The sequence below is a fragment of the Paenibacillus sp. FW126-R14 genome, assembly GCF_058789495.1.
This window is the reverse complement of the sequence record NZ_JBYTBS010000058.1, coordinates 1-47,201: the sequence shown is the minus strand read 5'-3', so window position 1 is coordinate 47,201 and position 47,201 is coordinate 1. Positions and strand designations below refer to the sequence as shown.

Here is a 47,201-nt window from a genome sequence, read left to right as displayed (position 1 = left end):
AATTTAATTTGCTCGATATTTTTAATCCAAGAAGTTACTTTGTATGAGATTATTAAGCTTGTTACTCCGAGAATACACAATAATACAGATAAAATACTAATTATAAGTAGCCCCACTTTACTTAGCTTCATCATACAACCTCCGATCTCATTACCCATTATAGATGTTATAATTTGGAAATGGATCGCAATTATTTAACCTCTTCCTTAAAAAAATTGACCTAAATCTCACACTTGTGATTTTTGGGTAGTAATTACCTGTGCCTGGTCATATGTTTCTTTCAAGCGCTTTTTGTCAGCTTTGGGAGGAAAGCCAAACATGCGAGTATATTCACGGCTAAACTGGGATACACTTTCGTACCCTATCCGGTAGGCAACCTCAGATGCATCTCCCGCTTCCGTTAATAATAGACGCCGTGCTTCTTGCAACCGAATTTGTTTTTGAAATTGAAGTGGGCTCATCGCAGTGACTTCTTTAAAGTGTCTATGAAACGAAGAAACACTCATATTCGCTAGTTCGGCAAGTTCTTGGATCCGTAACGGCCTGTCATAGTGACTCATTATTTGTTCAATCACATCTTTGATTCGATGGGTTGAACTTCCTTCCATCACAATATGCTCCAAAATAACCCCGTTCTGGCCTTGCAGCACCCGATAAAGAATTTCCTTTATAAACAGCGGAGCAAGCACCGGAATATCTATCGGATTATCAAGCAATCGAGCTAACCGGATGACTGAATCTAACAAGGAAGATTCGATCTGGCTGACATACATCGCCCGCTTCGAATTCTGTTTCAGATCAACACGAAATTCAGAATCCTGTAAAAGCTCTAAGATTTGACTTGGTGTAAATTCAAGTTTGAAGCCCAAATAGGGAACATCGGCCGTAGCTTCAGTGACTTTCGCGGTAACAGGCAAGTGAACGGATGCAACAAGGTAATCGGCAGGACTGTACCTAAAAAGCTCCTGTGCCAGCCAAACCTCCTTCACCCCTTGGACCACCATGCAAAAGGAAGGCTTGTAAACGCCATGACTTTGTTCAGCCGTATTCGAAACACGCATGAAAAATAAGGACGGAATAGCAGTAGGATGTACACCGTCTTTTTGTGCATAGCGTTCTATGATTTTAATAAGCTCATCCTGTTGTTTAGAGACTAATTCCGACATTTGATTCTCCTTGTTTCTATTTTTTTATAGTTCGATTATAGTCCATATTTGTCTGATAAATAAGTGGTTGTGAGAGGATTAGGCAAACCTTTGGCACGAATGGGATAACGGTCTCTTTGTCATTTGGTGCATAATAAGAATGTGATGATCGGTACGTCATATTAAAAATCGGAGGATATAATATGCAGAAAGTAATTTTGAACAATGGGGTTGAGATGCCGATCCTTGGTTTTGGTGTATATCAGATTGCAGATCAAAATGAATGCGAACAAAGCGTATATGACGCTATTATGGCAGGCTATCGGCTTATTGATACAGCTGCCTCTTATCTAAATGAAGAAGCTGTTGGCAGAGCAATCAAACGGAGTGGCGTAGCGAGAGAGGAATTATTTATTACAACGAAACTTTGGGTGCAGGATACTGGTTATGAGCGTACAAAAAATGCCTTTAGAAAATCATTAGAAAGATTGCAATTGGATTATTTGGATTTATATTTAATTCATCAGCCATTCGGCGATGTGCATGGTTCCTGGCGCGCTATGGAGGAATTGTATCGTGAAGGAAAAGTCCGTTCAATTGGCGTTAGCAATTTCCATGAGGATCGTCTGATTGATTTAATCATTCATAATCATATCGTTCCTGCTGTTAATCAAGTTGAAACGCATCCTTTCAACCAACAAATTGAAAATGCACAATTCATGCAAGAAAATAGTGTTCAAATCGAATCTTGGGCGCCTTTTGCTGAAGGAAGAAATAACTTATTTCAGAATGAGTTATTGGAATCCATAGCTGAAAAATATCATAAATCCGTCGCACAGGTGGTTTTACGGTGGTTGACACAAAGAGAAGTCGTTGTGATTCCAAAGTCTGTCCGTAAAGAAAGAATGATCGAAAACTTCAACATCTTTGATTTTAAATTGAGCCAAGAGGATATGGAGACGATCACTTCATTAGATACGAAACAAAGCCTGTTCTTTTCGCATCGCGACCCTGAAATGGTGAAGTGGATTGCTAACCGTAAACTTGATATCTAAAAATGGTTAAAAGAGACCCACAGCAACGCGCTGAGGGTCTTCTATGTTCCAATCATTAGCTTATTTCTTATTATTAGGCTCTTTATTAAACATAGCAGATACAGCATTTTTCTCAAGATCAACTGTCAACCAATCTATCGTTTCAGTTTGTCCTGAACCAGGGTTATAGACTTGAAACGTGTATACTCTTTCTGCTTCATTTCTTAATTCAATATATGTAAGATCTTTCATATACCCTAGATCAGTTAAATTTTTCTGAGCAAAGTCACTGGCTAGTTCTAACGCTTTACTCTGTTCCTTATTAAAATTCTTATTTATCTCTGATATGGATAAATGAGTGTTCTCTGTTAAACATGAATCTTTAAGTATTTGACAACTTATCGATTTAGAAACGGGGTCAACGTGGTACCACTCTATTACTGTAGTAGTTGCCTGACTGGATTGGCGAATTACATACTTCCCTTCTTTATCTACTCCATCTTCTCTTATATTTGAAACTCTAATTGCTTCCGCATCCAATTTCGATTTGACTAGTTGAATCGCTTCTTCAATCGTTATTTTATTGATCTCTTTTTCCTTTACAGGAGTTTCCACAGGTTTCACAGTTGGTGAACTAGTCGTTTCAATCGTATTGACTACTTCACTACTAATTGATGGTGCTGGGGACTGTAAAGGGGGATCATTTGGCTCCTGTGTTATCGAACAGCCACTTAGATTTACTATCGCAATAATAATGAAAAAGGATAACTTATTCATTTCTCCCTCTTTCCCGAGAACCAGCTTGGATGAGGAGTTCAGCCACCGCCGGATAATTCCCGGCCGCATCTCGAATGTGTACAGCTCCCCATTTGCAGCAGCCTAATGCATCGCCGCCGTGCCCGTGGGTCAAGTGAACGGATGCGCCATGCGCAAGTAGCAGCCGTACCGCTTGGTCGTTTCCTCTCATAGCCGCGTTATGAAGCGCTGTAAAATCGCTGCTATCGCGGCGGGAATCCGCAGGGAACCCGGCTTCGAGCATCACACGAACGGCTTCAACCTCATTGTTCCATGCGGCATCGGCGATTACGCTCAGATCCTCGAACGCGAGTGACGGAAACAAATTCGAATCCTGCTCAAGCAGAGTTTTCACGGCCACCGGATCGGCCAGCATGCACGCAAGCAGCAGACGCTGCTTTGGAGGACTGTGCTTCGCAATCAGATCCACGATCTCGGGATGATTGCGCCGCGCTGCAAGATGAAACGGCTTCGTATTTGGACCTATTTTATATACATAGATATGTCCACCGTTCGAATCGCCTGATGTGAAGCTGCCCCGCCCTACTTGAGCTTGAAGGCACTCAGGAGCGGAACGAATGAAAGAGTGGACCAGCTCGGCATCTCCAATATTGATCGCCATAAAAATATCCGCAGCCGCGCCGCGCCCAATGAGAAACCTGCATTTAGCCTCGTCATCGATCGCCCACTGAGCCGGGGTGCTGCCATGATCGATATCGCGCCTATCGATATCGGCGCCGCGGTCGAGCAGATAATCCATGATTTCATATTCAGTGGCAAAATGAAGCGGAACCTGACCATCGGGTCCGCGTTGATTGACGGCTGCAGGATTCTTCTCTACAATTTCTTTCACTGCATCAAACATACCGAGCGCTGCCGCAGCGTGAATATCGACGGAAGCCCCTCGCCCAATCAAATAACGGGAAAGCTCATGATGGCCATGATGCAAAACCCCGAACCCCCCGGCCCACCAACTGCTTTTTGCATTCAAATCTGCGCCGTACTCCAGCAATATATCCACGGTTTCGCGATTGCCTTTCGCTGCTGCAGCGACGATCGCAGGTGTTTCGAAGGAGAACCACGGCTCGTTAATTTGCTTGACCAGAAAAGGATGCTCGTTTAGGCATCGTCTCGTCGCGGCCGTGTCATTGCTCATGACCGCCTGTTTGAATTGTTCAATGACCATTTGCTCATTCATCTTTCTAGCCCCCAATCATCATCACTCTAAATTATGATACCATAAAATGGGATTACTTTATTCGAATGATGACCTTTCCTTTGGCACTTCCGCTTTCAAGATAATGAAGCGCCTGATCGGCATCTTCCAAACTATACACCTTATCAATAATGGGCTTAATGTGACCTCTTTCCATATACTCTTTTAATACCTTCAATTGAACTCCGCTTGGTTTCATAAAAAGGTAACGATATCTCGTCCGGCTCTTCTTCTCAAGTGCTGTGATCTTTCGGCTCACGATGGACAAAACGGCCGTTTTCATCCACCCCAATTGTTCTTCTTTTCCAAATGCTGCGTTTGGTAGGCCGGAGATGGATACTATTTGTCCGTTTGGTTTTAATATCTGGAATGATTTTTCCAAAATATCTCCGCCTAAAGTATCAAAAACAGCGTCATATCCCGTAAGCATCTCCTCAAAATTTTCTTTTTTATAATTAATAATCAGATCGGCACCTAGCGCTTTGACTAATTCATAACCTTTATCGCTTGCTGTTGTGGCGACAAAAGCTCCAATCAGCTTGGCCAGCTGGATAGCAAAGGTGCCCACGCCTCCTGAGCCTGCGTGAATCAAAATTTTTTGACCTTTTTGAAGTTTCAAAATTTCTGAGAAAGCTTGGTAAGTCGTTAGGCCGACCAACGGTACCGATGCCGCTTCTTCAAAGCTAAGATTTTGCGGCTTCAGCGAAATATCTTCTTCGTGTACAGAAATATATTCGGCTAATGTGCCGATCCGGTTTTTGCGGGGTCGCCCGTAAACTTCATCGCCAGGTTTAAATGCACTCACCTGTTTGCCAACTTTAACAACAACTCCGGAGAAATCATTTCCTAAGATTAGAGGAAACTTATACTTTAACAGGAATTTTACTTTTCCTTCTTTTATTTTAAAATCGATCGGATTTAAGCTGGCTGCATGAATTTCCACGAGCACATCATGTTCTCCGATTTCAGGCGTCGGATGTTCTGTCATCATTAACGGGGCTTTTTTTCCGTATTTCTCAATGACCATGGCCTTCATCTTTAATCACTCCAGTTAGATTATTGGTTTAAACATATAAACCGATAGTGCAAAAAGGAACTTCCATTCCTTATTTTGTTATTGAGACTTATTGCACTCAGCTTCGACGGCCGCAATTAGTAATTTGAGCTGTTCCAGAGGTTTGAGAACCGTCAACAGATAGTAATTTTCCACGCTTTTTTTCTCGGAGCTAACAAAACCAGATTGCTTCAACACCTTCAAATGGTGGGAGACGGCCGGCCTGGACAGATTGATATGCTCCGCTATCGTATTGACATTGAGTCCTGATTTGTGCTGTGCCAGCAGCATAATAATGGCTTGCCGGTTCACATCAGTCAACACTTCCAGCAGCGGGATGCACTCTTTAAATTGTTGCAGAACATGCTCGGTTTGTTGGCTCATACGGTCTCCACCTTCCGTTCATTTGTTTAATCACTTAAACATATTATAATTATTTGTTACATAAAATCAAGTGCAACGTACATCAAAATTAATGTAAATGTTTCCCACCCCTAAGGTCACGGATTCTTGTAAATGCCGTACTTAATTCTGATGTGCCCGCTACAAAAAAATGATTTTTCAACAGACAAGCACTGGCTTCGGCAAAACTTTTTCCTACCGCGATTAATGGCTTGCATGGTTCGGCATTTCCTGTGATCGAGAAATGGAATTTCCAATTCTGACACTAACCATACGGGTAGTTTTACTAGCCGGTTTGTTGCGTTTCTTTCCGCCGCATCCACACGAACATGACATTCTGATACACCTTCTTAATCAAATTAAATTACGATGTATCGTATGTAATATTTTGTTCATGTGCGTGGATATGTATCCCGGCTGATTGAACTCTATCGATTGATATTCGCCAAATGTTCACTCCTCAGATTTTTTTCGTTTGAAGAATATGTCCTGAGGTGCTTTGTCATTATTCATTTTTGCAAGTATCTTTTGCAAGGTAGAATTAATATTCAACAAAACCATGAAAACAAATCCCAACATAATAAAAGTAATTATTTCTCGGGTGAAAATAGATATGCCAGCTAAAATAATTGCATAAAGTACGTATAGCCCATTATTAAAAAACTTCAATTCAAACACGCCCTTCCTAAACAATCGGTTTGATTATTACTAACAAACACTTCTTCATTTATTGTAGGCATCTAAAAGATTGATCAATCTTTGTCTAAGCTCATCTGGATAAACATATTCCATGATCGAGTAGGGCGTTCCACCTTCCTCATAGCTCACATCTACGTTAGCACCAGCTTTAAGAAGCAATTCAAGATTCTCAGCGGTTTTATCTGTGTAGTTTCCAAACATTGGACGTAGTGCGGCTAAAAGTGGAGTATATCCAGTATCAGAGTTTGCATTTACATCAGCGCCTGCATCGATCAGCAATTTGACAAGATCTGGTCTTTGTCTAGAACTCATTAAAATTAATGGAGTTAATTTCGAATGATTAGAAAGGTTCACATTAGCTCCTGATTGTATAAGGAGGGGTACAAGATCAGGGGCAAAAGTAGCGGCATACTGTAGAGATGTATCTCCCCCTTCTTTATCTTGGTTATTAATATCGATTGGAAACTTTAAAAACTCTGCCATAATAAGTTTCACAACAGAAGAATCGTGCATAAAAGCGATTTGCATGACTTGCAAAAATAAAAGATCTCGTTGTTCTTTATTGACAGGTTTTAAAATGTTATAAATTCCAGTGCTATTCTTTTGAACCGCTTGATCATATAACGAATTTACTACCTTTTTAACCCCTTCTCTGGTCTCAATAATATGGAATTCAACTTTCTTGTATCCCGATACATCGCCATTGGTACTAACATTCCGCACATTAGACCAAGAACAAATTTTCTCAGAATCCATCACTCCCCTAATCTATTGCGAATAATTCCAGTTGATTTTTAACTTTCTTGAAGTAATAAGTTGATGTTTCTTGCTTTGTTTCATTTTTGCTATGTAAATAGATCGTTCTCACCAGAGTAACTCCGTATTCGTTTGGGCCACTCCCATTAGCATCTTGATTAAATTTAATATTCTCCGTGTTGAGAATATACTCATTTTGAAACTCAGTAATATAATTGTAACTGCTCACTAGGCGTGATTCATCACCACTTGAACTAGAAGCAAAGGTTGCAAGAAACTTAGTTTTATCGCGATTATTGATGGCCATTGTATTTTCGTTAATTATTTTAACTGCTTTATTTTGAGTAGGATCCGGATATTGTTTATCATCGATATACGTAATGTCAAGTAGTGGAACTAGAATTGAGATAGGTTCGGGCAAGGGGAGTAAGAGTGGTGTATCATCATCGGTAATCTTCTTTGGTGTATGAATTGACTTAACCTCTCTTGAAAGATCGCAACCTGTGAAAATCAGCACAACAGTCATCATTATTACAATTCTTTTCATAATTTATCACCAATTATCATCGTAATTTCGTCCATTACCATATAATCCCTATTTTATTAGACGCCGTAAATTCATTAATAGTTGCGTTTTGATCCCCAACAGCTCAAACAAAAAAAGGTAGTTTTAAACATCCTACCTTTGCGTCCTCCCTGTCTAGATATGATATTAATTTTTATCCTTTGTTGTTATTGATTCCTTGCCACAATCACCTATCATACCTCCAGATAAAACCACTTACAATATTTCAAAAACAACATTTCTTTCTGTTTATCGTCGACCATATATAGTACCTTCTCAAATGAATACTTATAAAATTCCAATAAATCTTTCTCAATGGCTTTGAGCTTATTTATTAAATCGTTTCGATTGTATTCAATATAAAATATTTTCTGCAATTCTAGCTCCGATACATCTTTTCTCATTGTGCCTGAAAAATCGTCAGACCAGACCCTTACGGAATCATTTACATACTCTAAAGAAGGATATGGATCATGACCAAGCCATACATCTTTTCTACTTAATACCGCGTCAAGCACTTCCCTCCAATTCTCAAGCCCACAACAACAGCTAGGAAGTATTACTTTATCTTTATCTTCAAAGGCTAAGCCACCTCTTATTGCAACTTCATCAAAGCTTATGAGCTCATTTAATACTTCAACAGGATCTTTATTTACCTCTACGTTGTTAAACCCGCATAATAACGTAAAAAACATAACGGCATCTTCTGGCCTAGAAAACCTTGAAAGATTAATGGTTTCTCTATATTCAACTTTTGATAACCAAGAGGGCTGCTCATAATATGGATCTTGTATTACTGCACTAACTTTTCCCATTACTTTTTACTCCTCATGGCTATCAAACCTCCACAGACATAAAAACATCTATATGATCCTCGCTATCAACTCGAAAACCAAACCGTTCATATAGTCGTTTAGCAGAGCTTCCTTGCAAGACATTTAATAATACGCGTTTTCCTTTTACCTCATCTTGCTCAAGCATTCTCTTTAACACATAACTACCGACCCCTTGACCTTGGTAATTGGGGGAAATATAAAAATGCTCCAACAAATAACCCTCTAACGTTGGTTTAAGAGCTACGCAGCCTACAAAAGAAGATTCTGATTCAATGATCCATGTGTGAACAGGATCAAATGAATTCCGCAATCGTTGACGAACCTTCTCTTCATCAAACCTTCCTAACCTCGTTAAATCATCTCGTAATACAACGGCCCGTAAATCAGCAATGGTCTCAACATCGGAACTTTGGGATTGGCGAAGGGTAATCTGTTTCATCTAAAATGACAGCTCCTTTATTCGTTATTTGCTCGCGGACTGGGCAATCATGGCGCTAATCCGTTCTATTCCCCTCGCAATATCTTCCTCGTTTACGTTGGTTGCGTTTAGCTTCACGATATTTCCCCTCTCGAAATGCAGCAAATAATTCCGCTCCAAAGACTCCAGTAGGATCGATTCTCTCTTTAGTTTTTCTATAAGACGCGTAGCGGAAACCGCTTTATCCAGCAAAATATGCGTATGAATGAACGGATTTTTCGAGCGCTCATAGAGGAAAGCCCCGCCGCTGCGGGCAGCCTCCTTCGCAAGCGCAGCATCGAGCAGCTTCGCCCTTGCTGCGTATCTGCTGCGGATTTTGGCAAGATGGCGATCGAACATGCCGCTGCGCAAATAAATTTCAAGCGCAGCCTGCGACAGCATGGAGCTGTCTATATCGTCTTGCTTCTTATACAGCTGGAACGCTTCAGCGAGCAGATCAGGGATGACCGCGATGCCGATGCGCAGGCCGGGAAAAATAATTTTGGAATAGCTTTTTAAATAAATAACATGAGACGAATCGTCATGCGTAAAGATTGGATCAGCCTTGCTGTCCTGTTCGAAATCTGCGAGGTAATCATCTTCAACGATGTATACGTCGTATTTGGCGGCAAGCCTGGCAAGTCTCTTCTTTTCTTTGTTCGTATAGGAACTCCCCAGAGGATTGTGGAAACGCGGCATCGTATAAAAAAACTTGATGTCCTCCGTACGAAAAATTTTCTCCAGCTTGTCAAAATCAATCCCCGCAAAGCGGCGTTCGATGCCGATGACGGGCACGCGACGCGTCTCCAAATATTCGATAAACAAATGGTAACCTGGCTGTTCGATCAGCACCTTCTGCTTGCCATTTGGGAAGGGCATAGCTGCAAGCAGCGACAGAGCCTGCTGAACCCCGGAGACAACAAACAGATTCCGCTCCTCGGTAAACACCTGATAGCCCATGAATTGCTTGCGGACGACATCGATCAAGGAGGCCATTCCTTTCGCTGTGCCATAAACAAACAAATCCTTCTGGTAAGTATCGATCGCTTTATTGATGCAATGCTGAAAATCCAAATACGGAAATACATCCGGATCAGGAGCAGCTGCCGCAAAGTTCAAAATAGGTGACGCTTCGCCTTGGGCGGAATTTGTCCCTTTAACTACATAATAGCCGCTCTTCGGCATCGCATATATGAGATGGCGCTTCTCCAGCTCGTCCAGCGCTTTAATAATTGTACTTTTGCTGCAGCTGTACTGCTCCGAAAGCTTGCGGATCGAAGGAAGTTTCTGACCGTCCTTATACGGCTGTTTCAGAATCAGTTCCTCCAGCTCATTCATGAGCTTCAAATACATGTACATCGGACAAGCCCCTTGCTTGCCATCTGTAACGGTACAGATGGCAGTTTTCTTTATTGTATCATGCACGGCTGGGAGATACGATATTCCTATCAGAAAAAGTCACTAGGAGGAAAAACGTTATGACACCACCACAAATCGATTCCAAGACAAAGCGATTCGCATATTCAGCGATCGTTATCTATTCCACGATCGTAGGACTCTCGTTTCTTTTCGGAAAATTAGCTTTATCGGTGGCAACGCCGCTGGATAGCCTTGCTCACCGCTTTACCGTCTCCTTTATCGCTGCGTCCATTCCTGTATGGTTTGGGTGGATGAAGCTTCACATTAAGCCGCGGGACGTGCTCGCTATTCTTCCGCTTGCCGTCTTATATCCGTCGATGTTCTTCGCTTTTCAAGCTTTTGGCTTGCGATTCACAACCTCTGCGGAGGCTGGTATTATCCACGCGACGGTGCCAATCTTCACGATGGTTGCGGCTGCTTTTTTCCTGAAGGAACGTACTACGAGGCTGCAGCAGCTTTCAACGCTTCTCTCCGTAGCGGGAGTCATCTTCATCTTTGTCATGAAAGGTACGTCGATAGATCTAACCAATATGAAAGGCACACTGCTCATTCTCTTGTCAGCCCTAGCTTTAGCCGGATATAGCGTGCTAGCAAGGAGACTTACTTCGCGCATGAATGTGATTGCCATGACTTATGTGATGACGGTGATTGGCTTCCTTGTCTTCAACTTGATGGCCGTCGGCCAGCACTTGGCAGAAGGCACGCTATCTCATTATTTTGAGCCGTTTGCTAGCCCGGTGTTTCTGTTGGCAATACTTTATTTGGGCGTACTCTCCTCGCTCATTTCCAGCTTGCTCAGCAATTACGCTTTGTCGAAGCTGGAGGCATCGAAAGTGAGCGTGTTCAATCATCTTGCAACATTGGTTTCAATTGTTGGGGGCTTCGTGTTCTTAAACGAACAGCTTGCCTACTACCACTTAATCGGCGCGGCTGTCATTATCGCAGGAGTGTTGGGCGCGAATGCGGGGACTTGGAGAGGGAGAAAGACCACGCTTCCTCCCAAAGGGTCTGTTCAAATAAATAAGAATGAATGATACACTGCTCTTGCTCAAAATTCAGATATTCAATGTATTATTATTGCGCTATCGGTTTTTCCGGCACCCATACAATACCGCTGTAAGTTGAAATATGATACCAGCTAACGCCTTGTGGGGAAATCCATTTCTCAAAAGACTGGGCATCTTGAAAAGTAAAGGTACCAGCATCATGACAAACTTCCCCAGTTAATGGAAAATAGTACGTTTTTGTTTCTGGTGTCAATTTGACCTGCTCTTTTGTTTCTGTAATTCCGTTAGGACGTTCGAGTGGCGCCCGATCTAGATTAACGACTTTCCATCCGTACGGCGTTTGGATGCGTGCCCACCCATTATTGATTTTGTCGGCAACATAGTCACCGGGCTGCAACCAATTTTGCAAAGTCGGTCCTGATTCTCCATCAATGTCAAAATAACGCGTTGCAGTCCGCAATTTGATCTTCTCATTGGAAAGGTCGAATTGTGTCAACGGTCCGTTCTCAGAAGGATATAACAATAAATTTGCTAAAGCCCATTTGAACGTTCCATCTTCCAACTGTACCTTGTACCATTGGGCACTTCCAGCTCCCGCATGGATCGTGACGCGTGAAACCAATTGACCTAATCCTGGGTTCGCTTGAACGCCATTTCCTGAGCCAACGAATGGGTAATTATAAAGTAGTTCATTCCCTTTAAATTTAATGATCATGTCACTAGGTTGCTCTACTACGTCTTCAAGAATAAACGGGTTTTCAATCCACTTCTCCCCCCATTCATCTGTAGAAATACGGTACCATATGGGTGCCTCAAACATCGCCCTACCCGTTCGTGCCCCTTTATATAAATTTTGATACTTCGCAGTTACATGGACTTTTTGCGGCTTGAGCACTTGTGGCGACTCATTCATGAAAACACCGACATTGGGATGGTCATACATGTTCATTTCATTAACGATCGTAATGTCTCTTTCCGTTTCCCAGTAGCCGCCTGCAGTGATTTTGTTGTCATCCTCAATCCATTTCTCTCCCATCCACGTTTTCACGCGAATATATTCTTTGCCGTTCTCCTTCGCCAAACAATCTCCTTGCTGATAGTTGCATGCAACTCTTAACATTTGAATACCGGAAACTGATCCTGCCACCGAATTCGGATTCTTATAGTCATCTAGCAATTTTGTCTCCGAAAGAACGACTAGCTGGCTGTTTGCCATTAAATCGATGGTTGCAAATGCTTGATGGCTAAAGGTAAAACTCAACCCGCTAATTAAAATTAACATTATGTATTTAACGTTTTTGTTCATTAGGGCTCCCTTCCACAATATTAGTCATGGATACTTATACCAACTGTTTAATGAAACATTTGCTGCATTCAAAAAAGTCTACCCGCTCCACTTGATACAAATCATAAATCTGTTCCGCTTTATTGATCGATTGATATATTTCATGGTGGATATCATTTGCTAATTTGGCATACGGCAGTTTTTCTACCGCCTTCTTCGATCGAATATTTTGTTTGCGGATTTTCAAAAATACCGTTTCGATCTGATGTTCAAGAAACAGTTCAGTAAAAAAGGATTCCTTCGCTCGTTGGTTATACCCTTTTCCAAAATAAGGAGTTCCGATCCACGTGGCCAAGAAGCCTGTTTTATTCGCAATATCATATAAATCAATGGTGCCAATCGGATGTCCCATGTCATCAAGTATTGTTCTTGAAATACACGTCTCCAGCTCTTCTTCAACGATCAACTGTTTGGTCACGAATAAATATTCTTCATAAAATTTACATTTATAACGGACGTATGGAAACACTTCAGGATCCATCATTAAGCTAAATAATGTATGGCATTCGTTCAAATCACGTTTTTTTAACATTATGTCTATTCCCACCTAGTCCTTATAGTTCGCGATATCAAACAACTATAAGTATATAAAAGGACTTGGTGGATTTTATTAATTCTACATGTTTTTTGTGTAAAAAGTCATGTGTGATTAGCCCAGCTGAATACTATTAAATGAAAGCATAATCTTAGGCAGAGCAAAGAGCTAGTACTGCTCTAAGGAGGAAAGTCAGATCATGCCGACATCTACTGGAACAAGTATGGTTTACATCATGTCCAATATGGAACAAATGAACGAAGTCATTGCTTTTTACAGAGACGTGAATGGTATGCTTACCTTTATGGGGGCCTACCCAACATATGGAAGAGGTACGGGGACAAAGAAAGTTTCACCTGCAACAGCAAACGACGGCATTGATCCCCTACTCTCACAAGGATCACTAACTTTATCCCGTGATGGTCGTTTCTTATTTGCAGTCAATGCAGGCAGCAATAGTATCAGCAGCTTCATTATTACCGACAACGGAGGACTCGTTCTCGCCGATGTGAAACCATCGGGAGGCGCACAGCCAAATAGCGTAAATGTATTCGGCAATCTACTCTATGTTTCAAATGTAGGAAATGCCGCTAATCATTTTGCATCCAATATCACTGGTTTTCACGTAGCGGACAACGGACGGCTTATGAATATTCCGGGTTCCACCCATTCTCTAAGTACGATTAACGCTCAGCCTGCACAGGTTTTATTCACTCCAGATGGCAGCAAAATCGTTGTAACTGAGTTTACTACAGACCTCCTCAGTGTTTTTCATGTTAATCCAAATGGTACTGTTGCAAGACCCATCATTAACCAATCGAATGGTACGAGACCTTTAGGCGCTTGCTTCCTGTCCTCAGGAATTCTTTTAGTTACGGAAGTAGCTTCCAGTGCGCTGTCCTCCTATTCGATAAGTGGCAACGGGCTGCTTCATGTTATTAGCGGATCTGTGCAGAACGGCCAGAAGACAGCCTGCTGGGTTGCAGTTTCGAGTAATGAACGTTATGCATATACCACCAATACCTTAAGCGGCACAATTTCCACTTACCGAATAGATGACAGAGGTTTGCTAACGGTACTCGGGTACGTTACAAGTACAGCTGTTGGCACACCTGCTGGCATACCTATAGATGCTGGTGTGAGTAAAGACGGACGCAATTTTTACACCCTTAACGGCAATCAGGGCACAGTCTCCGTATTTCAAATCAAGGATGATGGCAGTTTGATCAGATTGCAGGTTGCTGCATCGACCAGCTTTCCTTACTTGGGCTCGCAAGGTTTGGCTGTGCTTTGAAATTCAGCGATACTCTCTTGCTCCGGGTACATCTCTTCGGCACCATCCCGTGTTGATAACGAATGACCGATTGACAATAAACCGACCCCTTCAATGGTATAATATACCATAGAAGGGGTTATCTGCAAGTTCATCTATAGCCCTATCGAGTCATGCTAAAAAAAGAATACAGACTTAGGTCCAGTGACAGCTCCAACATTTGGCGAGTCCCTCTACCGAACCAAAGACAGATGATATGTTCATCTTGTTTTGTTAAATTCTATAAGAAAGCAATCTAGTTGGAAGGAGAGAAGTAAGTGAGAACTGTATTTCGCATCATGATCTATCTCATCGTTTTTGCCGTCGTCGTAGGGGGGACAGGCGCGGTCGGTTTCATCAATACGATGAATGCCGGAATGTCGGTATACGATAAAGCTCCCCCTGTATTAACGGATGTGCAGGTGCCGAAATATGACCTGAACAAACCTACCGTGGCTGTGCTGTTGGCGAACGAATCAACGGAAGTGTTCGATTTTCTCGTCCCGTACGAGATGTTTGCGATGACTGAAGCATACAATGTATACGGCGTTGCCCCCGATCGCGAAATTAAATCACTAACCGGCGGACTCGATGTCGTCCCGCATTATTCATTTGACGAAATGGATGCGATGCTTGGCAAAAGCCCGGACGTAATCGTCATTCCATTTATGCCGATTTTGGACGAGAAAAAATATGCACCTGTTCGGGAATGGATTCGTAAGCACTCGGGCGCCAGAACGACATTGATCTCCATTTGCAACGGAGCTGAAAACCTGGCGGATACCGGCTTGTTGAACGGTAAATCGGCCGCAACGCACTGGGGTGACATCAACCGACTCATTAACAAATATCCGGAAATCAAGTGGGTAAAAGATCGGCGCTACGTCCCGCAAGATAATATCGTGTCTTCTGCCGGTCTGACATCGGGCATCGATGCTGCGCTTTACGTCATCTCACAGCAGTTGGGCGAGGCGGCGGCGAAGAAAGTAGCGGAAGGGATGAACTATCCCTCTTATGATTACGTGACAAACCCGCAAATGAAGCCTTTCATTGCCGGATTGAGCGATATAACGTACATACTGAACAACGCTTATCAATGGAACAAAGTAAAAGCGGGCGTGCTGCTATATAACGGCGCCGATGAACTGGATTTGTCCGCCGCATTCGATACGTACGCCGCTTCCGGTACGACCACGACGTTGACCGTTTCCAGCACTAACAAACCAATTGTAACCAAGCACGGCTTGAATCTTGTTGCGCGTTATCAACCTACTAACGTGCCGAAGCTGGCGAAAATGATAGTCGTCGGTGCCAATGCCGAGTCTACTGCCTCGAAAGACATCAACCAATGGAAGAACAGCGGCAACAGCGCGAAATTGTTGTTCCTGCACCGAGATGCGACGAATAGATTTGCAATGGATCCCGCATTCGAGGATTTGGCCGGGCAGGAGGATATCCAGACGGCGAAATTTGCCGCTAAGCGGCTCGAGTATCGCGCTACCGAACACCTGAATCTGAAAGGTAGTTCCTTCTCGATCGAAGCATTCGGCGTACCAGTGTTGCTCGGCGTCTTATCTTTGCTTATCGCTTTATTCATCGATCGTCGCTTCATCCATAGGAAAAAAGGAGCTTCTGCTGATATTGGGCATTCTGCTCGCTAAAAGGGAAAAGGCAGCCGCTTGATGCCGGCTGCCTTCATTAATTTTGGATATATCAGTATCGTGTTGAGTACCAATCTAGCACTCGTAGGGCGCGGAGAGTGTTCCATCGGCTAGGTTCGCCTTCTACACCTTCCATGTCGAAGTGAACTCGATCGGGGTGAACGTTCTCGAGCGGCCATTTCCCATTTTGATCTTGTTTCTTCGCCACCAGACCGACCGCCTCGGAGATCCGTTCATCGGGTTCGACACCGGCGCTGCGTAAATAATCCAACCCCCTCAGCACGTCGTAATGCCACGTGGTCGGGAATGAGAACTGCGTCCAATTGGGATCGATCACCTCGCCGGATGAGAGTGACCTCAACATGCCACGCTCCATAAGATATTCTTGCGCCCGGATGCGGGCTTCAGTCACCGCAACAGCATCACCCTTAGCCTTCTCGTACTCTAATAGCCCTTCCAAAACACAAATGGTACTGTGGAAGGAAGATCGTCGACTTTGAGGAGCGTTGCAATTCCAACCTCCGTCCTCAAGCTGCTCACTGAGGAGTCGATCGACTAACCGATCGCTTGCCTCTCCGAAGTAGGCACCCACTCCTAGGATCCAACCATTGACACAGGGCTCGGTCTCGCCATCGAAGTAGGGCAGACCTCCCATTTGCTGTGGCCAGGTGATGTGATTACGCACTAGGCCAATCGATCTGCGGGTTTCCTCACCCAACGGATCCAAGCCTAAATCCTTCAAAAGCAGCAAAGTGTAGCTCGTACACAGCCAGTTCCTTGCGTCGGCAGCACCGCCCCAGTTGCCCTCGGCAGATTGCATTCCGAGGACCCGGGCACCCCAACCTTCCGAAGCAATCTTAGACCGCTCTGCGGCAACACGGTCATCGGGCTCTTCGGTTAGGTCACGCATCACCTGCCAACGGATCGCAGGGTCCCCGCCAAGCAGCCACTCAATTACTGATTTCTTTGACTTCGAGATTTCGAATTCGAGATCTTTAGTAGTCATTTACTGGTCCTCCCACCTCTTACTTTTTCTTCAGAAAATAAGGATAAATTCGGATTAAAATCTTGAACACCTCTATTACTCGAGTCCTGTTCCTTCGTCAAAGCCAAGCATAATGTTCATATTTTGAATAGCTGCTCCCGAGGCGCCTTTTCCCAAATTATCAAACCTGGAAACAAGCAATATTTCATCGTCATTACCAAATATAAATATATCCAAATTATTGGAGTTATTGCACTGCGTTAGATTAAAGTAACCGTCTTCAAGATAAGCCTCAGAGTCGTAAGGGATAACTCGTACAAAACGTTCATCTTTATAATACGAAGCAAGCAGTTCTTGAACATCTCTAGCGGTTACATTCTTTTTGAACATTTTAGGAAACAGAGGAATTGAAACCGCATCTCCCTGATAATAGTTCCCGACTATTGGCGTGAACAGCGGTGCTGAGTGTAACCCCGAATATAGCTGCATTTCCGGACGATGCTTGTGGTCAAGGTTAAGGGCATATTGTCTTGGTGCGAAGAGTTGATCTCTAGTTGAGTCCTCATATTCAGAGATAAGTTTCCTGCCTCCGCCACTATATCCTGTAAGCGAATAACAAGTCGTAGGATAATCCCTCGGGACAATTCCTTCAGCGACCAAAGGTTGCATAGCTAAAATAAACCCTGTCGCGTGACATCCCGGGACAGATACTCTGGATGAATGTTGGATTTTATTTCTTTGATTTTTATGTAATTCTGGCAGTCCGTATGTCCAATCTTGGTTGGTCCTAAACGCCGTACTTGCGTCAATAATTTTGGTCTTTTTATTGGTTACCATAGATACGGAATCCCTTGAAGCGGAATCTGGCAGACAGAGGAATACGACATCCGCTTCATTGATTAGAGTCCTACGCGCTTCGTAGTCTTTTCGCTTTTCCGACTCAATTTTGATTACTTCAATATTAGAAATTTTAGATAAGTAATCATGTATTTTTAAGCCGGTTGTACCTTCTTGACCATCCACAAATATTTTATAGGTCATTTTTCCACCTCTTACCATTAAATTTATGTATAATTATAAATATATTTGTATATATATTCAATGTATTTATGTTGTTTTCCTCCCCATTAAAAAAGACGCCCACAAGGAGCGCCTTTCTTCTTCGATCAGCTATGATCTGCTTGGGGTTGTTTGTTAGCCGGTGCAAACCAGCCAATAAGTGCAATAGCAACCAAGACGCCGTAGAAGATAAGCGTCCAACCAGTGCTATGCGGGAAATCATGATTTAAAATACCAATATCCCCATGTGCAAGGGTAATTACAGCAAGCTTCACCCCGACCCAGGCGACGATGGCATAAGCCGTTGTTTCCAAAGCGGGCCGCTGCCCAAGCAGCTTTACAAACCATGTTGCCGCGTATTTGATTAAAACTAGCCCCGCGATGCCACCGAGTACGACAACGATAAATTGTCCTCCGTCCATCCCACCAAATTCGCCAAGCGGCGAATCTGGCAGTCCAAGCGCAAGAGCTACTGCCGCAAGAATGGAATCTATCGCAAAGGCAAGATCTGCAAATGCAATCTTTCCTACCGTTGGCCAGAAGCCTTTCCCGGAAGATTCTTTTGCCGCTTCGTTGTGAGTTTCCTTTCCTTTGCTTATGCGTGCTTGTATGATGTGTTTTAATCCGAGATATAAAAGGTAAGCCGCCCCAATCGCCTGTACTTGCCAGACATTGGCGATAAATGAGATCGCGAAAAGAGCGACAAAACGGAAAGCGAAAGCCATAATAATGCCATAATTAATGGCTCTCTTCTTTTGATCCTCCGGTAAATGTTTCGCTATTACCGCCAAAACCAGCGCATTATCGGCCGATAACAAACCCTCCAATCCAATAAGAATTAATAATGTCCATGCGTACTCCAGCCAAAGTGACTCCAATTTCGCTTCCCCTCTCTTATTGAATGATTTCTGCAAAGTCCCGCATACAACGCAAGTTCGTGAAAGCCGGGATTTTTATACCATCCCCATTTTTCCAATTTTTAAAGCATTCACTACAAAATTATCGTCACTTGTGATACGGTTCATCGCAGCTAAGGTTTCGCGTTATTTGTGATAAGGTTCTCCTTATCGCTTTAAATGATGAATTATCAAAGGGCACCCAGATGGGTGCCCTTAATACGATGCATTCGTTATTCCATAAAGACAGTTGATTTCGTCAACTCTTCATACTTCAAATCCGATTCCGCCAGCCGCTTTGCACCTTCCTGCGCAATCCGCCACGCACTTGTCCCCATCAATAAATGCAGCGGTGGTTCGGCCATCTCCGTTAGCTTATATACGGCTTCCGCTATTTTGGCAGGGGCGCTTATAATGCCTATTCGCTTTTCGGGAGTGAAGGCAGTCATGTTCTGCAAGTGTGCCACAACTGGGCCAATGACCGGAACGTATGGATCGCTTATCTCTGGGATATTCATAGACGAACCTGCCCAATCCGTAGCAATACCGCCAGGCTCAACTGTAGTAACCTTGATCCCAAAAGTAGCAACTTCTTTCGCCAATACCTCCGTAAAACCGTTGACGGCAAATTTGGAACTTTGGTACGCGCCAAGACCTGCATTGCCGAAACGTCCGCCAATGGAGGAGATATTAATCATGGAACCCTGTTTTTGCTCACGCATAATCGGCAGAACGGCTTTCGTCATATACACTACTCCGAAGAAATTCGCGTCCACTTGTTCTTTAAAATCATGGATGTCTATATCCTCAATAGAAGCGACGTTGGCATATCCCGCATTATTGACGAGAACATCGATTCTGCCAAAATGCCTCCAGCCCTTTTGGACGACTGCCTGGACTTCTTCAATGTCCGTAACATCCAGCTTGAGCGTGAAAACACGATCTCCATGCTTGCTTGACAATTCCTCTAACGAGGCAAGATTGCGTGCAGTTGCAATAACATAATCCCCCTGCTGCAAAGCTCTCGATACAATTTCGCGTCCTAATCCTCGGGAACTACCGGTAACTAACCAAACTTTATTTCCCATAACATTCACCTCACATGGTTGATTGAGATGTAGTATAATTTATTCGAGTTACTCGAAGTCAACTTTATTTTAAAAGGTGGTTCATCCATGGTTTATTCCGTTAAGGATGTCTCCGAAATGTTTCAAATCTCGCCTCATACAGTGCGCTACTATACGGATCAGGAGCTGATACCTGGCGTTACACGTGATCAGAATGGCCGTAGGGTATTTGATGACGCAGCATTAGGATGGCTGAAAACCATTATTGCTTTTCGAACCGCAGGGATGTCTATTGATATGATTCGTCATTATTTGGATTTGTATAACCAGGGCGAGAAGACCATCCCTGCAAGGTACCAATTATTAGTACAGCAGCAGCAGCTCACCATGCAAAAGCTTGACGACCTCTCGCGACAGTTGGACGTTATTAACAAGAAAGTCCAGTCTTACAACGGTTGGATTCACCGCCATTGACGCACACCTTTATCGCAGATCGCTCAAAATCCAGGGTCCTTTAATGACAATTTGCGGTTCCCCGATAGTAAAGGTAATTTCCTTTTGTCCAGGCTTGACACTCAGCCACTCGGATTCCACTGCCCACGTTTTCTCGTTCAATTTAGAGCTGTAGGACATACCGATGCCATCCTTCTTGAAAAGCCGGTAATTTTGCAGCGTTCTCTGCTGGTTAGTATCGAAATGAGTATCCACTTCAATACGCATGCTATCAGCATTTACGCGCTCCACTCGGGTGAAATCTACTGGGAATCCGGCAAGTTGGCTTGTTACATGAATCTCTTTCGTTCCTTCTTCGGGCACCGGCAGGGTAACTTGAACATGCCCAGCTCCAGGATCCACGATCCGAATTGCAGGAATGGCAAGCTGGTAATGATCCGCTCCGTTCGGATTGTCAAACAGCAATTCACGCGGCTTGACGAATCCGGTGTCCTTCTCTATCGGCACTAGACCACCTTCATCGTCCGTCAGTTGAAGCTGCAGACCTTCTGCAATCGCATCTTTGCCATAGGAATCAACCGTCTGCCGTCCAGGCAATTGAGTGAGCAGATTTACTTTGCGGCTGCTTTCGTCCAGAGGGGTCACAATGGAAGTGATTCGAATGCCGTTCTGGATGTCGCTCGAGCCGAAGCCGGCAAGATCGTCGGCTGTCTTCGCCTTCGTCAAATGCAGCTGACTAATGGTTGTATCGCCAAATTTCAATGCAGCGTCTTCAAGTCCATCAAACGGAATCTTGCCTTCAAAATAATACCCGGCCTGCCAAATACCGCTGCCTCCCCATGACGCATTGCTCTGCTTAAAGGCAAACTGCCCTTGCTTCGTCACCAGAATGATATTCTTGACGGCCACTGCAGCTGCATTATTGCCACTCAAAGAGAGTTGTCCGCCTGACCCCTGAATAAGCACTCCCTCTAATGTGATCTCACCGTTCTCTCCAGTCAGCCCCACCGGCTTAGGCAGCACATAAGCCGTCTCTTCGGGAGCCTCGCTCTGCTGCACGAAGCCGAAACCCGGGATGAATTGCAACACTTTCTTCAATTCGGCTCTTACGTCTGGCGAGAAGGAGATGAAAGTTGTACTCAGGATAACAGCGGCGCAGGCGGCAGCCAGCCATTTCCGGCGGGAGACCTTCTTGTAAGGAGTTTCCTCAACGATCTCCAATCGATCGAATGTCCGGCTCTTGATTCGCTGCCATGCGGCTTCTTCCACTCGCTCATCCTCAGATGGATCGATTTCCTCCATGCCATGTAATTCCTTAGGCTCCAGCCGGTCCATCCATGCGAAAATTGGTTTATCTTCATTTTGAGCCATTCGTTTACTCCAACCTCCCTTCGCCAAGTTTCGCCTTGAACATTTTGCGCAGCCTGTACAGGCGGTTTTCCACCGCTTTGCCGGTCAGGCTCAGGCCTTTTGAAATTTGTTCCACCGATTCATAGTAAAAATAGCGCCGGTAAAAGATCGTCCGGTCCGGTTCCGGCAGATCATTTACCAAAGCGATCATTTCTGCGGAGGCTTCCTTCGTAATCACCTCGTCTTCAACGCTCGCGCCATCCGCCACTCGGTCCTCGAACGGCCCTGCTCCAGGCCGTCTCAACAGTTTCCGGCGCGCATCGAGCGCGGAATATTTGGCAAGGATCAGGAGCCAGGTCCGAAAGGAACCTTTTGCCGCATCATACTCGTCGATACGCCTCCAAGCCGCCAGGAAGACGTCGCTTACACATTCCTCCACATCTTCAGTCTGGCCCGCTCCCGCTATAATTCGGTTGACGAGGCCATAAACCCCGTTTCCGTATCTGTCCATCAATCCTTCAAGTGCTGACGGCAGGCGGCGGCGCAAGGCATTCGCCAGGTGCTGATCGTCCTCGTTCATGACCTCTCCCTTTCCAATCATGATATGCTTCCTAAGTATAACTACGTTGCCGGAATCTGAAACCCCTCAAAATCATAAAGAACCGTTCATTTCCCCGAAAACAAAAAAAGACCGGACACCAAATCCGATCTTTTCGTTCTATTCTGCTAAAATCTGCCCGACTTAAAAATCGACAACAGCAGCCAGATCATCATCAAAGAAGCAACCACGAATCCAACCTCGATGGTTGGCATGTTAAGCATGAAAGAGGGCCTCCGGCCAACAATGGAAGAACCGATAATGAGGCCCATCATAATCAAACTGAAGGAAAGAAGCACGATGCTAAACGTGATCCGGTTGCCGATGCGATCCAATTTGCGCAGGAAATCATCCGCTTCAGGAACGCTGACGTCCAGATGCATCTTCCCCTTTTTGATGAGCGAAATGAGCTCTCGGGACTGTCTTGGCAAATTCACCAGCATGTGCCCGTATTCCGTTATATCCTTGAAAATGCTCGCAGTCAGATTTTTCGGGCGGAATCGTTCCGTCATCAATTGAAGACCGAAAGGTTCCGCTAATTTTACGATGCTGATAGTGGGGTCCAGCTTTACGACAACCCCTTCAATCGTGACCAACGTTTTCCCTAAAAGAATGAAATCCGCCGGAACGCGAATATGATACTTGTACGCCACCTCGAACAAATCATTGACGATTCCTCCTAAGCTTACCTGACTGAGCGGGACACCGTAATACTGCTCCCTAAGCCCCTCAATGTCATAGTGCAGCTCCGCCATATCGATATCCTCGTCAATAAACCCGATCCGGTAGATCGCCTTAATTACCCCGTCGGTGTTCTGGCGCATAAGCGCAATGATCAGCGAGGAAAAATGATGCTTCATCTCCACGGTAAGCCGGCCCACCATGCCAAAATCAAGAAAAGCGATCACTTCGCCCGGCAGAATGAGAATGTTCCCAGGATGAGGATCCGCATGGAACAGTCCATCCACGAAGATCTGATGAAACAACGCCTGAATGAGACGCTTGGCAATACGGGCTCGGTCATACCCTAAGGTCAGGAGGTGATCCTCTTGATATAACCGGACCCCTTCGATATACTGCATCGTAATGACTTTCCTTGAGCTGTACTCGCTATAAATCTGAGGCACATAAATATGGTCTACATCCTTGAATTGTGCGGCTATTTTCACCGCGTTCCTCGCCTCTTTGGTATAGTCCAGCTCATTTAAGAGCGACCGGCTGAATTCTGCAATAATTAGCTCCACCTGAAGACGCCGCGCCCAAGCAAAGCGACGTTCGGCCAGCGCAGCCAAATCCGCTAAAATTTCCAAATCCGTTCGGATCGATTCGGCGGCTTGGGGACGTTGGATTTTGACAGCCACATGCTCTCCTGTGCGCAGTACGCCACGGTGTACTTGCCCAATAGACGCCGCTGCAAGCGAATCCACCTCTAAGCGCTCAAAGACGGCATCGATGCTTTGTCCAAGTTCCGACTCGATTGTGTCCTGCACCTGATTGTAAGGGAAAGACTTTACTTGATCTTGGAGTTTTTTCAACTCCTTCACAATATCATCCGAAAGCAGATCAGAACGGGTACTCGCGATCTGTCCGAGCTTAATGAAGGTAGGGCCGAGCTCTTCAACGACGTTCTTGATACGCAACCCCAGCGTCTTGCGATCCACATCGTCCTCCACGCGAAATCTTCTAAGCGGGATTCGCAGACGTTGCAGCAGATCCGACTCCTCCACCAGGAAACCGAAACCGTGACGAACCAGAGCGACTACAATATCCCGGTAACGATGCAACTGCCGTATCCTTCTCCTCATGATCGGCTAAGCCTGCGATTTCTGTTCCATTTGGTCAATGCGCAGCTTTAACCGTTTGATATCATCCTCCGTCGCGACGTGCAGCTCATCCAGCAGCTTTTGAAGCTGAGCGCGGACGATCCGCTTAAGATCTTCCTGCTGCTCCTCGCCCCTCTGAATCAATTTGGAAACTAATTCCTTCGATTCGCTAGGAGCCACTTCTCCCTTTGCCACCAACTCATTCACAAAGCCTTCCAGCTTTTCTTTGGTGGCAACCGTGATTCCCAAGCCAAGCGAGAATGCGTTCTTGATCCAATCATTCATCTTGCCCACTCCTCTACATATCAACATTAGGCTATATGATTTCCAACAGCTTCCATTGATATGTATGCGGAGCGGACAAGACATCTAAAAGCCGAGCGGTTTATTTAATTATTGTCCCACCCGAAGAGCTTCCAGCGGCAGAATCCCCATTATCAAAAAAGGATGTGTCTAAAATTCTCGCATAAATATACGGGTTTAAATTATGGCTTTGCACATGAAGTTTGATTTTTTCGAGGCCCTCTACATTAAAAATAAGACGTTTAACATCGTCATCTGGACTAACGCTGTGCGTTTCCAAGACAGTTGAAGCTGCATTTCCCGCAGTATCTCCCGCATTATAGAGCGAAAATTCCACATCATACTCACCTGGACTTATAACAGCCGCATCCAGGACCAGCCGCTTGTATTTACGGTCAAGAGTGAAATAGGCGTCCCCATATTGGTCAATTTTTAAAACCTCTTGGTACTGTTTATCTTTTACATTCGTTTCTTTAGGGTCTTTGGTCGGAATCGCGTAGATGTTGTCAATATCCATCGGCATTGCAAAAATCGGCGTCTTATCACCCGGTTTGCCTCCAATGTAAATCTTTTGATTAGCAGCATCGTAATCGATCGGTACTTTTAACGCTTCAGCCAGAGCGCGGACAGGCAAATAGTTGTTCCCATTGTAAAAAATCGCTGTCAGCGGTTTTCCGTCCTCGTCTTTGGGCTGCCACAGCTCTCCTTTCAATACAAACGATACGCCCCTGTTGAAAAACGCGTTGATCCCCTCCAAATTAGCTGCCGCATAAGCGGAACCGAACGAGCTAACAAACATGGCGGCAACAAAAAGCATGATTCTGACCGCTTTCGATTTCTTCACTATCATTTTCAATGAATGACACCCTTCCTTCTCATTTTTTGACTTTCAACATACGAACGATGGCCGAGGCGGCTTCCGCGCGGGTGGACAGCGCCTGAGGTGCGAATTTGTTGTCCGGAAGCCCACCGACAATGATAATGCCGGTTTCTGCTGCCTTGGAAACAGACGGATTTGCCCACGGCGGAATGTCGGCTGCATCGGCAAGGCCGGATGGCCTCGCATTGTCCGCATTGAGGCCGGAGGCCCGAATGACCATCGCAATCATTTCCGCATGTGAAATATTCGCGTTCGGCCGGAACGTAAGGTCATCATACCCTTCTATGATTTTGAGTTTGACGGCCTTTGACACAAATTCTCGCGCCCATGATCCTATTTGATCCGCATCCGCAAAGCTCAACGCAGCGTCATCCGCCGCTGCTTGCGATTGCAGAGCTTTCATCAGCATGGTCGCAAACTCTGCGCGAGTGACATTCGCATCAGGTTTGAACGTACCGTCCGGATAACCAGACACGAAACCGAGAGCCACCGCCTCCATGATCTCCGCGTTTGCCTTATGACCCGCGATATCTTTAAGGATGGCAGGTTCCGGTGTTTGCGTTAGCGAAGTGACATTGACATCACAACTATCGCTTAGACTCTCGCTTTCCGTTTTCACCATAATTTTCGCTATCCCCGGCGATTTGGCCGTTATATTGCCATCGTTGTCCACTACGGCAATTTGAGGATTATTGCTGCTCCATACGATTTTCTGATTTCCAGCGTTAGTGGCTGCTGCCGTTAATTTTTCCGTTTGTCCCGGCTTTAGCTCAATGGAATGTTTATTCAGTGTCAGGCTGGCAAAAGCAATTTTGTCAAAGTCGATGATGTTCAGTTTGAACTTACTAATGATTTTGGAATTCGGATCGATTTCCGTCTTGTCCGGAACGATAATGTCCGGTATGTTCGGGGAAATCTTTACTTTATCCACGATACTTATGGGAACTTTGGTTTTGACAAGCTTGTAAAATACGGAAGGCTGAAGTTCTTCGGGCAAATCATATTTGTCAATGACCATAGACAGCGAGTAATTATAAATCGTGCTTTTCAATTTGTCCGTCTGATTGTCCATATAGCTAAGAGGACCTCTGTGATCCATCGTGTTGTTTACGTAAAATGTTTTGGTTCCATCCGGACCATAACGTGTGATCCGGTAAGACGATTCCATGTTGGAGTTGTCATTCCATGTCAGTTCAACCGTTCCGTCATCCTTAGGAGTCACGTTGAAATCCGACGGATCTGCAGGCTGTAAAATTTTATAAGGCCCACTGCGCATTTCCGAATGAGTGTTTGATCCAAATATTGGAATATAGACCATGTCGAGACGTATAACAGCTGATGTTAGCTCCGGATCAATAGGCAGTCTGAAACACGTATCATCCTTACAATGATTCATCGGATGCCAAATTCCGCCATTATTAACGGAGTATTCAAAAGACGGGATGGAAACGGTCCCTAATCCGCGATCATCCTCATATAAAACGCCATACTCTTTTCCAGCAATTAAATAGGATGTGCCACCATTAAAAACCATAAACCGCAGAAGTTTGGCCGCTTCCAGTTCCTTCATAGGCCACATCGTGTACAGCAGCATGAAGGCAAAAATAAAAATCATTGACTTTCTTACAGCACTCCTCCCGAATCGAACATTCTTCCTCACAAACTTTCACCCTTCCGTGCTTAATATCAATAAAATTCTCTTTTAAGATGATATTAAAGCAGTCAGCGTTTCATGAGCGTTTCAAATCTTGTAAAATTGAAAAGGAGGGCAGGTTATCCTGCCCTCCAAATGATTCGCCATTGAGATCCGCAATCTTCATGATCCCAATCCGGTCCGTCTCAGATTTAAGATCGATAATAAGCCAGCACCCAGCACACGCCGTTTCGGTCGGTAACGATGGCTAGCAGTCCGTTGAACGGAGCTTCGTACGCTTCCGATTGAATCGTTCCACTGGCCGCAAACTCTCCGTAGATCTTACGAAACGCCTCCTCTGTCTCGATTGCCAAGAAGACTCTCACGTAATCGCCTTTCAGCACCGGCTTCGCCGCCTGAGTGTCGGCAAACTTAAGGGTTGCCCCCTCAACATGCAGGTCCGCGTTCATGACCACTTCCCCTTGCTTGCGCAGAATGTCAATCTCGCCGCCAAAAACGCTTTGATAGTACTTGATTTCGTCTTTACAGTTCTCCACTACGATAAACGGATTCGCTATCATCCATTTCATCCTCCTAAATTTTAATTGATCTTAATTGAAACATGCGATTTCGACGCTGTTAATCTGCAACGCCAACCTTCTATTCCTCTTTTCCTCCGGCCCCCTCCTTATCGCTCAGATTGCGAAGCACGGTTTTCAGCAGGCGCATCAACAACTCATACTCATCATCGGTAATGCCTTTGCGGGTTTTGTTCTTGACGCGGCCCAGCGCTTCCTGCACCTTCGGCACCACTTCATGTCCCGACTCTGTCAAGTAGAGCAGCTGATATCGGTTGTCGGCGGGATCTGCTTCCCTCCGCACATAGCCTTCTGCTTCCAGCTTGGCAATTGCCTTAGCGGTAGTCGTTTTGTCAATGAGCAATTTCTCGCACAGCGCTTTCTGCGTGATTGGATGCTCAAACGCAATCGCCATCAAAAAAATGTACTGTCCGCTTCCAATTCGATAAGGCGCCAGCTCGGCGGAGATCAATATTTGCATATGGCGATAGATCGCTGAGATGTATTGGCCGTGCGATTCCTTAGTGCCATTGGCATTGTGGCTCGATTGTTCGATCATTTAACTTCACTCCTTTCAAATAGGATGCTATTGCAACTAATTTCATGATATGCGATATAGGATGCTATTGCAACTATTTTTTTGCCCGATGTATTTCTTGACAAAATAGAAAAGGAGGGCAGGTTATCCTGCCCTCCACATGATTACTCGAGAATCTTCCTTGCCAAGATTGCAAGGTCGCTAATATCAATAACACCATCGCCATTGATATCCGCAATTTTCGCTTGATCCCAATCCGGATCGGTATTTTTCTTGCCATAATATTTCGCCATGATCGCCAAGTCTCCGATGGTTACTTTACCGTCTCCGCTCAAATCTCCCGGAGTCCGAGTGATAACCAACGCCTTAAAGGCTTGCAGCGCTGCATTCAAATCGACTGCCGCTTGATCCACCTGCTGCTGCGTTGCTGTTGCGCTGCCAGCTACGGTGTTCGCGTTGTCGATCGCCGCTTGCAAGGCTGCCTTCGATCCAGCCGGATATTGGCCGATAGCGCTGCCTTCTGTCGCTGCATTGAGCTCGTCTTGCGCTTTGACAATGCTATCGTTCAGCGCCGTTTTGTCGATGACAACGATGGCAGAAATTGTTACGTTGTGGGTGACTCCGTCTACGGTCGTTTCCGTCCCTTCACTGCCTGATACTACGGCATGGGATAATGCGATTGCCGTTTCCGCAGATGTAGTCAGCGATTTTGCTTTAAAATTCAGCTTCAGCAAATCACCGCCGGAATTTGCCGAATCGACGGCTCCCAAGTTTGCCGCAATAATCCGGACTTGTCCTACCGTTTCTTTTTGACCCACAATCTCGAATTTATCCTTTAAGGACTTTGCAGAGACAAACTCTACTTTTTCCGGGTCAAAAGTAAAGGTCAAATCTTGCGCATAAATACTGTCTGTTACATGATTTAATCCATAGGTCAGGTCAAATGAAGCACCGCCGAGAGCATCCGCAGCCCCCGTTAAAACCGCATTGAGCTTGTCCGGCGTTGAGTCTTTGGGAAACTCGTAATAGTACCAACCGTTGGTGCCGTTAATGCCGCCTTGGCCGCCGGTGATCGTGTTGAATCCGCCCCAATAATAGTCGTATGGGCTTTGGGTCTGACCGTTAGAGACCTTTAGCGAGTAGGGGTCTGTGTTCAGTCTGTCGGCTTCCGCGTCGGTCAGCGTTTTGCTGCCGTAGAAGAAATCTTGCAAATATTTGCCTTCCACAGTGGCACTGGCAGCGCCATGAGGGTCTCCGCTGGACACATAGTTGCCCGTATTGAACTTGACATAATCGTCGCCATTAGCGCCCAGAGTCTTGTAAACGCCCTTGGCGCTGCTAAGGCTCATGTTGTCGGTCGTGGAGCCGTCGTTATAGTCGTTGAGGTTTGTATCAATGATGATTGCGCGATTCGGTGCGAGCGTAGCCACCAGTGAAGTTTGGTCAAATGGCAGGCGGCTATAGTCGCCATAAGCGTAAGAATTCTCCTCATGCTTATACATGTGGCCGTAAGGCAAGAAATGACGGAAAAGCTCGGTCTCACGGGTGCGGTTGTGACGGTAGCTGTTGCCAGGACCTTCCGTGCCGTGGGCAATCACGTTTTCGGCGCCAGGGTTGTTATTGCTGAAGATGGTGTCTTTGAAGTTGTACTCTTGGCCTTGGGCGTTATATCGCCAGTTGGCCGGACCGGTTGCGCCTGCGCCGCCGGCAACGATCGCTTTGACCCGCTCATCGAAGACGCCAGCCACGAAGGCATACTTGCCATTGATGGAGAACCCTTTGGTGACCGCGCGAGTCGGGTCAATTTTGTCGGCCAAGGCCGGGTTGTTGGCAACCGCCAATTCCAGTATGTCCAGATAGGCCGAAACCGCCGTGGCGTTGGCCATTATGACGCTTACGTCAGCTGTGGTGCTGTTGCGCGAGTATGGAAAGAGATTATAGAACGTGCCGCTGCGGTTGGGGTTGCCCCATGCTAAATCAGTACGTACGCCATCCGCTGCCCAGTTTGGAAAGCTAATATTGGCGATGCCGTTAGCGGTCCAGCTGCCTGCGAAGGAGATCGGAGCGGCTTGACCCTCTGGGACACCAGCGGTAGGCATAGTAATGCTGATCGTCACGTTTTGCTCGGTGCCGCCGGTAAAATTGACGTTTGTAGGCGTCACCTTCGCCGTGACGGTGGCGTTGCCGGTACCGGCGTAGTTGTTCGTGAGGAGAGAGACCTTGTAGTCCACATCCAGTTTTGGCTTGTAGCCATACTCATAGAACTGGGCCAGTTCCAGAATCTCCTGCTTGCGCTCGGCCCACTCCTTCTCATTGGTTACCATGCCTTTCGTGCCCTTGTTCTTGTCAAAGAACTGCCAGACGTTGGGCAGGGTGTTCACAGCGGGCAGGTCGTGGGGATCCGGGTACTTCGTGTTCCCCCATTTCAGCCCTGCGAAAGCTTGAACGACCTCCAACACGGCGGCCTCCTTCTCTGCGCGGGTTGCGGAGGGGCTGCTCTTGATAGCGTTATATGCGGCCTTGGCATCAACCATCCGCGCCTTGGACTCGGCGGTCCATACATTGCTGCCGTCACCATTGTTGGCATCTACGGTTCCATTGCCCGATCCGCCGGGGTTGTTCTTGGAGTTCCAAAAGCGAATGTCCTCATCGGCGCGCCAGCCACTATAAGCGAATTCCGTCTTATTGTCCCAGCCGGACAGTGTGACCTCACCCCAGTCCCGGTTTCTTACGCGTTCGGAGTTCGGCAGATTGGAGCTGCCTTCGCGCCCCGCATAGTATTCGGTTTTGCTCCAATAGGTCAAAGAAGCATTCTGATCGTAAATGCCAACATCCAAGCCGACCTGCGTGCCATTGGTCAGTTCGCGATCCCAGTCGTCGCCCCAACCCTCGATTTGAAAGGCCATCTCGTAAGTGTAGTTGACCCCGGGGCTGTTAGTCTCAGCGTTGTAGCCGGATGATTTGAAAGCTTTCAAACGTGTCGAATAATCTTGGTGATTCGGGTTGAAGAAGGACCCTAGGGAAGGAATTCCGGTATTATAGAACGAGGATACCGATGTGGCGTTCGGGTTTGCACTCAGGAAGAAGATGCCCTGGGTATCCGTTTCCATGCCCCACTTGTCGTTGAAGACATCCAGGGTGACGAACAGGCCGTCCATGGCGGGCGTGTAAGTGGCGGCGCTCCAGTTCGGGGTTCCCGTGTCGGATTTGGTAGTATCGCCGGTTACCTCCACCAATACGTAGAGCACCGGGCCGTCCCACATGAACCGCAAGGTGCCTTCGGTTGTGGCATCCGGAGCGGTCGCCGTCATAGCGGTATTGTACTTATTGCCAATCCTGTAAGCAGTAGCGTTGTCCCAAGCCGCTTCTTTGATGCCGTCCACCGCAATCGGGTTAGCGGTAAACTTGGCATTGCCCTGAGCTCTGGGAGAGGTAATTTTGAGACTCATGTTGTTGCTGCCGGTCGGCGTATACCGTTCTGTGACGTTGGTGTTGTTCACGAAGTTCTTGTCATCCCGCTGGTTATACGGATACTGGTCGCCGGACGAGGCAAGAGCCGCCGGTGCGGTAGTACCGAACAACGTCGCCATAGCCAGCATAGTGGTAAGAGTTCTGCGAAATCTAATACGTTTCTGCATAGCATTTCCTCCTCTTATTGGTATAGTAGAAGTCATGGTTTTGACATCGATCAACCGCTCTCTACTGATGTTAAATCTATCATAAGCATGTGCAAACGGAATTCATTTTCTTTGGCATTTCACTATCAATAATTACGGATTTCCCTTACATGGCTTTCCTACGTCACTGAATTCTACAACGCAAAAAAAGCCGCGATAATCGCAGCTTTTAATCCGGAGCGTTATAGCTTACATGTAGCAATAGTTCTGATTCCTAGTTCAGTTTTTCTACTCTACTTGCTGCTAAACTTCAATTCGTAATTCTGCGTAGGAACATTGAAGGTATAAGACTTTTCCTCCTCCGTACCGTGCGTAATTTGATGCTTTTGTTCATAATCTGCCACCATTTTGGCGGCTACGACTTTGCTTACGCCTAATTCTACTCCCCATTTATTCATCAATTCATCGACAGCTGCATTGGTGGATTTTGCTTTGAAGGCGACGTCGCGCGAGGCTTGCTTTAGCGTCAGATTAATGACCTTATGGCTCTTGCCAACGGAGTAGGATTCAGGGGTTAGAATATCGATTGCAGGCAGATAAAACGTTTCGTCCAGAATTACGATCGGTGTCGTTGCGGCTCGTACAATTTCAGCGTCCAGTACCGGTTCTGCATCCGAGAACGTAATTTTTTGGCTGTGGTAGGAATTTACTTTGGCTGAGGCGATGACGAATTTCTGTTGAAGCACGTCCCGGACATGAAGAATAAATTCGCCGGGAATGACTTGTCCGTTGTAGCCTTGCGTCTTGAAAATAATTAACTTATCTTTGACCGGATTGCCTGCGAGTGATTGGGCCGCCGCTTGATAGACGGGTTCGCGTTTCGATGGCGGCAGACTTTTGGCCGCCTCGGCCTGCTGCTTAGCAGCCTCCACAGTCGCTTGTTTGGCCTCCGCTTCCGCTTTAGCCGCATGAGCCTGCGCAGCTTTCTGCGCTTCCGCTTCAATCGCTTTGCCCTCTACTTCAGCAGCCGTTTTATAGATGCCAAGGTCATAATCTTTCTGCTGCTTGTCTAAGTCCGCTTGATAATTTTTTTGAATTTCACGCGCTTTGTTAGCCGCCTCTGCGATATCGATCGTATTATCGGATAGCTTTTTCAAGAGATCCGCAACTTGTTGTTGACCGGACATGTCGCGGAAAATATTAGGTGTGCCAAGAAGATTTAGTGCGGCTGCCAGGCCGGTAGGATCTGGTGCTGCCGTTGGATTCACGATATTCACTAACGATTGGGGAAATGCTGTCGGAGTTGGCGTAATGGCTTGGGGTTGAGGTTCAACAGCCGTGATCGGATTGATATCTGGCGCTGCGAAAGGAATCGGATGCTCTTCCCACTTCCAGAAGCGGGTGTTATCGATCTCTTCCGAGACATTGCAGTGGCCGAGCTTCCCTTCGGCAAACACACCGCGTGTCGGAAGCGTGATTAATCGTTCGCTCTTCACGGAGGCAAGGCCGATTCGCTCCATGATTAACTCTCGTTCGTGTTCGTTGAACTGCGCGAGTTGATTGGTGGCCCATTGAATTTGGTTCGGATCGTTGCTGTTAAGCGCAGCTGCAAGATCGACGACAAGCCAATCCTGTATGTTGGGTTTCTTTGCCAACGGATAGGCAACATAGCTTCCGAACACTTCGAGCGGAATCGGATCTACCCTGTCCGCAAATGCTTCATGTTCCATTTGAAGCGCGATCGAATTCGAGTCGTATCCTAACAGAAGTAAACGATTATAGTAAGCGTGGTTACTGTCAAAATGATCTTTTAACTTTTTGATCGCGTAAGTTTCTTCGACTGTCAAGCTGGCCTCGGGGGAAAGAATCGGTGGAATGGAGGGTGGACGCGGCCCGGGACGTTTAATGTAGGTCATCGTATTCGAAGAACCGTTCGTGGGGAAATAATAATCGACTTCGGCATTTTCAATTAGCGGAACGACTCCTCCGGCGAAAAATCCGTTCACGTGCAGGCGACTAAGTCGCCATTCGTCCGTATCGTGCAGGACAAACTCAAAGCCGACCAAATTCGACCAAGCCACCGGCACGTCCGGTTTAGCGATAAACCACCCCATCGCCGTATCGTTAAGGCGCTCTCCGGTGTCCACATTATCTGTTACTGCTCCCTTTTCCCACAAATGAAGCAATGGCCTGCCTACGTTGGCGCCATCCCAAGTAATGAGATTAACCATCACAAGTTCATCCGTCTTATCACGTAAACCTTCGGCCGTCTTAACACCGAATTCGAATAAGCCGAAAGTTAAATCGCCTTCCCAACCCGCTGCCTTCTCAGCTGTCGGTGTAATATTGTTCGCCTTCTGGTATTCGCGGATGGCTTCCCTTTTTTCAAGCGCGTCAAAAGCGGTTTTCAACTTAGGATCCAGCAGTGCCGGTTCAAGCTGGTTCCGGTACGTAATTAAAGTATTGTCGTCAAACTTATCGATTTGTTTCGGAAGTTTTATTAAGAGCGCGGGACGTCTGCGAACCCATTCGACCGTAACGCGAAAATGCCGAAGCACTTCATAATACAAAATCGTTAACGTGTGGCTATGGTTGTAGTTCGTGAACGTTCTCGTCTGAATGCTCTCTTTTTCCTCTTGCCTGGCTTGGATAACGACGGTCGAATTCAGCTCACGCTGAGCTGAGCTTGCTTGTGAAAAACTGTCGCTTAAACGCTGAATGTTCTCCGCTGCGAGATCTCTGCTTCCATCGCTGGTGGCTGTCGAGCCGCCCATACTCCAAGTATCGCCAACGGCCGCTCCGACATCAAGGATCCCCATATCGAGCGTCCCCGTCGCCCCGGACGAGTGGGCCGTTCCTCCCATAAACGAAGATCCATGCTGCAGTTCTTTCAAACCCGCTTTCATCGTTTCCGTAATGGTGCGATCCCGATGCGTTTGATGAAGCAATTGCTCGTTTAACGTCGTAGCTTCGTCGCGCTTGGTCAAGCTGTCCCACGACCAGTCAATCACCGCGAGCTTGACCGTTTCTGCAGGCGCGAGCGGCAAACTATACAACAATTCGCCTAAAGAATGTCCGAGCGAATACCATGACACCTTATATTCTTCGATGTATGCGGGCTTGCAATTTACGGGAACATCGAATCCTTCCGGCGCATCCGTCAGACGAACGACTTGTCGCAGCACAAATTGTTGAAGCGCCATATTGCTGGGCACTAACGAATCGCAGCCGTCTTCCCCCACGAGCGTTTTGGGACTTGCCGCAAAAGACGTCGGCGACAACTGCCAGTCCGTTAGCGAAGGGTTCTGAAGCGATCGGGGGCCCATATTATTGAAATGTGCAAGCATTTCAGACGGGTTAAAAGATAAGCGGGCAACGATCGCATTCATTGAAAATCTAGCCTGGCTTAGAACATCAAACCGTTGTTCCACGCCGTACGGATATACCAAAATAGCGGTTTTTGCAACTAAACCGGGATCGGTGCGGCGCAATTCAATCGCTTCTGACAACATTTTCTTCACTTCAGGCTGCAATCGTCTTAAATCGAAGGATACATAGCCGACATGATCCGTCGTAAGCACGCCGAGTGGCTCCGCCCAAATCATGCCCCTTTCTTCGGGCTGTTCCACCAACATGAGGCCAAAGCGAAGCGCGTTGTCTTTCAACGAAGCGGCTATCAAGGATTTCAACTCCGATTGCGGTATATCGTCAAAACGGGCTGCATTCACGGCGTTCAGAACGTCTTTAAAGACCCCTATCAACAATTCTCGGATAAAGCTGCCATCTTGCATTTTCACAGAATTGAGACTGACCGCAGCGATCACATCGACAAGAGCCTGCTCTGTCACTTGAACGACGAAGTTGCGAGTCGCTGTCGATATTTGCGAATCCACCTGTAAGAGCGAGTAAATCATCGGCTCCCTGAATTTCGTAATCGGCGGGAGCGCCGGCTTCACGCGCGGAATCGCAATTTCGGCATAAAGCGGCAAATTCGATGTAGGCAATCCCGTGTCGGGATTCGTTATGAATAGGCTTAGATGACTAGGGAAAGAAGAGACCGTTACCATTCTAATTGCTCCTTTTCATATATTCAAATTAACTCCAAAATAAAGAGTCAAATCCATCATAATCGTTTTAACGTAAAAATTGTGTCGGCTTATATCTGCAAAAATGAACAGATCCTCTGTGATTTTGTCGAATAATAAGAAGCCTTGTCGGGCACACATCCCTCCAAGGCTTCTCCTTTTCCTTCAGCTTTTATTCCAAAATTGCACGTGCCACGATAGCGAGATCCATAATGTCGACTTTGCCGTCATGATTGACATCCGCTGACTTGTACAAATTCCAATCTGCATCTGCCGACGTTTTACCGTAAGCAGCCGCAACGATAGCCAAGTCGCCAATGCTGATTTTGCCGTCTCCATTCGTATCGTACGGTGATCCAACAATCACTGAAGCTGTAAACGTTTGAATCGCAGCATTCAGATCCGTTACCGCTTTGTCCACCTCAGCTTGCGATGCTGCCACATTGCTCAGCACACCATTCGCCGAAGTAATCGCAGCTCGCAGAGCAGCCTTCGCTGCTGTCGGATATTGGCCAGGTAGAGTTCCTTCCACAGCCGCATCGTACTTGCTTTGTGCATTTGCAATCAAGGCGCTCAGCGCTGTTCTGTCAACTACGGTAATTTGCAGGTTAAGCGCAGCACCGGCGATTTTCGTTTCTTTGCCTTGACCGTCAGCCACCACAAGCTTCGACACCTCAATGGAAGCGACCCCTGCCGCTGCTTCTGGCCGTACTTTGAACGTCAGTTTCATCAAATCTTTATTCGGTGCCGATTGGTAATCGCCCAAATGTACGCCCAGCACGCGAATTTGACCCGGTTTGGATACGGAATCGACGACGATAAACTTGTCACCGTTTAATGATACCGGATTTGGCACATACTCCAGTTTATAGGTATCATACGTTACGGTCACGTCTTGAGCTGCAACCTCACCGATGACATGCTCAAGCCCGAAAGTTAAATCCACTGTCGTGCCAGTCGTAGCACTGCTCGGGCCGCTTAATTTCGCGGTTGCCGGCTGCGGCAATACGGTTACGGCAATTGACGCTTTCAAGTTATTCGGATTGGTAACGCCTTCTACCGCTGCCAGAGTTCCACTCAGCGTGTAAGTGCCAGCTACATTGCCGTTGTAATCGCCTTTGTTCCATTGTACAGGAATAGCTTTAGTCCCATTATTGCTCAAGTTGGCTGTTGCTGTTGCCGGTAAGCTCAACTGCTCGAAGCCTGTTCCATAAGCAACGCTCATAGGCTGCGGCTGAACAACAGAAACAATCGGAGAACTAGGAGCAGGCTCTTCATAAATAAGCTCAACATATTGCAAGTTGGCATTTAAACCATCGAATTTCATGTACACATTTTGTGAACCCATTGCTTTCGTTTTGTTAACGAAATTGGTTGCAGCACCGACGTAGGTATCCAAATATGGATTAGTCCCTGTTTGCTTCGTACTGGCGATGCCATAATTCCCCCATGCAGCGGTAGACTTTTGATTAAAATTAATGCTCGCAAATTCATTGTTGAGCACGAATGATCCGCCACTGTATACATCGGCATAGGCTCTTCCTTGCGTCGTTGCACGTTTAGCCGGAGTTCCCGTATTATCAGCTTCGGTATAGAATCTGAAATATGGCGTTGAGGCGCCTTCACGAGAATACTGAACTCTAATTTCAGCAAGATTCGTTAAATCCATTTTGCCGAAATAGACGATGTCATTGGAATTCACGTAACTCATGGCATCCGTGCCGCTTTCAAATCTGAAGCTGGTGTTCGATGTGAAAATCCATGGCGCATTGTAAGGATAAATTCGGATACCGTTGGTTATCTTTTCAGTCGCTTTAGGAGCCACATCTCTCGGCATGACCGAAGACTTCAGATCGGCTATAGCAGCCTGCAGATCAGCAATTGCATCCGCTACTACCGAGTCGTTGATCGGCTCAGTCATAACACGTTTGACGTTGTCTAAGATCGTGTTGAAACGCGCCTTTTTGTATGCGGTGTACATGTTCATATCCAAACTCTCAGCAGCCCGAATCGCGTCTGCTAATTTTGAAGTGTCCACACCATCCTGCTTGAGCTGGAATTTTAACCAGTTCAAATCGATACCGGCGCTTTCAAACACAATTCTTAAGGTATGGTCCCCTTTGGAAAGCGCGACATCCGGAATGTTAAACGTAGCCCATTCTCCTTTAGTCGTCGTAATGTCGAATGTCCCCAGAAGCTTGGCGCCATCATAGAGGCCAAATGACATTTGGGCCACCTCGGACTGGCTGGATCGAATACGGGATGTGATCTTATAGTTGCCCGCTGTCGCAACGTTCACGTTATAAGAGATCGCCTCGCCCTTAGCGGTATTTGTATAGCACAACCCTCCGTCAACATCATTGCAAGAAACCGGAGTGATCACCCTTGTAATAGAAGCAGATTCTGTTTCTGCAACCTTCAATTTGGTATTAAGCCCAATGTTCGTTACGCCTGCCGTTACATTGTCCGTATTGAAACGAACATAATCAAAATCCGCATAAAATGGATCGGTAAGCGTTTGACTTCCATTCGAAGCCAGTATACCGAATTTCGGATTTGCATAGTCCGCCGTCGTGCTGCCTAAGGAAATATAATTGACACCGTCAGCACTTACATAGCCTGAATAGACGTTGCCTAATTTTTTCAAACGTAAAAATACTTCTTTCTTATCGCCAAATACACTCGTAATCTGACTGGCAGAAAGCGATCCGATGCTTACAGGCGTTGCACCGTTTGTTTCCTTGACCATGCCGATTATTTTCCCTGAACTGTACTCATACTTCACCCAAACATAATTATTATTGTCCTGTGAAGCGGTAATACCGAATCCGTTATAGTTCTGATTGGGAGCTTTATTGGTGTTAACCTTAACGGTCGCTTCCCAGTTTCCAAACGCTTCCTGTTGGAAATAGTTTTTCAGGTCCGCATGATCCGTCCAGAAATCGCCTCTTTCCCCTATGATTCTTAAGAAGCCGGGGTTAGCGGTCAACGACCAGTTGTTTTTGTTTTCACTGTTGGTCGCTGTTTCTTTATTAATCGTCCATGCGCTGTTTAAAGTAGTGCTAGTAAACTCATCGCTCTGCGGCAGTTTACCGAACTGAATAACATAAGTATTAGCCTGATCCGAGCTTAACGCTTTGATAGATACTCTGCGATTGACGGTATCCACCGTAGCCGTCGCTGTTACGCCCTCATTTTTTTCAAAAGTAACTTCAGGCAGGCTTGCGACACTGTTGAGACCCACATCATAGCTGAATCTGGTTTCTCTGAAGCCATCAATCGGTTTCCCGTCAACCGAAATACTTTTCAAATAAGCATAAGTTGGATTTTCAAAAATAGGCTCAAGCCCTTCTTCGGAGCTGAAGATGACCTTGTAAATTCGCTGCTCTCCGCCAGCGCTGGCCGTAATGACCGCCGCCGGTCTGCCAGGGCTCGCCTGCACAACATCCACGACTGCACCATCCGCCGCAGTAGCTTTAACTTGAGGATATTGCGACAATACCGAGTCACCGTACGCTTTATAATCCAATTTTAACGAATTGAAGTTTTTAATGTTCTTACCGCCTACTGTAATACCGCTGAGTCGCGGATCGCCAAGCTTGGCGGTGTTAACTCTGAACCAGTCTTTACCCGGCGTATAGTCAACCTTGTAGTCGATATTCGCTGTTCTTGCGAATGCAGGTGATTGCATCAAGAAACGGCTGATATTTTTTGCCGAACGCTGCAATTCCCCTAAGGTAAGGCTGCCATTTGTAAGGGATGCAACGGTATTGAAAGTGCTGTTATTCCGGTTTTTCTGAGTTTCCGCATAGCCATCTGGGATAACCATGTAGATATCGTTCTGAGCGCGAACCATTGCTTTGCCGTTAAGTTCATCATAACGATTCGTCGTAGCATAGAAGCCTTGATCTTCGCTCAATTTTGCCCACCAGTCTGTCATCACAATGCCGTCAAAGCCCCACTCACCCCGAAGGATAGTTGTATTCAAATCGTAGTTGCTTGAGGCCCATGTTCCGTTTACCGGACCGTAAGACGTCATGATGGAGCGTGCCTTGCCGCTTTTCACTGCCATTTCATAACCTTTTAAATAAATTTCACGGAGCGCTCTTTCCGAAATAAGACCATTGGCAAGATGCCGTGCTGATTCTTGGTTATTCGCTGTAAAATGCTTCAATGTAGGAGCCGTGCCATTTTGTTGAAGGCCTCTCGTTTGCCCGATCGCCATCATCCCTGTTAGCAAAGGATCCTCGGAGAAATATTCAAAGTTTCTTCCGTTTAATGGGTTTCTGTGGATATTGATACCAGGACCCAGTAATGTATCGATATTGTTAAGACGCATTTCCTTGCCTACGTTGAAAAATAACCGCTCAACTAATTCGATATTCCAGCTGCACGCAAGCATCGTACCGTTCGGAAGGCTCGTCGCTTTTTGTGTATCGGTTTCCATACGGATTCCGGAAGGACCGTCTGCCGCACTGTCGATCGGAAGGCCGAACTTCAATAAATTGTTCGTAACGCCGCCAAACGCTGCTGCGGTTCCTGCGGTTACTTTGGGGCTGGACATCCCTTCCCCTAGAATAATCGATGCTAGATCATTATTGCTAAACTGGGCGATAAACTCATCCATCGTCACTTTTTTATCATATACGTCGACTAATTTGTAGCCTTTATTGGCTGTTTGCGGGATAGCTGCAGGAAGATTATCCTGAATTCGTTTTGCCAGATTGATCGTTCTTGTAGGAACGGCTTCGTTCACGCTGTTGAAAGTGCCGTCACCCTTCTGAGTGCCTGGCTTGATGCGATTAAACGCTTTCGTTGGTGCTAGTGCTTCCTGGAGCTTCTTAACAACTTTTAACTCAGCAACTTGATAGGCACCTGCTTTTACAGAATCCCTTACGCTATTTCCTACATAAATGTTATAATCGCCTGCCTCCAGAACATAAGAGGAAATGTTGCCCGTAATTCCGCTGTCATCATACGAAGCCATATCCTTGATATCGAAGGAAATCGCCATTTGCTGGGACTTACCAGGCTGTATAATGCCGGTTTTTGCGAAAACGATTAACTGTTTAGCCGGTTTGCCCAGCTTTCCTTGAGGCGCTCCGTAATAAACTTGAACAACTTCCTTGCCGGCTACTTTACCGGTGTTGTTTACGGTCACATTTACAGTAATTTCCTCGTCGCTGCTTTTGATGGAATCCGTCGTAGTTTTAAAGTCGGTATACGAGAGCCCAAAACCAAATGGATAGAGCACCTTATCCGGAGCAAAAGTTTCAAAATACCGATACCCTACATAAATATCCTCGGCATAGGCATTCTCCGTTTGGCTGCCAAAATTAGCGGTAGAAGGATAGTCGGCAAGCGTCTTTGCAATCGTATCGCTCAGTTTACCGCTTGGCGTTACGTCGCCTGTCAGCACATCGGCAACTGCGCTTCCGCCTTCCATGCCGCCTTGCCATGCATAGACGATGGAGGCTTTCGGGTAATTTTTCGCCCATGACATATCAATCACGTTCGCGACATTGAGCACGATAGCCATTCGATCAAATTTGGCATAAACTTGATCAAGCATAGCAACCTCAAGATCTGTCAGGCGGTAAGCGCCTTTCTCGTCCTTGTTGTCCTTATCTTCGCCGGCTGTGCGTCCGATAATCGCAATCGCCGTATCGGATTTCGCTTTTGCCGCATTAAGGATATCGGCAGTCAACGGCATTTCCGCTTGCGACCACGGTTCAGCCGCCCATCCGCCGCCTCCGTCGTCAAACGGATGTGTTTTCACCCAATCTGTATACACTTTGGCTAAGTCTTCGTTGACATGCACGCTGGGATTGTTGCGCAAGCCCTCTAGAATCCCGTTGACATAATCTACTCGGACAGCACCGCCAGAACCTGTTCCGGATTTATAATAATGTGTTTGAATACGCCCGAACACCGAAATGTTTTCGCTCTTTTTGATTGGCAATACCTTTTCAATCTCATTTACCTGCGAGCCCGCTACTTTATAATCGGGATTCTGCAGCAAAACGACGCCTTCGGCAGCTACTTGTCTAGCCACATCGGGCAAGCCCGGCAGCGCCTGTGCCGAAGCAGGCGTGTAGCTTTGAGGTGCGATGATGGATGCTACCATCACGAAACTAAATAACAATTTAAACCAACGGGCAGCTAACCTTTTCTCTTGCTTCTTCATTAATACATTCATTCCTTTCCTCTCGCTTGTTCAACAAAAGCGTTGCCAACTCGGCGATATCCATAATGTCAACCGAATACGACAAGTTTGGATGCTGTTGGCAGCTAGAGCAGTCTGCACGAGGGCAAACTGCTCTCCCACCATAGAACGTTTACTGCAGAATCGCTTGTGCCACGATAGCCAGATCTAAAATGTCGACTTTGCCATCTTTATTGATATCCGCAGCCTTGTACTTATCCCAATCCGCATCTGCCGACGTTTTACCGTAAGCAGCCGCAACGATCGCCAAGTCGCCGATACTGAACACGCCGTCGCCGTTCATATCGCCTGGTGCTGCAATAATAACGGAGGACGTGAACTTCGTAATCGCCGCATTGAGATCCGTTACCGCTTGCGCGACTTCCTTCTTCGTCGCTGCCGCATTGTTCAGCACGACTTTTGCCGTGTTAATCGCAGCCTGCAAAGCATCCTTCGCTGCCGTCGGATATTGACCTGGAAGCGTTCCTGCAACAGCAGCATCATACTTGCTTTGTGCATTAGCAATCAAAGCACTCAGCGCTGTTTTGTCTACTACGCTAATTTGGACGTTGTATGTCGCGCCGTTAAGCTCCGTTTCCACGCCACGCTCATCAGCAATCACAACGTTCGATACCGATACGGCAGTGCTTGCCGATTCTACCGATTTCGCACGGAATTTCAATTTGAGCCAATCTCCGCTTGCGCTATGATTGCTTCCCACGTTAGCTACGATAAAGCGAACTTTACCTGCGGAAGCTTTCTTGTCAATAATTTGAGCTCCCTCTTTCACAGGGCTCGCGGAAACGTATTCCAACTTCTGCGGATCATAGGAAACCGTAACATCATGCGCGTAAACTTGTTGAGTTACATTTTTCACACTGTAGGTCAATTCGAATTCTTGGCCTGGAATCACTTCCGGGTCACCAGATAATGCAGTGCCCGGTCTCGTTTGGGCATAAGTCATGCCATATCCAAGCGGGAATAACGGGTTGCTCTTGTCCTTCGCATTGATCTCATCAAACGTGCGAGGCCATGTGTAAGGCAATTTGCCTTGGAAGTCGTAGTCGCCGAATACAACATCGGCAACGCCCGCGCCTTCGGACCCTGGAAGCCATGCTTCTACAACAGCATCCCAGTTGGCAATATCGTTCGTAATCACAAGCGGTCTGCCCGATACAAGAATAATAACTACTTTCAAATTCGGGTTAGCCGCTTTTGCTGCCTTCAAGTTCGCAACGATGCTCGCATCGCTGGAAGCGCCGCCGCCTGTTCCGTAAGTCAGGTTCGTAGTTTTACGGTCTCCATCGCCTTCCGCATAAGGATCTTCCCCGATAACAGCAACCGCAATATCATGACCTGCTGTAGCTGTAGCTCCGGTTTGATCCCAATCCACGGTTACGCCCGGACCCGCTACTTGCTTGATGCCGTCCAGAATGTTCGTTCCTTTGGTTACTGTGCTGCCACTGCCCTGCCACGAGATCGTCCAGCCACCAAGCTGATAGCCGATATGGTTGGCTTTATCGCCAATAACGACGATTTTTTGCGATCCATCTTTTTTCAATGGAAGTAGGTTACTCGTGTTTTTCAACAGAACGAGAGATTTTCTAGCCGCCTCGCGAGCAAGGGCAGCATGGTCTGCGTTATAGATTACGCTCGAAGGATTAGTTACGCTATCCGATAACGGCTGCTCGAACAGTCCGTTCTCGAACTTGACTCTGAGAATTCGGGTAACGGCATCGTCAATCCGTGCCATCGATACATCGCCAGAGCCTACCAATGATTTTAAGTTGTTGATGAATCCGATCCAGCCGCTGCCTGCGCCAGAGTTGGCTGTCGTATTCCCTTTGGCGGAGAGCATGAACATATCTACGCCGGCATTAACACTAGCTTTAACTTGTTTTTTGTAATTGGCTGAACCACTTATATTATTGCCTTGATCATCTACTACGATTTGTTGAATAGCGTCATAATCCGACACAACAAAGCCCGTAAAGCCCATTTGGCCTTTCAGCACATCCGTAATCAGATGAGTGTCAGCGTGCGTTTTCAGTCCGTTAATACCGCTGTAAGTGACCATTACGTTACGTGCGCCTGCATCAATCGCTTTTTTGTAGTAAGCAAGGTGAGGTGCCAAATAGTCATCTTTGGCTTGATTCAGCGTTTTTCCTTCGGGAATCGGAACCGTGATGTTTCCGGTATTAACCCCGTTATCCGTTAAACCGTCTCCAATAAAGTGCTTGATGCTGGCGACGATTTTTTTGCCTTTCAGAAATCCTGCATCGCTAGGATCGCCTTGCAGCCCTTGGACAGCAGCGACTCCGAGCTTGCCTACGATTTGCGGATCTTCGCTGTAGCCTTCATATGTTCTGCCCCAGCGAATATTTTGAACGGCGGAGATAACCGGAGCGAAAGTCCATTGTACGCCCGTCGCGCGCACTTCTTCCGCTGTTGCGCTGCCGATTCTTTTCACCAAATCAGCATCATTGGCTGCGCCAAGTCCTACGTTATGCGGAAACATCGTGGCATCCGTCAGATTGTTGTGTCCGTGAACAGCATCGACGCCATAGATCATCGGAATGCCTAACCGAGTACCCAACGATTGATTTTGGAAATTGTCGACCATGGTTTTCCAAGCAGCTGCCGTATTTCCGGTTGGAACCGATCCGCCACCGCTTAAAATCGAACCTAAGTAGTAGGTTTTAACATCGGCGATCGTTCCCAGAGAACCCCGTTCTGCTTGAACCATTTGACCGATTTTTTCATCCAAATTCATTTTACCCAGCAAATCCTGCACCCGCTGCTCGATGGGCATATTCGGATTTTTGTAAATCTCCACATCAGCGGCTGATGCCACATTGGCGACATTAAAGGGTAGTAAGGACAGCATCATAACAGAAGCAAGATAGGACCTCAGTTTCTTCATCTTAGTTTCAAATCCTCCCAAATGTTATTGGAAAAGCGACTAAACATAAGCTGTTGAAAATATCATTTCAACAGTAAGTCGGTTATCCGTATCACCCCTTTCAAAATTTCTTGATACGATTTGTATCATTTTGGATAAAAAGAAAAAATAAAGCGCTTTCGTTGTTTATTATGTACCTAAGTTTCAATAATTAACATTCGAAATCCTCTTATTTTGTATAAATATTCTACTCACTTGTAACTAATTATACCTGCGAATTCTACGAGAAAAATGTGCAAAATCAAAAATCCGATTGATTATATCTCCAATTCACGTTTTTTTTGCGATTATTGTTCATTCCAGCAGTTCGTTTTGCACGTGTTGCCAAAAAACAAAATTGGCGAAAAGACGACATCATCGTCCCTCCCCCAATTACCGGAAGAATAGTTTTTAAGACTATACGCCCGGCTCATAATGAACATGAACTTCATAAACATTGGATAATTTTTTCAACTCATCTTCTACTCTTGTCGCAACTTCATGGGCTTTGTGAAATTCCAAATCAGACTGAATAAGCAAAATAACGTCGATTACTGCATTACTGCCATAATTTCTAGCTCTAATTTCCTTTACATCTTCTACGCCCTCAATATTCAGTACCGTATCTTTATACATTTCTATTTTTTCTTCATCAAACCCGTCTGATAAGTGATGGGAAGCATCCCGGAAAATATCCCATGCCGTTTTACAAATAATAAAACCTACCAGGATCGCAGTGAGCGGGTCAAGCCAAGGCATATTTAATTGTGCGCCTATGATGCCAACTACGGTTCCGATACTCACGAGCGCATCCGATATATTGTCTTTAGCGGCAGCCATGACAGCTTGGCTATTGATTTTGAGCGCAAGCTTTTTATTGTAACGATAAACCGCATACATCACGATTGCGCAAAACACTCCCGCCCAAGCCGAAATAAGATCAGGCGCTTGTTCTCTGCCTTGAAACATGGAAATAGCAGCCTCAACCAATACTTGTAAACCCACTGCCATCATGATAAAAGAAGCCACAAGCGAGGCTATTGTCTCAGACTTCCAATGACCGTAAGGATGATCTTGGTCAGCCGGTTTTTGGGCGATTTTCAATCCAACTAATACGGCAATAGAGGCCACGATATCCGTCGCATTGTTCAGTCCATCGGCTTTTAATGCTTCTGAGCCGGCTGTATAGCCAATTATTAATTTAATAGCCGATAAACATATGTAGGCGATTATACTAACGATTGCGCCGCGTTCACCCAACTTCAAATTATCAAACCTCATCTGCTGGTCCATTCTAGTACAATTCTCCTCTCAACCCCCGTTTATGCTTTCTTATACTACCAGCCGCTGTTCATGTGGGTCTAGAGAAACGTTTTTTCACTTGGTTTAAATAATGAGCACGTGTAAAGACATTTGAGTCTATGAAAACTTGTTGCTCTAGGTAAAACAAAAAGCAAAGGAGCTAAGCAGATGCAATCCGCTTAACTCCCTTGCTCTTTTTGTCGCATGTGCGTTATGGATTTTTAAGAAAACGGGTTCTATTGCTGTATTCTTCACCGCGTTTGAGGATAGAAGAAGGATGGGATTTTCGATCGCCAGCCACCATATTCAACATATCATAGCTCTTCGCGGAGAAAACATCCCAAACCCTTGAAATATACATGTCCAGAGCAATAAATGATCCAAAGATAGCTGCAATCATTAGGCAAAATAGAACCATAAAAAGCATCCTCCTTTTTCTGAAACGCCGAAGCCGTTTCGCTTATCGTTATAAACAGAATAGCACAAGTGAGGAAATAAAAGTAAGTTTAAAATTAGATAAAATCGATCTAAATTATGAAATTTATTTCATTAAACTAGATACAAAATTTCAAAACACTTATTATTCACTTCAATAAAAAGAAAATGAAGAAATAAGTCCCAAATATAGGCGGAATAAGGTTACTGAGAGG

Annotated in this window: 35 protein-coding genes; 5 read left to right on the top strand and 30 right to left on the bottom strand. The window is 45.9% G+C overall.

What is annotated here, in order from left to right; translation table 11 throughout:
• Positions 1 to 227 precede the first annotated feature (227 nt).
• Positions 228 to 1,166 carry an AraC family transcriptional regulator gene (locus AC3WRW_RS27255; RefSeq protein ID WP_492549370.1) on the bottom strand — a complete coding sequence of 313 codons (939 nt, stop codon included), beginning with the start codon at positions 1,164 to 1,166 and terminating at the stop codon, positions 228 to 230.
• Between the two features lie 182 nt (positions 1,167 to 1,348).
• On the opposite strand from AC3WRW_RS27255, the gene AC3WRW_RS27250 reads away from it, so the two are divergent.
• Positions 1,349 to 2,200: an aldo/keto reductase gene (locus AC3WRW_RS27250; RefSeq protein WP_492549369.1), complete on the top strand. Its 852-nt coding sequence runs from the start codon at positions 1,349 to 1,351 to the stop codon at positions 2,198 to 2,200.
• 60 nt (positions 2,201 to 2,260) lie between these two features.
• On the opposite strand, the gene AC3WRW_RS27245 is transcribed toward AC3WRW_RS27250, so the two are convergent.
• The 9 genes from AC3WRW_RS27245 to AC3WRW_RS27205 form a co-directional block, all read right to left on the bottom strand.
• The gene (locus tag AC3WRW_RS27245) at positions 2,261 to 2,956 is read right to left on the bottom strand and encodes a hypothetical protein (protein ID WP_492549368.1); all 696 of its coding nucleotides are present in this window, start codon (positions 2,954 to 2,956) and stop codon (positions 2,261 to 2,263) included.
• Positions 2,949 to 4,172, bottom strand: a complete 1,224-nt coding sequence (locus AC3WRW_RS27240) for an ankyrin repeat domain-containing protein (protein WP_492549367.1) — start codon at positions 4,170 to 4,172, stop codon at positions 2,949 to 2,951. Before AC3WRW_RS27240 ends, AC3WRW_RS27245 begins: the two co-directional genes overlap by 8 nt.
• 52 nt (positions 4,173 to 4,224) lie before the next feature.
• Positions 4,225 to 5,226 (bottom strand): NADP-dependent oxidoreductase, encoded by a 1,002-nt coding sequence (locus tag AC3WRW_RS27235; protein WP_492549366.1) that lies wholly within the window; start codon positions 5,224 to 5,226, stop codon positions 4,225 to 4,227.
• A 78-nt stretch (positions 5,227 to 5,304) separates the two neighbouring features.
• Complete coding sequence (locus tag AC3WRW_RS27230) at positions 5,305 to 5,628, bottom strand: ArsR/SmtB family transcription factor (RefSeq protein WP_492549365.1); 324 nt, start codon at positions 5,626 to 5,628, stop codon at positions 5,305 to 5,307.
• A 741-nt stretch (positions 5,629 to 6,369) separates the two neighbouring features.
• Complete coding sequence (locus tag AC3WRW_RS27225) at positions 6,370 to 7,101, bottom strand: ankyrin repeat domain-containing protein (RefSeq protein ID WP_492549364.1); 732 nt, start codon at positions 7,099 to 7,101, stop codon at positions 6,370 to 6,372.
• Between the two features lie 7 nt (positions 7,102 to 7,108).
• Complete coding sequence (locus tag AC3WRW_RS27220) at positions 7,109 to 7,648, bottom strand: hypothetical protein (protein ID WP_492549363.1); 540 nt, start codon at positions 7,646 to 7,648, stop codon at positions 7,109 to 7,111.
• A 212-nt stretch (positions 7,649 to 7,860) separates the two neighbouring features.
• A complete protein-coding gene (locus tag AC3WRW_RS27215) occupies positions 7,861 to 8,481 on the bottom strand; it encodes a hypothetical protein (protein WP_492549362.1) in 621 nt (206 codons plus the stop codon).
• Between the two features lie 22 nt (positions 8,482 to 8,503).
• A complete protein-coding gene (locus AC3WRW_RS27210) occupies positions 8,504 to 8,941 on the bottom strand; it encodes a GNAT family N-acetyltransferase (protein WP_492549361.1) in 438 nt (145 codons plus the stop codon).
• A gap of 24 nt (positions 8,942 to 8,965) precedes the next feature.
• Positions 8,966 to 10,318 carry an aminotransferase-like domain-containing protein gene (locus AC3WRW_RS27205; RefSeq protein ID WP_492549360.1) on the bottom strand — a complete coding sequence of 451 codons (1,353 nt, stop codon included), beginning with the start codon at positions 10,316 to 10,318 and terminating at the stop codon, positions 8,966 to 8,968.
• Positions 10,319 to 10,437: 119 nt separating this feature from the next.
• Between AC3WRW_RS27205 and AC3WRW_RS27200 the strand changes: the two genes are divergently transcribed.
• On the top strand, positions 10,438 to 11,412 hold the full coding sequence (locus AC3WRW_RS27200; protein WP_492549359.1) for a DMT family transporter: 975 nt from the start codon (positions 10,438 to 10,440) through the stop codon (positions 11,410 to 11,412).
• 40 nt (positions 11,413 to 11,452) lie between these two features.
• On the opposite strand, the gene AC3WRW_RS27195 is transcribed toward AC3WRW_RS27200, so the two are convergent.
• Both AC3WRW_RS27195 and AC3WRW_RS27190 read right to left on the bottom strand, forming a co-directional pair.
• Positions 11,453 to 12,691, bottom strand: a complete 1,239-nt coding sequence (locus AC3WRW_RS27195) for a hypothetical protein (RefSeq protein ID WP_492549358.1) — start codon at positions 12,689 to 12,691, stop codon at positions 11,453 to 11,455.
• 34 nt (positions 12,692 to 12,725) lie between these two features.
• Positions 12,726 to 13,262: a GNAT family N-acetyltransferase gene (locus AC3WRW_RS27190; protein WP_492549357.1), complete on the bottom strand. Its 537-nt coding sequence runs from the start codon at positions 13,260 to 13,262 to the stop codon at positions 12,726 to 12,728.
• A 202-nt stretch (positions 13,263 to 13,464) separates the two neighbouring features.
• Here AC3WRW_RS27190 and AC3WRW_RS27185 point away from each other — a divergent pair, with 202 nt between their 5' ends.
• Complete coding sequence (locus tag AC3WRW_RS27185; protein WP_492549356.1) at positions 13,465 to 14,559, top strand: lactonase family protein; 1,095 nt, start codon at positions 13,465 to 13,467, stop codon at positions 14,557 to 14,559.
• Positions 14,560 to 14,855: 296 nt separating this feature from the next.
• Positions 14,856 to 16,238, top strand: coding sequence for a DJ-1/PfpI family protein (locus tag AC3WRW_RS27180; RefSeq protein ID WP_492549355.1), 1,383 nt, complete (start codon positions 14,856 to 14,858; stop codon positions 16,236 to 16,238).
• A gap of 52 nt (positions 16,239 to 16,290) precedes the next feature.
• Here AC3WRW_RS27180 and AC3WRW_RS27175 read toward each other — a convergent pair whose 3' ends face one another.
• The 4 genes from AC3WRW_RS27175 to AC3WRW_RS27160 all read right to left on the bottom strand — a co-directional run bounded on the left by AC3WRW_RS27175 (position 16,291) and on the right by AC3WRW_RS27160 (position 20,266).
• On the bottom strand, positions 16,291 to 17,244 hold the full coding sequence (locus AC3WRW_RS27175; protein ID WP_492549354.1) for a prenyltransferase/squalene oxidase repeat-containing protein: 954 nt from the start codon (positions 17,242 to 17,244) through the stop codon (positions 16,291 to 16,293).
• A 75-nt stretch (positions 17,245 to 17,319) separates the two neighbouring features.
• Positions 17,320 to 18,264, bottom strand: a complete 945-nt coding sequence (argC, locus tag AC3WRW_RS27170) for an N-acetyl-gamma-glutamyl-phosphate reductase (RefSeq protein WP_492549353.1) — start codon at positions 18,262 to 18,264, stop codon at positions 17,320 to 17,322.
• A gap of 125 nt (positions 18,265 to 18,389) precedes the next feature.
• A complete protein-coding gene (locus AC3WRW_RS27165; RefSeq protein ID WP_492549352.1) occupies positions 18,390 to 19,160 on the bottom strand; it encodes a TerC family protein in 771 nt (256 codons plus the stop codon).
• A gap of 251 nt (positions 19,161 to 19,411) precedes the next feature.
• Positions 19,412 to 20,266, bottom strand: a complete 855-nt coding sequence (locus AC3WRW_RS27160; RefSeq protein ID WP_492549351.1) for an SDR family NAD(P)-dependent oxidoreductase — start codon at positions 20,264 to 20,266, stop codon at positions 19,412 to 19,414.
• Positions 20,267 to 20,353: 87 nt separating this feature from the next.
• Between AC3WRW_RS27160 and AC3WRW_RS27155 the strand changes: the two genes are divergently transcribed.
• The gene (locus tag AC3WRW_RS27155; protein WP_492549350.1) at positions 20,354 to 20,719 is read left to right on the top strand and encodes a MerR family transcriptional regulator; all 366 of its coding nucleotides are present in this window, start codon (positions 20,354 to 20,356) and stop codon (positions 20,717 to 20,719) included.
• Between the two features lie 9 nt (positions 20,720 to 20,728).
• Here AC3WRW_RS27155 and AC3WRW_RS27150 read toward each other — a convergent pair whose 3' ends face one another.
• The 14 genes from AC3WRW_RS27150 to AC3WRW_RS27085 form a co-directional block, all read right to left on the bottom strand.
• Positions 20,729 to 22,069 (bottom strand): hypothetical protein, encoded by a 1,341-nt coding sequence (locus AC3WRW_RS27150; RefSeq protein WP_492549349.1) that lies wholly within the window; start codon positions 22,067 to 22,069, stop codon positions 20,729 to 20,731.
• 4 nt (positions 22,070 to 22,073) lie between these two features.
• A complete protein-coding gene (locus AC3WRW_RS27145; protein WP_492549348.1) occupies positions 22,074 to 22,628 on the bottom strand; it encodes a sigma-70 family RNA polymerase sigma factor in 555 nt (184 codons plus the stop codon).
• A 146-nt stretch (positions 22,629 to 22,774) separates the two neighbouring features.
• On the bottom strand, positions 22,775 to 24,451 hold the full coding sequence (locus AC3WRW_RS27140) for an ABC1 kinase family protein (protein WP_492549347.1): 1,677 nt from the start codon (positions 24,449 to 24,451) through the stop codon (positions 22,775 to 22,777).
• 6 nt (positions 24,452 to 24,457) lie between these two features.
• On the bottom strand, positions 24,458 to 24,754 hold the full coding sequence (locus AC3WRW_RS27135) for a phasin family protein (protein WP_492549346.1): 297 nt from the start codon (positions 24,752 to 24,754) through the stop codon (positions 24,458 to 24,460).
• A gap of 100 nt (positions 24,755 to 24,854) precedes the next feature.
• Entirely contained in the window at positions 24,855 to 25,616 is a 762-nt protein-coding gene (locus AC3WRW_RS27130) for a hypothetical protein (RefSeq protein WP_492549345.1), read from the bottom strand.
• Positions 25,617 to 25,647: 31 nt separating this feature from the next.
• The gene (locus tag AC3WRW_RS27125) at positions 25,648 to 27,267 is read right to left on the bottom strand and encodes an S-layer homology domain-containing protein (protein WP_492549344.1); all 1,620 of its coding nucleotides are present in this window, start codon (positions 27,265 to 27,267) and stop codon (positions 25,648 to 25,650) included.
• Positions 27,268 to 27,497: 230 nt separating this feature from the next.
• A complete protein-coding gene (locus AC3WRW_RS27120) occupies positions 27,498 to 27,875 on the bottom strand; it encodes a VOC family protein (protein ID WP_492549343.1) in 378 nt (125 codons plus the stop codon).
• Between the two features lie 70 nt (positions 27,876 to 27,945).
• On the bottom strand, positions 27,946 to 28,422 hold the full coding sequence (locus AC3WRW_RS27115) for a MarR family winged helix-turn-helix transcriptional regulator (RefSeq protein WP_492549342.1): 477 nt from the start codon (positions 28,420 to 28,422) through the stop codon (positions 27,946 to 27,948).
• A gap of 143 nt (positions 28,423 to 28,565) precedes the next feature.
• On the bottom strand, positions 28,566 to 32,039 hold the full coding sequence (locus AC3WRW_RS27110; RefSeq protein ID WP_492549341.1) for a glucuronyl esterase domain-containing protein: 3,474 nt from the start codon (positions 32,037 to 32,039) through the stop codon (positions 28,566 to 28,568).
• 272 nt (positions 32,040 to 32,311) lie between these two features.
• Positions 32,312 to 36,085 (bottom strand): hypothetical protein, encoded by a 3,774-nt coding sequence (locus tag AC3WRW_RS27105; RefSeq protein ID WP_492549340.1) that lies wholly within the window; start codon positions 36,083 to 36,085, stop codon positions 32,312 to 32,314.
• Positions 36,086 to 36,275: 190 nt separating this feature from the next.
• The gene (locus AC3WRW_RS27100; RefSeq protein ID WP_492549339.1) at positions 36,276 to 42,302 is read right to left on the bottom strand and encodes a glycoside hydrolase family 3 C-terminal domain-containing protein; all 6,027 of its coding nucleotides are present in this window, start codon (positions 42,300 to 42,302) and stop codon (positions 36,276 to 36,278) included.
• A 139-nt stretch (positions 42,303 to 42,441) separates the two neighbouring features.
• Positions 42,442 to 45,231: a glycoside hydrolase family 3 N-terminal domain-containing protein gene (locus tag AC3WRW_RS27095; protein WP_492549338.1), complete on the bottom strand. Its 2,790-nt coding sequence runs from the start codon at positions 45,229 to 45,231 to the stop codon at positions 42,442 to 42,444.
• Between the two features lie 435 nt (positions 45,232 to 45,666).
• The gene (locus AC3WRW_RS27090) at positions 45,667 to 46,542 is read right to left on the bottom strand and encodes a cation diffusion facilitator family transporter (protein ID WP_492549337.1); all 876 of its coding nucleotides are present in this window, start codon (positions 46,540 to 46,542) and stop codon (positions 45,667 to 45,669) included.
• 220 nt (positions 46,543 to 46,762) lie between these two features.
• Positions 46,763 to 46,951 (bottom strand): hypothetical protein, encoded by a 189-nt coding sequence (locus AC3WRW_RS27085; protein WP_492549336.1) that lies wholly within the window; start codon positions 46,949 to 46,951, stop codon positions 46,763 to 46,765.
• Positions 46,952 to 47,201: the final 250 nt, after the last annotated feature.

Bases quoted from the DNA above. Each gene is read 5' to 3' on its own strand.
- AC3WRW_RS27255 (WP_492549370.1), bottom strand. From the start codon at position 1,166: ATGTCGGAATTAGTCTCTAAACAACAGGATGAGCTTATTAAAATCATA.
- AC3WRW_RS27250 (WP_492549369.1), top strand. From the start codon at position 1,349: ATGCAGAAAGTAATTTTGAACAATGGGGTTGAGATGCCGATCCTTGGT.
- AC3WRW_RS27245 (WP_492549368.1), bottom strand. From the start codon at position 2,956: ATGAATAAGTTATCCTTTTTCATTATTATTGCGATAGTAAATCTAAGT.
- AC3WRW_RS27240 (WP_492549367.1), bottom strand. From the start codon at position 4,172: ATGAATGAGCAAATGGTCATTGAACAATTCAAACAGGCGGTCATGAGC.
- AC3WRW_RS27235 (WP_492549366.1), bottom strand. From the start codon at position 5,226: ATGAAGGCCATGGTCATTGAGAAATACGGAAAAAAAGCCCCGTTAATG.
- AC3WRW_RS27230 (WP_492549365.1), bottom strand. From the start codon at position 5,628: ATGAGCCAACAAACCGAGCATGTTCTGCAACAATTTAAAGAGTGCATC.
- AC3WRW_RS27225 (WP_492549364.1), bottom strand. From the start codon at position 7,101: ATGGATTCTGAGAAAATTTGTTCTTGGTCTAATGTGCGGAATGTTAGT.
- AC3WRW_RS27220 (WP_492549363.1), bottom strand. From the start codon at position 7,648: ATGAAAAGAATTGTAATAATGATGACTGTTGTGCTGATTTTCACAGGT.
- AC3WRW_RS27215 (WP_492549362.1), bottom strand. From the start codon at position 8,481: ATGGGAAAAGTTAGTGCAGTAATACAAGATCCATATTATGAGCAGCCC.
- AC3WRW_RS27210 (WP_492549361.1), bottom strand. From the start codon at position 8,941: ATGAAACAGATTACCCTTCGCCAATCCCAAAGTTCCGATGTTGAGACC.
- AC3WRW_RS27205 (WP_492549360.1), bottom strand. From the start codon at position 10,318: ATGTACATGTATTTGAAGCTCATGAATGAGCTGGAGGAACTGATTCTG.
- AC3WRW_RS27200 (WP_492549359.1), top strand. From the start codon at position 10,438: ATGACACCACCACAAATCGATTCCAAGACAAAGCGATTCGCATATTCA.
- AC3WRW_RS27195 (WP_492549358.1), bottom strand. From the start codon at position 12,691: ATGAACAAAAACGTTAAATACATAATGTTAATTTTAATTAGCGGGTTG.
- AC3WRW_RS27190 (WP_492549357.1), bottom strand. From the start codon at position 13,262: ATGTTAAAAAAACGTGATTTGAACGAATGCCATACATTATTTAGCTTA.
- AC3WRW_RS27185 (WP_492549356.1), top strand. From the start codon at position 13,465: ATGCCGACATCTACTGGAACAAGTATGGTTTACATCATGTCCAATATG.
- AC3WRW_RS27175 (WP_492549354.1), bottom strand. From the start codon at position 17,244: ATGACTACTAAAGATCTCGAATTCGAAATCTCGAAGTCAAAGAAATCA.
- argC (WP_492549353.1), bottom strand. From the start codon at position 18,264: ATGACCTATAAAATATTTGTGGATGGTCAAGAAGGTACAACCGGCTTA.
- AC3WRW_RS27160 (WP_492549351.1), bottom strand. From the start codon at position 20,266: ATGGGAAATAAAGTTTGGTTAGTTACCGGTAGTTCCCGAGGATTAGGA.
- AC3WRW_RS27155 (WP_492549350.1), top strand. From the start codon at position 20,354: ATGGTTTATTCCGTTAAGGATGTCTCCGAAATGTTTCAAATCTCGCCT.
- AC3WRW_RS27150 (WP_492549349.1), bottom strand. From the start codon at position 22,069: ATGGCTCAAAATGAAGATAAACCAATTTTCGCATGGATGGACCGGCTG.
- AC3WRW_RS27145 (WP_492549348.1), bottom strand. From the start codon at position 22,628: ATGAACGAGGACGATCAGCACCTGGCGAATGCCTTGCGCCGCCGCCTG.
- AC3WRW_RS27140 (WP_492549347.1), bottom strand. From the start codon at position 24,451: ATGAGGAGAAGGATACGGCAGTTGCATCGTTACCGGGATATTGTAGTC.
- AC3WRW_RS27135 (WP_492549346.1), bottom strand. From the start codon at position 24,754: ATGAATGATTGGATCAAGAACGCATTCTCGCTTGGCTTGGGAATCACG.
- AC3WRW_RS27125 (WP_492549344.1), bottom strand. From the start codon at position 27,267: ATGATTTTTATTTTTGCCTTCATGCTGCTGTACACGATGTGGCCTATG.
- AC3WRW_RS27120 (WP_492549343.1), bottom strand. From the start codon at position 27,875: ATGAAATGGATGATAGCGAATCCGTTTATCGTAGTGGAGAACTGTAAA.
- AC3WRW_RS27115 (WP_492549342.1), bottom strand. From the start codon at position 28,422: ATGATCGAACAATCGAGCCACAATGCCAATGGCACTAAGGAATCGCAC.
- AC3WRW_RS27110 (WP_492549341.1), bottom strand. From the start codon at position 32,039: ATGCAGAAACGTATTAGATTTCGCAGAACTCTTACCACTATGCTGGCT.
- AC3WRW_RS27105 (WP_492549340.1), bottom strand. From the start codon at position 36,085: ATGGTAACGGTCTCTTCTTTCCCTAGTCATCTAAGCCTATTCATAACG.
- AC3WRW_RS27100 (WP_492549339.1), bottom strand. From the start codon at position 42,302: ATGAATGTATTAATGAAGAAGCAAGAGAAAAGGTTAGCTGCCCGTTGG.
- AC3WRW_RS27095 (WP_492549338.1), bottom strand. From the start codon at position 45,231: ATGAAGAAACTGAGGTCCTATCTTGCTTCTGTTATGATGCTGTCCTTA.
- AC3WRW_RS27090 (WP_492549337.1), bottom strand. From the start codon at position 46,542: ATGGACCAGCAGATGAGGTTTGATAATTTGAAGTTGGGTGAACGCGGC.
- AC3WRW_RS27085 (WP_492549336.1), bottom strand. From the start codon at position 46,951: ATGATTGCAGCTATCTTTGGATCATTTATTGCTCTGGACATGTATATT.